Here is a 55,919-nt window from a genome sequence, read left to right on the forward strand (position 1 = left end):
GTAGGTTGAGAAACGTGGCTGCGATTCCACCCAGGGCGCCCAAAAGGCACATCAATCCCGTGGTCAGCACCAGCGTGGCAAGGGGCATGCGCGTTTCCCGTTTGCCGGTGCATGCCGTGCCAGCGCACCGGAGAAGTTGGTAGGCCCGGCAGGACTCGAACCTGCAACCAAAGCGTTATGAGCGCTCTGCTCTAACCATTGAGCTACAGGCCCTCTCGTCTCTTTTAGCTAGCACAAAGCGGGGTGACGTCAAGCCGCGACAGGCCGAAGGGGCGGCGCGACTCATTGCATGGGGGGCGAAGATGGTCTAGGGCCACGCGCAAAGCCCCGAGGAGACAGCCGATGAGCGACGGAAAGAATGGTGTCACCTATGCCGATGCAGGCGTGGATATCGATGCGGGCAACGCGCTGGTCGAGCGGATCAAGCCGGCGGCGAAACGCACGGCGCGGCCGGGCGTGATGGCGGGGCTGGGCGGCTTTGGCGCATTGTTCGATCTGAAGGCGGCCGGCTACAGCGATCCGGTGCTGGTGGCGGCGACCGACGGGGTGGGCACCAAGCTGCGCATCGCGATCGATACCGGAGAGGTGGACGGCGTGGGCATCGACCTGGTGGCGATGTGCGTCAATGACCTGGTCTGCCAGGGGGCCGAGCCGCTCTTTTTTCTGGATTATTTTGCCACCGGCAAGCTGGAAACCGAGACCGCGGCGCGGATCATCGAGGGCATTGCCGAGGGCTGTGCGCAATCGGGCTGCGCCCTGATCGGCGGCGAGACGGCGGAGATGCCGGGCATGTACCCGGAGGGCGATTTCGACCTGGCGGGTTTTGCCGTGGGGGCGATGGAGCGCGGCGCGGACCTGCCGGCGGGTGTGGCCGAGGGCGACGTCCTTCTGGGGCTGGGGTCGAATGGCGTGCATTCGAACGGCTATTCGCTGGTGCGCAAGCTCGTTGAGATCAGCGGGCTGGGCTGGGAGGCCGATTGCCCCTGGGCCGAGGGCAGCCTGGGCGCGGCGCTGCTGGCGCCGACGCGGCTTTACGTGAAGCAGGCGCTGGCGGCGGTGCGCGCGGGCGGCGTGCATGCGCTGGCGCATATCACCGGTGGCGGGCTGACCGAGAACCTGCCGCGGGTGCTGCCCGAGGGGCTGGGCGCGGAGATCGACCTGGGCGCCTGGGCGCTGCCGCCGGTCTTTGGCTGGCTGCGCGAGACGGGCGGCATGGCCGAGGCGGAACTGCTCAAGACCTTCAACTGCGGCATCGGCATGATCCTGGCGGTCGAGGCGGACCGCGCCGAGGCGCTGAAAGAGCTGCTGGAGGGCGAGGGCGAAAGCGTGAGCGTTCTTGGCCGCGTGGTGGCCGGTGAGGGCGTGGCCTATACCGGGGCGCTTTCGTGAAGAAACGCGTGGCGATCCTGATTTCGGGCGGCGGCTCGAACATGGTGAAGCTGGTGGAAAGCATGCAGGCCGATCACCCGGCCGAGCCCGTGCTGGTGCTGTCGAACGATCCCGAGGCGGGCGGCCTGAAAAAGGCGCGCGAGATGGGGATCGCGACGGCGGCGGTGGATCATCGCGACTTCAAGGGTGACCGGGAAGCCTTTGAAAGAAAATTGATTTCAGTGATTGATCGCAATGCGCCGGATATCCTGTGCCTGGCCGGGTTCATGCGCATCCTGACGCCTGTTTTCATCAACCACTATGCCGGCCGGATGCTGAACATCCATCCCTCGCTTTTGCCGAAATACCGCGGGCTGCACACGCACAAGCGCGCGATCGACGCGGGCGATGCCGAGGCGGGCTGCACCGTGCACGAGGTGACGGCGGAGCTGGATGACGGCCCGATCCTAGGGCAGGCGCGGGTGCCCGTGATGCCGGAGGATACGCCAGAGAGCCTGGCCGCACGGGTTTTGGTGCAGGAGCACAAGCTTTACCCGGCGGTGTTGAAGCGTTTTGCGGAAGGCAACCGCGAGCCGGTTTTCCTTTCGTAGGATAACATGTCGAGAAGGGGCTCGCTCATCTGGTTGCGGCCCGTGTCGGACACTCAAGAAACGCGCAGCGAACGGCAGCTTCGAGCCCTCTTTGACCGATGCTGCAAGACGCACGAATGGCCGCTTTCTGTCAGTGTTTGTCGCCGGTGCGTAAACGGCTCATTGTGACAGGTGTGATCCCTAAAAAGGATGCAATCAACATATGGGGAAAGATGTCTTCATAGCCGGGGAATGCTTGGCGAAACCAAGTTAGCCGCTCAGCCCCTTTAAGAGCGGCGAGGCACCACTCTCGATCTACCTTCCGGCTTAGCGCGTCCCGCAGAACACCATTGGCCCAATTTCGGATGGGTTCAGATGAAATCATCCGACTTGAAAGTAGATCACTGTCGATCCTTGCAAGCAGGGCATCGGTCGTTGCCGCAATGGACACGAGCGACACACCGTCGCGCGTTCGAGCGACATTTGGCGTGATAACGCAGGGACCCACATAAAACTCGACGCTAACTTCTTTGCCGTCTTGGTCACAAATACTGCTCACCAAGCACCCTTCCAAAAGAACGAATTCGTCTGTTTCGGGTTGTTCCTGCCGGGTAAGGTGCGCCCCCTTGTTCAAACGCTTTCGTTTCCAATCAGATGCAAAATCGTCCGCGCAAGCCATATCTGACAGGTCGGGAGACTGCTTCAGAAACGTCCGTAAATCCATCTCAGCGTGCCTTATCAAATGATAATGCGGGTGGCTTCGTCTGAGGGCATGTGTGGCACAGATCAAGGAGTTTACAAAATGACGAACAGAAATTTGTCAAAACATATTGGAAAAGTTGCGGTTGGCTCAGGACTGATAAGTGCATCAATCTATTTGCTGATGATCAATGTCACGCTCGCCCATATCGAAGCGGTCTCAGGGCACGTCCCATTCGACATGCGTCCTTTCGGCTATGGCTCCATAGAGGCGGCGACGCTTCTTGAAGCGTTAGGAGTGGAAGGGCGCGCGTATTATCTCAGTCACCAGATCGCTTTGGACACACTTTATCCATTCATGCTCACGTTGACTTTGATCGCCACGATCTGCTGGTTTGGGCAACGCATGCCAAACAGAAAACTTGTCCGCTTTGGCATTGCCTTTTCGGTTGGTAGCGCTCTGTTCGATTATGTCGAAAACCTTGGTATCGCGGCCATGATTAGGAGCTGGCCAGAGATTTCCGTTCCACTGGTTTATGCCACTAGCTCAGCCACAATTCTTAAATCCGCTTTAACAACCCTAGCTGTGCTGCTGACGCTTCTGGTGGGGTTTAACCGGACACGTCTCTCTGAAGCGGACGTTCGTCCATAGGTGGACAGCGGCGGCTTTGTCCGCACAGCTGACCTTGGGCAGGGCGTGGCGAAATTCGGCTTGCCGCCCGCATTGCCGGAATGTCGTTCCTAGGCCCTTTGCCGGCCGGGCGGGCATGGCAGGATCGCCTTGCCGGCGTGCAGCGGTGGTTTCAGCGGCTTTTCTTTGCAGGCGTCTTGGCGTATGACGCGCCATGGCCGGACAACAGACAAAAACGAACCCCAGAGCATGAAAACCCTGACCAAGACCGAAGAGCTTGCCGCGTTTTGCGAAGAGGCGAGACAGCACCCCTATGTGACGCTGGACACCGAGTTCCTGCGCGAACGCACCTATTTCTCGAAATTGTGCCTGATCCAGATGGCCTATCCCGGGGAGGGCAATGAAAATGCCGTGCTGGTCGATCCGCTGGCCGATGGGCTGTCGCTGGAGCCGATGTACGAGATGTTCCGCGACACGGGCGTGGTGAAGGTGTTTCACGCCGCGCGGCAGGACCTGGAGATTTTCCAGGTGGAGGCGGGCGTGCTGCCCGATCCGCTTTTTGACACGCAGGTGGCGGCGATGGTCTGCGGGTTCGGCGAGCAGGTGGGATACGAGACGCTGGTGCGCAAGATCGCGCGGGAAGGGCTGGACAAGACTTCGCGTTTTACGGACTGGTCGCGCCGGCCGCTGACCGATGCGCAGAAGAAATACGCGCTGGCCGATGTGACGCATCTGCGGGCGATCTATGAATACCTAGCCGCGGAGCTGGAAAAGACCGGCCGCGAGAAATGGGTGAAGGAGGAGCTGGGGGTTCTGACCGATCCGGCGACCTATGAAGTGAAGCCCAGCGAGGCCTGGAAACGGGTGAAGACACGCACCCATTCCGGCAAGTTCCTGGCGATCGTGCGCGAGCTGGCGCGGTTCCGCGAGGGCTATGCCCAGTCGCGTAACATCCCGCGCAACCGCGTGTTCAAGGACGATGCGCTGGTCGAGCTGGCCTCGACCAAGCCGTCGAACATGCAGGAGCTGGGGCGCTCACGCCTTCTCTTGCGCGAGGCGCGCAGGGGCGAGATTGCCGAGGGTATCCTGGACGCGGTGAAGCTGGGGCTGGAATGCCCGCCCGAGGACCTGCCCAAGGTGGACAAGAGCCGCGACAAGCTGCAGGTGAACCCGGCGCTGGCCGATCTGTTGCGGGTGCTTCTGAAGGCCAAGACCGAAAGCGAGGGTGTGGCACCCAAGCTGATCGCGCCATCGGCCGACCTGGACCTGATCGCCGCGGGCGAGCGCGACGTGCCGGCATTGAAGGGCTGGCGGCGCGAGGTATTCGGCGAGGACGCATTGCGGCTGTGTGAGGGCAAGATTGCCCTGTCGGCCAAGGGCCGGCACGTCAGGGTGATCGAGCTTTAGAACGCTGTCAGGGCGCCGGTTTCAGAACCGGCGCGACGACACGCGGGCGTTGCGCACACCCCGGACCCGGATGTTGCGGATCCCTTCGAGATCCTCGGTGGTCAGGTGGCGCGCCGCGGTCACTTCGCGGCTGGTTTTCGCGCCCACGCGCGAGCGGGCCGGGTAGAGCGCGCGCAGCGTGTAGGTGAGCGTGGCCTCGTCGCCATCGTCCTCGTCCTCGACAAGCCGCACTTCGTAGGCGCCCTGGCGGGCCGAGACGCCGGTGACGCGCACGATCGCGCCGCCGGTAACACGTTCGATCGCCAGCGTTTCGATCGTGTCGACCGGGATGCCGGCATAGGGCGCTGCGGGCCGGCGGGCGAAGAGACCGCCGCCGCGTTTCGGGATCAGCGGGTTGGCTTCGCCTTCGGGTACGGCCTCGGCCCGGCTGCCGCCGAACCAGTTGAACGGATTGAGCCGCGAGTCGCGGATGGATCCGCAGGCCGTCAGCGTCAGCGTGGCCACCAGAAGCAGCGTGAAGGATTTGCGCATGTGATCCGCCCTTTTCCCCTTTCCCTTCGGTTACCGCATTGCGCGCGCGTTGAAAAGACGCGATGCGCCCGTCTGGACCTTCGCAGGGCGGAGCCTTAAGTGAAAGACGCCGGAAAAGGAGTGCGACATGGCCACCGAAGCCTTTGAAGAAATTGTCGAGGATTTCGAGTTCCTGGAGGATTGGGAAGACCGCTATGCCCATGTGATCGAGCAGGGCAAGGCGATGGAGCCGCTGGACGAGGCGCTGAAGGTGCCGGCGACCAAGGTGGATGGCTGTGCCAGTCAGGTCTGGCTGCACCCGGTGATCGAGGGGGGCGTGTTCCGCTTTGACGGGGATTCGGACGCGATGATCGTGCGCGGGCTGATCGCGGTGTTGCGCAAGCTTTACAACGGGTTGCCGGTGGCCGAGGTGGTGCGCGTGGATGCGCAGGCCGAGTTGGCGCGGCTGGGGCTGGACGAGCATCTGAGCGCGCAGCGCTCGAACGGGCTCAGGGCGATGATCGAGCGGATCCGGCAGGTGGCGGCGGCGGCCTGAGCCACGATTTTTCGCAGAAAAATCGGATTGGGGGCGCTGCCCCCAAACCCCCGGGATATTTGAGGCAAGATGAAGGGTCAGCCCTGGTCAGCCCTGGGCGGCCTGATCGGCGAGCACGCTGGCCAGATCGCCGTAGCCGGTGAAGCGGCGCTCGAAGGCGAGGCCGAGGCGGGTGGCGGCCTCTTCGGCCCGGGCGGTGACTGCGGGGTCGTCGGTCTGGGCGAGGTAGACCAGTTTTTCGTAATGGCCGAAATAACTGTCGCGCAGTTGCGGGTGACGGTCGAGGCCGAGCGGGCGCCAGACGAAGGCATCGAACTGGCGGGCGAGGAAATCGGTGAGGTAGAAGGTGGTGATTTCGTCCTCGGCATGGGCGGAGAAGACCGCGTTGCCCTCGAAGAAGCTGTAGCAGTGCGGGCCGGGCACCATCTCGACGCCGAGGTGTGCGCAGGCGGCCTGAAGCTGGCCGCCGGTACCGCAATCCGCATAAACGACGAAGATGCGGTCATACTCCGCGCGGTGTTTTTCCACCATGTCGACCACCGCCGGGGTGATCCTGTCGGGGCTGTTGTGCAGGATGGCGGGCAGGCAGCGCAGGTCGGCGTGATTCCAGCCGTTGAGCTCTTTCAGCGCGAGGATTTCGCGCGCGAGCGCGCCGCAGGCGATGAAAAGAAGCCGGGCTTTCGCGACGGTGACCGCCAGCCCGGCTTCGGTAAGGGTTTGATCGTCCGGCAGCGCCACGCGCGTTACGCGCTGGCGCCCTGGTTGTGCTTGCGCGCGACCAGCGTCTTGGCGGTTTCCACTGCCACGGCGGCATCGCGGCAATAGGCATCTGCGCCGATGGCCTTGCCGAATTCCTCGTTCAGCGGCGCGCCGCCGACGAGCACGATGTAATCGTCGCGCTTGCCCTGTTCGACCATCGTGTCGATCACCACTTTCATGTAGGGCATGGTGGTGGTCAGCAGGGCCGACATGCCGAGGATGTCGGGCTCTTCGGATTCGAGGGCTTCGAGATAGGCCTCGACCGCGTTATTGATGCCGAGATCGACCACTTCGAAGCCGGCGCCTTCCATCATCATCGCCACGAGGTTCTTGCCGATGTCGTGGATGTCACCCTTGACGGTGCCGATCACCATCTTGCCGACGCGCGGCGCGCCGGTTTCGGCCAGGAGCGGCTTGAGGATGGACATGCCGCCCTTCATCGCGTTGGCGGCCAGAAGCACCTCGGGGACGAAGAGGATGCCGTCGCGGAAATCGTCGCCGACGATCTTCATGCCGCCGACCAGCGCCTCGGTCAGGACCTTGTAGGGGGCCCAGCCGCGTTCGAGCAGGATGTTGACGCCTTCCTCGATCTCTTCCTTGAGACCGTCGTAGAGGTCATCGAACATCTGCTGGACGAGTTCCTCGTCGTCGAGCTCGCTGAGGATGATGTCGTCTTCTTCCTCGGACATGGGCGGTTCCTTTGTCTGGGCGCGTCGCGCGCGCGGGTTTTCCCGATGCTATTGCCAATTTGTCGCAGACGGACTGTCCGGATTGCGACATGGGGTGCACCGATGCCGACTTATAGCCGGTATTTGCGCGCGGCGCGGCGGAATAATTCTCATGTCTGTCATGTGGTTCATTGCGAATGTTCGCTTTATGTTCTAATTTCGGACCCATGGAGAGCGAGCGCTATATCGTGGAGCGGGCCCGCCGGCGCGGGCGCGGGGCGCTGTCGAACGCGGGCGGGCGGTTCGAGCGGCTAGTGCGGGTGGAGGCGCATGACGGCTGGGATCTGCCCGAGGAGCGCGGGCGGTTCACGACTCATGTGCAGGAAGAGCGGGCGGGGCGGATCATCACCTATAACCGTTCGCCCGATCTGCCATTCGATCGGTCGATCAATCCTTACCGGGGATGCGAGCATGGCTGCGTCTACTGTTTCGCGCGGCCCACGCATGCCTATCTGGGGCTGTCCGCGGGGCTGGATTTCGAAACCCGGCTGGTGGCCAAGGTGAACGCGGCCGAGGCGTTGGAACGCGAATTGCGGGCGCGGCGTTACACGGTGGCGCCGATCGCGATCGGCACCAACACGGACCCCTATCAACCCGTTGAAAGGGAACGTGAAATCATGCGCGATTGCCTGAAGGTGCTGCGTGCGTTCCGGCATCCCGTGGCGATTGTCACCAAGGGGGCGCTGATCGAGCGCGACCTGGATATCCTGGCGCCGATGGCGGCCGAGGGGCTGGTGCGCGTGGGCGTTTCGGTGACCACGCTGGACGACCGGGTGGCGCGCACGATGGAGCCGCGGGTGCCGCGGCCGAAACGGCGGCTGGAGGTGATCCGGCGGCTGGCGCAGGCCGGCGTGCCGGTGCGGCTGATGGTGTCGCCCGTCGTGCCGGGGCTGACCGATCACGAGATCGAGGCGATTCTGGCGGCGGGGCGCGAGGCCGGCGCGGATATGGCCAGCTGGATCATGTTGCGCCTACCGCTGGAAGTGTCGCCCTTGGTGCAGGAATGGCTGCAGGCGCATTTCCCCGACCGCGCCGCCAAGGTGATGGCGCGGCTGCGCGAAATGCATGGCGGCAAGGACTATGACGCGCGCTGGGGCCACAGGATGCGGGGCGAGGGCGAATACGCGCAGATGATCGGCGCGCGCTTTGCCGCGGCATTGCGGCGCCTGGGAATGGACGCGGCGCAACCCGCGTTGCGCTGCGACCTGTTCCGGCCGCCCGCGCGGGCGGGCGACCAGCTGAGCCTGTTCTGAGCCGGGCGGCTAACCGGCGGTGGTCGGGTCGATCTGTCCCTTCAACTCGGTGATGGTGGTGGCGGGAAAGCCGCTGAGCTCGGCATGCTGGCGGATCGCGGCTTCGTCTTCGGCGAGATAGACGCAAAAGGATTTGTCATTGGCGACGTAGGAGTGCTGCCACTGAACTCTGGGGGCGAGTTTCGCGAGCGCTTCGTTCGAGGTGGCCGCGGCGCCGGCAAGCTCGGCTGCGCTCATGCTGCCGATGCCGGGCAGATCGCGTTCGATGATATAGGCCTTCATGGTGGATCTCCCTGGATAAAGAAAAGATTGTTCCAGGGTGGGGGATATAGCCTTTTCTAAAAAGGCAATTTATCTTCGCTGGGGAAAAGGAAAACTTTAGTCAGGTGGCATGAGGATTTCGCATCTCAATGGATGGCGCGCGGTGGAGGCCGTGATGCGGTGCGGCAGTGTTGCGGGCGCAGCCGAGGAACTGGGCGTGACGACGGCCGCCGTCGGTGCCCAACTGCGCGGGCTGGAAGACTTCCTGGGGCGCGCGCTGTTCGAGCGGGGTGCCGGGGGGCTTGCCGCTTTGCCGGAGACGCGTGAGCTGGCGCAGGGGCTGACCCGGGCGCTGTCGGACATCGCCGAGATCCAGGCGCGGCTGACGGCAGAGGCCGGGGCGTCGCATCGGTTGTCGCTGGCGGTGACGCAGACCTTTGCCGAGACATGGTTGCCCCGCCACCTGGATACGCTTTTCGCGCAGGTGGAAGCGGTTGACCTGCGGCTCGATACGCGGTGGGAGGTGGTCGACCTGGCGGCCGGCCAGCATGATTTCGCGATACGCTACATGGCGTTGGGCGCGGACAATTTCGAGGCCGTGTCGCTGTTGCCGAGCGGAGTCGTGCCTGTCTGTACGCCCGATTTCGCCACGCGCTACGGGTTGGACGGGCCATCGCCCTCGCTTGCGGGGGTGCCGATCGTGACGCTGGATGTGCCGACCTCGGATCCGGACTGGGTGGATTGGGATGGCTGGAGCCGGCGCAGCGGTATTCCGCTGGAACGCGAGGCGCAAGCGGCGGGGCTGACGCTGAGTGGCAGCGGGATCCGGATCGCGCAGTCGGGCATCGGGCTTGTACTCGGGGGATTGTCCGAGTGTTTCCACGCGATCGAGGCGGGACGGCTGGTGATGCCGTTCGGGGCCGATGCGGTGGCGTGGGGGCGATACTGGCACCAGCTGATCTGGCGAAAGGGCCGGCGGTTGGGCCCGGTGCAGCGGGCGTTTCGCGACTGGGCAACCGAACGGGCCGTGGGCGACCGGGCGGTCATGACCCGGCTTTTCGGAGAGCCGCCGGCCTGACCGCCGCGGGAGCGCGAGCCGGGCTGATCAGCCGCGGCGGCGGCGTGAGCGGCGTTCGCGGGAGGGGCCGGCCTCGTCTCCGGTGCCATCGGCGGCCGAAGAGAACGGGCCCAGCCGTCCGGTGATCTGTTCCAATGTCGGGCGCGGGCCTTTGGGCGTGTTTTCAAGAGCTTCGCGCATTTTCTTCAGGTGCTCGGGCATGGTGCCGCAGCAGCCGCCGATGATCCGCGCGCCGCAATCGCGGGCGAGCACGGCGTAGTCTGCCATCAGCTCCGGCGTGCCGTCGTAATGGATGTGGCCATCGTGGTATTTCGGGATGCCGGCGTTGCCCTTGGCGATGATCGGGCGTTCCGAGCCCTGTGCCACGAAGCCCAGAACGGTGCGCAGCAGGTCCGAGGCGCCGACGCCGCAATTGGCGCCATAGGCGATCGGCGGGTTGGGCAGGCCTTCGACCAGGTCGACCATGGCCGAGGAGGTGACGCCCATCATCGTGCGCCCGGCGGTGTCGAAGCTCATCGTGCCGCACCAGTCCATGCCGGCCAGCGCGAAGGCCTCGGCCGCGGCCTTGTATTCCTCGGGGGCCGAGATGGTTTCGAGCCAGAGCACGTCGGCGCCGCCTTCCTTGAGGCCCTCGGCCTGTTCGTGGAAAATCTCGACCGCGAGTTCGTGGGTGAGGTTGCCCATGGGCGCCATGATTTCGCCGGTGGGGCCGACCGAGCCGGCGACGATCACCTCGCGTCCGGCGGCATCGGCCACGTCGCGGCCCAGTTCCGCGGAAATGCGGCTGAGCTCGCGGGCGCGTTTTTCGGCGCCGTGGAGTTTGAGGCGCGCGGAATTGCCGCCGAAGGAGTTGGTGAGGAAGAGATCCGAGCCGGCCTCGACCGCGCCGCGGTAGAGGGTGCGGATGCGGTTGGGATGCTCGACATTCCACATCTCGGGCGGTTCGCCCGAACTGAGCCCCATGTTGAACAGGTTGGTCCCGGTGGCGCCATCGGCCATCAGCCAGTCGCGGGTATCAAGGAGGCGTTGCAGCGGGTTTGTCATGATCGGGGCCTTGTTATGGGTTCGGGCGTTCCCCTTTCATATTTGTGCGCCCGGCGCAATTTCAAATGCCGCATGATCATCATGAAGGGCATTGGGAGGCCGGCGCACGGCAAGCGCGAGGTCGGCGAGACCGAGGGCGAGCGACGGGGCCGAGGGGGCGGCGGCATAGAGCGGTTCGAGTCGGGGAGCGAAGCAGAGCTTGAACCGCGCGAGGCCGGGACCGCCCGAGGCACGGGCGATGGCGCGGCGCAGGCGGGTTTCGACAGGGCCGGCGGCCGCGGGCCGGGCCGGCAGCGCGGCGAGCGAGAGCCGGCGGCGGCCTTCTGCCGCGGCATCGGCAATGGCGGCGTGGATGAGAGCATGCATGGTTCCGTCGGGCGCATCGGGTGCGGCGCGCATGAGATCAAGGCACAGCTCGTGCGTGGAGGTGTGAAAGCTGGCGAAACCCATCAGCCGGTCCTCACAATAGGCGAGGTAGACGCGCTGATGCGACAGGTAGGCGGGACAGAAGCGGCCCATGGTCAGCCCGCGGGCGCCGCCGCGGGCGGCGCACCATTTGGCATCGATAAGGGCCATCTGCTGCAGCGGCAGGTGGGAAGCGTGCTGCACGGTCACGCCCGCGCCGGCGGCGCGGCGCAGTTTGCGGCGGAGCTGACGGCAGCAGGGCGCGGTGAGGGTGAAGCGGGTAGGATCGATCACCGCTTCATCCGCCGTGCGCAGGACGCGCCAGCCGGCCGCACGGGCCCCGACCGCCGAGCGTGCTGTGCATTTGTAGACGAGCGGCACGCGGCCCCGCGCGCGGGCGGCGTCGCGCAGCGCGGGCAGGAGCAGTGGCAGCGCGCCCTCGATCGGGTCGAAGAGCAGGGTCAGCGTCTGGCCGGTTTCGATGGCGAGGCCGGCAGCGGCAGGCCCCGTGATCCGCCGCGCGCGGTTCTGCCGGGCGCGCCCAGTTCGGCCCTGCGGGCGTGGGCGAGGCTGTGCGCGTCGGGGCGGGGATGCGGCGCGCGGTGGGCGGCGCGTGGCGCCGGTTGCGGCAGGGCAAGGCGCAGCGCGGCGAGCGCGGCCGGAAGCGCATAGTAGACCAGGCGGAAGCCGAGGATGCCAGCCATCAGCTCGGGCGCGGGCAGGGCGGGCAGGAGGGTGAAAAGCGTCAGTTCGAACGGGCCGACACCGCCCGGTGTGCCGGAGAGGAGTGCCGCGCCGAGTGCCAGCAGGAAGACCGGGTAAAGTGTGGCAAGGGGAAGGGCCAGACTGGCGGGCGTCAACAGCCAGAGCGCCAGCGCGGCGGCGGCGGTGTCGAGCGCGGTAAAGGCGAAGATCGCCGCCATGAGCGGCAGGCTGGGCAGGGTGAGCGCATGCCGGCCGAGACGCAGGTGCGGGTGCAGCAAGGCAAGGACGGCAAGTGCCGGCGCGGCCGCCAGCACGGGCAACGCCCAGGGCACGGCCCCCGGCATGAGCAGCAGCGCCGCAAGCGCGGTGATCACCCCCCAGGCCGACAGGAACGAAACCGCGACCAGGAGAGACAACCGGGTCGCGGTGGGCAGCGGCAGGCCGGGCAGGGCGCGCCAGCGCGCCAGCGCGCCGGTGATGACGCCCAGCCCCAGCGTTTGTGACAGCGCGATGGAGAGCACGCCGGCGCGGGCGGCATCGCGCGGCGAAATGCCGGTGCCGAAATGCCGGTGCCGAGATGCCGGTGCAGCACGGCATCATAGCGCCCGACGGCCCAGAAACTGGCCATCGTCGCAACGAGCGCACCGATCCAGGCGGGCGCGGAGACCTGCGCCAGCGCCGCGAGGCTGGCGGCGGCATCGACCCCATCAAGCCGGTGGACGAGCAGCCACAGGCAGCCAAGCCCCAGTCCCAAGGGCGCAAGCTGGCGCAGAATGGGCGGCAGGCCCGGCACGATCGCGCGGGTCCGGGCCTGTTGGCGGTGGACGGCTGGCAAATCCCTTTCCTCACCCCGGGTGGACTGGAGGGCAGGCTAGGGACGCGGAGTTGACGGGTGCTTAACGTTTAAGATCGTCAAGAAAAAACCGCGCCCCCGGGGGGACGCGGCCTTGCACCCGGTGGTGCGATGACGGGCCGGTCAGACCTCTTTCATCACCTGTTCCTTGGCCAGCGGCGTCAGTTCCGCCAGCTTGGCGCGGATCGTATCCGCATCGGCGATATCACCGAGATCGGCGGCGACCTTGCGCACCACGTCCTCGTGGCCGGCCTCTTCGAAATCGGCCTTCACCACCTCGAGGGCGTAGGCATCGGCCTCGGCGCCGGTCTTGCCCAGAAGTTCGGCCGCCCAGAGGCCCAGAAGCTTGTTGGCGCGGTTGGCGGCCTTGAACTTCATTTCCTCGTCATGGGCGTATTTGTTTTCAAACGCGTTTTCGCGATCATCGAAGGTGGTCATTTGGATTCTCTCCGCTTGCGCTGGTGTTACCCCTGATATGCCGCCCCTTTGCCGCAGGCGCAAGACCCGCGCCGCACCTTGCGACATTGACGCCTTTGGAATATGAGGGCGCACGGGCCGGGGACTCAGCCGCGGCCACGCTGAAGGAGCCCCCATGGCAAGGCGCAAGAAGATTTACGAAGGCAAGGCCAAAACCCTGTTCGAAGGGCCCGAGCCCGGAACGATCGTCCAGTATTTCAAGGATGACGCGACCGCGTTCAACGCGGAAAAGCGCGATGTCATCGAAGGCAAGGGCGTGCTCAACAACATGCTGAGCGAGTTCTTCATGACCGGGCTGAGCAATATCGGCGTGCCCAACCATTTCATCCGCCGCCTGAACATGCGCGAGCAACTGGTGCGCGCCTGCGAGATCATCCCGCTGGAGGTGATCGTGCGCAATTTCGCCGCCGGGAGCCTGTCGAAGCGGCTGGGAATCGAGGAAGGCACGCCGCTGCCGCGACCGATCATCGAATACTGCTACAAGGACGACAAGCTGGGCGATCCGCTGGTGGCGGAAGAGCATATCGCCGCCTTCGGCTGGGCCAGCCAGCAGGACATGGACGACATCGTGAGCCTGGCGCTGCGGGTCAACGACTTCATGTCGGGTGTGCTTTATGGCGTGGGCATCAAGCTGGTGGACTTCAAGATCGAGATCGGCCGGGTTTACGAGGGAGATTTCCAGCGGCTGATCGTGGCCGATGAAATCAGCCCCGACAGCTGCCGGCTGTGGGATATGGAGACGGGCCAGAAGCTGGACAAGGACGTGTTCCGCCGCGACCTGGGGTCACTGACCGATGCCTATTCGGAAGTGGCCAAGCGGCTGGGCGTGATGCCCAAGGGCGCGACGCCGATGAAGCCGACGCTGATCAATTGAGACCGGGGGCGGCCGGGCCCGGGCCCGGCCCAGGAAAGATGCAGGGGAATTGGGCATGAAAGCCAAGGTTTACGTGATGCTGAAACAGGGCGTGCTGGATCCGCAGGGCGAGGCGGTACGCCACGCGCTGGGCGCGCTGGGCTTTGACGGGGTCGAGGGGGTGCGCCAGGGCAAGGTGATCGAGCTGGACCTGGCCGAGGGCACCACCGAGGCGACCGTGAAGGAGATGTGCGAGAAGCTGCTGGCCAACACGGTGATCGAGAGCTACCGCATCGAGATGTGAACCCGGCCGACGGGGGGGATCGACAGGATGAAAGCCGCGCAACTGACCGGCTGGCGCAAGCCGCTTGAGATCGCCGACCTGCCGGACCCGGTGGCCGGCGAGGGCGGCGTTGTCCTGAAAACGCTGGCCTGCGGGGTGTGCCGCAGCGACTGGCACGCCTGGGTCGGCGCCGATCCGGACGTGCATCTGCCGCATGTACCGGGGCACGAGTTCTGCGGCGAGGTGGTCGAGGTTGGAAAAGGCGTGAGCCGCTGGCGCGTGGGCGACCGGGTGATCGCGCCCTTCATCCTGGCCTGCGGGCAGTGCCCGGATTGCGCCGCGGGGCATCAGACGATCTGTGCCAACCAGGCGGTGCCGGGTTTCACCATTCCGGGCGCCTTTGCCGAGGCGATCGCGGTGCCGCATGCCGATCACAACCTGACCGCGCTTCCTGAGAGCATCGCGCCGGCGCTGGCTGCCGGGCTGGGCTGCCGGGTGACGACTGCGTGGCACGCGCTGACAGGCCGGGTTGGCCTGCAGGCGGGGGAATGGCTGGCGGTGTTCGGCGGCGGCGGCGTGGGCACGGCGGCGCTTCTGTTGGGCCGGGCGCTGGGTGCGCGGGTCGTGGTGATCGACGTGGTGGACGAGAAGCTGGACTATGCCAGAAAGCTGGGAGCGGATGCGGTGGTGAATGCCGCCCGGACCGACCCGGCCGCAGCGGTGCGCGAGATCACCGGCGGCGGGGCCGATGTGGCGCTGGAGGCGCTGGGCGCCGAGGTGACGGTGGTGGGCGCGGTGAAATCCCTGCGCAAGCTGGGCCGGATGGTGATGGTGGGCATGCCCGCGGGCGAGCATGTCACCATGCAACTGCCGATGGACGCGGTCTATTCCGGGCAGTTGGCGATTTTCGGCACCCGCGGGATGCCCGCGTGGCGCTATCCCAGCCTTCTGAGCCTGATCGAGGGCGGGCAGGTGGACTTGTCACCGCTTGTCACCCGGCATATCAGGCTGTCAGAGGCCACTGGTGAGCTGGCCGCCTTTGATGCCCCCGCACCGCCGGGGGTGGCGGTGATCACCGATTTCACGAGCTGAGAGGAGCCCGAGCCCATGCATGCTGCCGTTATCGTTTTTCCCGGATCGAACTGTGACCGGGACCTTGCCGTGGCCTTCGAAAAGGCCGGCGCCAAGGTGAGCATGGTCTGGCACAAGGATACCGAGCTGCCCGCGGGCGTCGATATCGTGGGGATCCCCGGCGGCTTCTCGTTCGGCGACTACCTGCGCTGCGGGGCGATTGCCGCCAATTCGCCGATCTGCCAGTCGGTGGTGCGTCATGCCGAGCGCGGCGGTTATGCGCTGGGCATCTGCAACGGGTTCCAGGTGCTGACCGAAACCGGGCTGCTGCCCGGCGCGCTGCGGCGCAACGCCAACCTGAAATACATCTGCAAGCCGGTGAAGTTGCGGGTGGAGGCGTGCGATACGGTTTACCTGAAGGGCTATGAGCCGGGGCAGGAGATCACCATCCCGATCGCGCATCACGACGGCAATTATTATGTCGATGACGCGAAGCTGGCGCAGCTGAAGGACGAGGGGCGCATCGCGTTTACCTATGTCGACAATCCGAACGGCTCGGTCGCGGATATCGCGGGCGTGGTGTCGAAGAACCGCCGGGTGCTGGGGATGATGCCGCACCCTGAGCGCATGGCCGAACCGGCCCATGGTGGCACCGATGGCCGCGCGATGTTCGAGGGGCTGATGGACGCGCTGGCCACCGCGTGACACGGTCCGGAGCGCAGCCGGATCGGCGGGAAATGGCCTGCCACGCCGCCCGGGCGGCGGAAATGAGCGGGTGAGCCCCGCCCGAGACCTGCCGCGGCTTGAGCGCCGATCACGGGCGGCGTAGATTGCCGATATGGCCAAGGGCACCCAAAACCGCGCGAAATCGCGTTTCATCCGCACCCGTACCACGGGATGGCGGACGCGACTGGCGCTGATCACGCTGATCGTGATCGGGGTGGTGACGGTGGTTGTGACCAACCGGTTCCTGACCGACCGCTTTACCGAAACCACGCGCAACCGGGCGGAACTGCGTCTGGCGCTTTATTCCGGCAACCTTCTGAGCGAATTGCGCCGGAACGCCATCGTGCCGCAGCTTCTGGCGCGGGACCCGGCGCTGATCGGGGCGTTGAACTCGGGCGATTTCAGCCAGTCGACGCAGCGGCTGATTTCCTTTGTCGAGGAGATCGGGGCGGCGTCGCTGATGCTTCTGGATCGCGACGGGCGCACGGTGGCGGCGACCGACCGCAACCGCCTGGGCGAGAACCATCGCCAGGCGGCCTATTTCGTGGATTCGCTTCGCTCGAACCAGACCGTGTTCACCGTGTCCGAGCGCGAGGCGGGCGGGTACAGCTTTGTCTACACACGGCGGATCGACTGGCAGGCTGAGACGCTTGGCGTGATTGCCGTCGAGGTGGATCTTCAGAAATTCGAGCGCGCCTGGGCCGGGATTTCGGACGCGGTGATCGTGACCGACACGACGGGCCGGATCATCCTGGCGACCGAGCCGCGCTGGCGCGGGCTGACCGAGGGCGAGGCATTGCAGCGCGAACCGGTGGACAGCGCCATCGAGCGGGCGATCCGGGCCACGGCGGACTGGACCTCGCTTCCGGCGGACGCCTATGTGCAGGGCGAGGCGGTGATGCGAATGGAGGGCCGGGTGGCCTTTCGCGGCTGGCGGATCGCCAGTTTCACCACCTATGCCAGCGTGCGCGAGCGGGTGAACGGCGTTCTGGCGCTGGAGATCATGGGATTCGCCATATTGCTGGCGCTGGCCTTCTATGCGCTGAGCCGCAAGACGGCGCTGCGCATGGCGCTGTTCCAGCGCGAGTCGGCAGAACTTCGCGCACTGAACGAGCGGCTGCAGCGGGAAATCGCCGAGCGGGAAAAGATGCAGGGCCAGCTGGAAGTGGCCGAGCAGACCCTGGCGCAGAGCTCGAAACTGGCGGTGTTGGGCGAGATGTCGGCGGCCGTCAGCCACGAGCTGAACCAGCCGCTGGCGGCGATGAAAACCTACCTGGCGGGCGCGGCGCTGCTGCTCAGGCGCAATCGGCCCGACGAGGCGTTGTCGTCGTTCCAGCGGATCGACGACCTGATCGAGCGGATGGGGGCGATCACCCGGCAGCTGAAGAGTTATGCGCGCAAGGGCGGCGATACGCTGACGCCTGTAAACATGGGCGATGCGGTGGTTTCGGCGTTGAGCATGATGGAGCCGCAGCTGAAACGCCGGAAGGTGCGGATCACCCGGGCGATCCCCGACCGGCCGGTCATGGTGCTGGGCGACCAGGTGCGCATCGAGCAGGTAATCGTCAACCTCTTGCGCAACGCGCTGGACGCGATCCAGGGGGTCGAGGAGCCGGCGATCGACATCCTGCTGGCGGCGGGCGAGACCGCGACGCTGACGGTGCGCGACAACGGCCACGGGATCGACGACCTGGAGGCGCTGTTCGAGCCGTTCTACACCACCAAGCAGCCGGGTGAGGGGGTCGGGCTGGGGCTTGCGATTTCCTCGGGGATCGTGAACGACCTTGGCGGACGGCTGACGGCGCGCAACGCCTCGGCCGGGGGGGCTGTATTCGAGATCAGGCTCCCTATCTTGGAAGACAAGGAAGACAAATCACATGCCGCGGAATAGGCGGCGGGTGGCATCGGAGGACCATGTGCGATGGCCAAGGCAATGAAAATCGCGATCGTCGACGACGAGCAGGATATGCGCCAGTCGATCAGCCAGTGGCTGGCGCTGTCGGGCTATGACACCGAAACATTCGCCAGCGCCGAGGATGCGCTCAAGAAGCTGGGCGCGGATTACCCGGGGATCGTGATTTCGGACATCAAGATGCCGGGTATGGATGGCATGCAGTTCCTGAAGAAGCTGATGGGCCAGGACAGCGCGCTGCCGGTGATCATGATCACCGGGCATGGCGATGTGCCGATGGCCGTTGAAGCGATGCGCGTTGGCGCGTTCGATTTTCTGGAAAAACCGTTCAATCCCGACCGGATGACCGAGCTGGCCAAGAAGGCCGCAAATGCGCGCCGCCTGACGCTGGACAACCGGGCGCTGCGCAAGGAGCTGTCGGATGGCGGGCAGCTGATGAAGAAGCTGATCGGCGCGAGCCCGGTGATGGAACGGCTGCGCGAGGATATCCTGGACCTGGGACAGGCCGATGGCCATGTGCTGATCGACGGCGAGACCGGTACCGGCAAGACGCTGGTTGCGCATGCGCTGCACGCGGTGGGCGCGCGCGCGGGCAAGAAATTCGTGCTTCTGACCTGCTCGGCCTTCGAGGAAGACGCGCTGATGAAGCGGCTTTTCGGCCCGATGCAGCCCGAGGACAGTCAGCTGCCGGCGGTGGAAGAGGCACGTGGCGGCACGCTGGTGCTGGAAGATATCGAGACGCTGCCCGACGCGGTGCAGGCGCGGCTCTTGTCCTTCATCAACGAAGAAGGCAGCCCGCCCGAGACCCGCATCATCGCGATTTCCAACCTGCAGGAGCAGGGCAAAACCTGTGAAGATGCGTTGCGGTCCGACCTGTTCTACCGGCTGGCGGCGCTGCGCATCACCGTGCCGCCGCTGCGCCAGCGCGGCGAGGATATCCTGACGCTCTTTACCCGGCTGAGCGAACAGTTCGCCGAGGAATACGGCTGTGACGCGCCGAAGGTGAGCGCGCAGGAGGCCGCGCAACTGTTGCAGGCGCCGTGGCCGGGCAACGTGCGCCAGCTGATCAACGTGGCCGAGCGCGCGGTGCTGCAATCGCGCCGCGGCTCGGGCTCGATCGCGTCGCTGTTGATGAGCGATCACGAGGAGATGCAGCCGGTGATGACGACGGAAGGCAAGCCGCTGAAGGAATACGTGGAAGCCTTCGAGCGGATGCTGATCGACAACACCATGCGCCGCCACAAGGGCAGCATTGCCAACGTGATGGAAGAGCTGTGCCTGCCGCGCCGGACGCTGAACGAGAAAATGGCCAAGTACGGGCTTCAGCGGTCGGATTACCTGAGCTGACAGGTCAGCCCGAGGGCAGGAGCGAAAGCAGGATTTGGGTGAGCTCTGCTGCGTCGCCTGCCGTGATCCAATCACTGAAATCTCTTCCGGTGTTTGTCGTCTTGTCGCCGAATTTGACCCCGGTGATCGCGCCGGTCCAATGCGTTGCGTTCAAAAAGCTGAGCGGGACACTGTATTTGGCGTTAATCGCATCAGTTTTGCGGTAGACAACGCGTGGGCTGACGGCGTGGGGCGCCATGACCGTAATCGTCGTGACACGGAGTGCATATGTGCTTGCAGGTCGGTTGGCGCGGTCATGGTCGTAGTCGCGCATGAGCAGCAGATCGGCCTGGTCGGGGCTGGGCACGCGTGTCACGCACATGGTTTGCCCGGTATTCATCTGCAGTTTCTGTTTTCGCCCGAGATTTTGTTTTCTGAAGTTGTATTCGTTCTTGCAGCGTTCTCCGTCAAAGGGGGTGAGCATGAAGCTTTTGCTGACCCCAGGCAGAGAAAGATCGCCGGCGACGGGTTCGGTCAGGATGCTGACGATGGCATTTGTCTTTGTCTTGAGAAGCATCTCGCAGAGCGTGTTGCAAACATAGGCGTCGCGAATGCCCGCCAGCGCGATGGAAAGCCCGCGCGCCTTGACGGTTTTTGGGGCGATGTCCTTGGCGGTGATCGATGCGCCGTAGGACGCGTAGATTCCGTTGGCAATCACCGGATACCCAAAGCCCACCCCGAAAACGAGAAATGCTGCGAAGGGAGCGCGCATCCGCGAGAGCCGTGGAACTGCTCCGAGGACCAGGTCGGTAAACAGGAAGACCCCGAGAAACCACGTTGCGGCCGGAATGTTCTTGATGACCCAGAAGTATAGTAGACCACCATAGGGAATGTTCCGGCTAAAGTAGGTGGGGGTCGCAATGCCACCCAGAGAAATAAACAGGGTGGCGAGGCAAAGTAGGGAGAAAAGCAGCCAGGCAAACAGGCGGAAACTCATACGTGCAAGCATTTGATGGGTCCTTGTGCGTTTCGTGAACCGTGCTTGTTCTTTTTGTGAGAAGTTAGGCCGAAACCTGAAATAAGTTTGTTGCGTCGCGTCGCAGGAACCACCGACGAACGGGGTCAAGCGTTCGATTAGCCATTGTAATCGGTCCATCCATGGCCTTATGTAATGGGAGCGGCAAAGTGTGTGTTTCCACTTGCCGAGAGAGTTTCACTGTCAGGACCCGGTGCAGGCCAACGAGCCGGCACGTTCGGACAGGATGAATGGGCCCCACGGGGCCGGAAGAACGGTCCGCCACCCCCAACGGGCGGGTGCTCCGGACTAATGAACGGGTTGTGGTTTCGCGGAAGCGGCTGCAGCCGGAGAAGAACCGCGATGAAGCGCGCGAGATCATTGAGAGTGAGAGCAGGGGGCCCCAAGGCCCGGTGCTGTCGCGCGCCGTCCATCGCCAGAATCAGCCACGCAACCAGAACCGCTGCGCCCCCCGGGGCGGGGGCGGGACTGCGCGCGTGCGAATGGACAACATGGCCAAGAAAATGCTTATCGATGCCACCCACGCGGAAGAGACCCGCGTCGTGGTGGTTGACGGAAACAAGGTTGAGGAGTTCGACTTTGAATCCGAGAACAAACGCCAGCTTGCCGGCAATATCTATCTAGCAAAAGTTACCCGGGTCGAACCGTCGCTGCAGGCGGCATTCGTCGACTATGGCGGCAACCGCCACGGTTTCCTGGCCTTTTCCGAGATTCACCCCGATTACTATCAGATCCCGGTCGCCGACCGCGAGAAGCTGATGGAAGAAGAGCGCGCCTATGCCGAGGCAATGAAGGCGCGCGAGGAAGAGGAAGAAAAGAAGCCCCGCCGCAGCCGCCGGTCGTCGAGAAAGTCGAAGGCCGCGCAGGTCGAGAGCGAGGACGCGGTCGAGACCAGGGAGATCGACGAGGGCGGGATCGCCGGGATGGAAACCATCGACCTGGCCGGGGACGAGGTGCCCGAGGGCACGTCGCCCATCGACCTGGTCGAGGAAACGCCGGTGGAAGAGCCCGAGACCGGTGATGACGAGGCCGAAAGCCGCGAGGCAGACGAGGCCGAGACCGAAACCGAGGCCGAGGCGGCCGACGAGGACGAGGAAGACGCGACCGCCGCGGATGCCGCCGAGAAGGATGACAGCATCGAGTCGGTTGCCGACGACGATGACCAAGAGGACATCCGCCCGCCGCGCAAGCCGCGCCCGCGCCGCTACAAGATCCAGGAAGTGATCAAGGTGCGCCAGATCCTTCTGGTGCAGGTCGTCAAGGAGGAGCGCGGCAACAAGGGTGCGGCGCTGACCACCTATCTGAGCCTGGCCGGGCGCTATTGCGTGCTGATGCCGAATACCGCGCGCGGTGGCGGAATCTCCCGCAAGATCACCAATGCCGCGGATCGAAAGAAGCTGAAAGAGATCGCAGGCGAGATCGACGTGCCGCAGGGCGCGGGGCTGATCATCCGCACGGCGGGCGCGAAGCGCACCAAGAGCGAGATCAAGCGCGACTACGAATACCTGCAGCGCCTGTGGGAGCAGATCCGCGAACTGACGCTGAAATCCATCGCGCCGGCGAAGATCTATGAAGAGGGCGACCTGATTAAGCGGTCGATCCGCGACCTTTACAATCGCGACATCGACGAGGTTCTGGTCGAAGGCGAGCGCGGCTATCGCATCGCCAAGGACTTCATGAAGATGATCATGCCGTCGCATGCCAAGAACGTGAAGAACTACCAGGACGCGCTGCCGCTGTTCGCACGCTACCAGGTCGAGAGTTATCTGAGCGCGATGTTCAACCCGACGGTGCAGTTGAAATCGGGTGGTTACATCGTGATCGGCGTGACAGAGGCGCTGGTGGCGATCGACGTGAACTCAGGGAGGGCCACCAAGGAAGGCTCGATCGAGGAAACCGCGCTGAAGACCAACCTGGAGGCCGCCGAGGAGGTGGCCCGCCAGCTGCGCCTGCGCGACCTGGCCGGCCTGATCGTGATCGACTTCATCGACATGGACGAGCGCCGCAACAACAACGCGGTCGAGAAGCGTCTGAAAGACAAGCTCAAGACAGACCGCGCGCGTATCCAGGTGGGCCGGATCAGCGGTTTCGGCCTGCTGGAGATGAGCCGCCAGCGGTTGCGCCCGGGCATGATCGAAGCCACCACCCAGCCGTGCCCGGCCTGTCACGGCACCGGCCTGATCCGCTCGGACGATAACCTTGCGCTGTCGATCCTGCGCCAGATCGAGGAAGAGGGCACGCGGCGCCGTTCGCGCGAGGTGCTGGTGAAATGCCCGGTGGGCATCGCCAACTTCCTGATGAACCAGAAGCGCGAGCATATCGCGCAGATCGAGGCGCGCTATGGGTTGAGCGTACGGGTCGAGGGTGACCCGATGCTGATTTCGCCCGATTTCAGCATCGAGAAGTTCAAGACCGCTACGCGGGTCGTGCCCGAGGCCACCGCGCCGGTTGTGTCGGTCGACACATCGTTGATGGAGGAGATCGACAACGACGCGATCGAGGCCGAGGATACCGTCAAGCCGGAGGAGGATGAGGGCGAACAGAAGCCCAAGAAGCGCCGCCGCCGCCGCCGTCGCCGGTCGAAATCGTCGCAGAACGGCGAAAACGGCGAGAACGGCAACGGCGATCAGGGGGAAGAGACTGTTGCCGAGGGTGGCAAGGCCGAGGCTGAGGAGGCCAAGCCCGTAGAGGAAACCCCGGCCGAGGCCGAAGAGACCAAGCCCGCCGAGGAAGCGGAGAGCAAGCCGAAATCCAGATCGCGCCGCTCCTCGTCGAAATCGAAGGCCACGGATAAGGAAGCCGAGGAGGTCAAGGAGGCTGAGGAGGCGAAACCTGCAGCGGAAGAGGCCGAGGAGAAGCCGAAGAAGACGCGCAGCCGTGCCAAACCGAAGCCCAAGGCCGAGGAGAGCGCCGAAGAGGCCAAGGGCGAAGACGCGGCCGCCGAGCCAGCGCCGGAAGCCGTGGCCGAGGAGAAGCCGAAGAAGACGCGCAGCCGTGCCAAGCCAAAGCCCAAGGCCGAGGAAGAGCCAAAGCCCGAGCCCGTGGCCGAAGTCGAACCCGCAGCGGCCATGGCCGGGACCGGTAACGACGCGGTCGTGACCGCCGAGGCCGAAGCCGAGGCCGAGCCGGACAAGCCCAAGAAAAAGGGCTGGTGGTCGCTGGGCCGGGGGTAGGGCCTTTTCCACGAATGAAACGTTGCGCCGCGCCCCAGGGGGCGCGGCGTTTTTCATGCCTGACACGGTCGCGCAATCCCCAACGATCTTGTGACATCGCGCCGCGTGACGCGGGACGGGGAATGGCGTAAGGGGAAAACATGTTCGGAATCGAGATCATAGACGCCGCGCTGATCCCGGCGATGCTGGTGGCCCTGCTGGCCGGTGTACTGTCTTTCCTGAGCCCCTGTGTGCTTCCCATTGTGCCACCCTATCTGGCCTACATGTCGGGCGTGTCGGTCAGCGACCTGAGCGAAGGCAAGAACCGGGCGATCATGCCGGCGCTGTTCTTCGTGCTGGGGCTGAGCACGGTGTTTCTGCTTTTGGGGTTCACCGCCTCGGCGGTGGGAACGCTGTTCCTGGAGTTTCAGACCTGGTTCAATGCCCTGGCAGGCATTCTGGTGATGATCTTCGGGGCGCATTTCATCGGCATCTACCGCATCGGGTTCCTGGATCGCGAGGCGCGGATGGATGTGGGTGACCGCGGCGGCAGCGCCTTTGGTGCCTATATCCTGGGCCTGGCCTTTGCCTTTGGCTGGACGCCCTGTATCGGGCCGCAGCTGGGCGCGATCCTGGGGCTCGCGGCGCAGGAGGGATCTGTTACGCGGGGCACGCTTTTGCTGGCGGTCTATGCGGCGGGGCTGGGTATTCCGTTCCTGCTGGTCGCGGCTTTCCTGCCGCGCCTGTCGGGGCTGATGGGCTGGATGAAGCGGCATATGGAGCAGATCGAGAAGGTGATGGGCCTGCTGCTCTGGACCATCGGCCTGTTGATGCTGACCGGCGGGTTTTCCACCTTCTCCTACTGGCTGCTGGAGCAGTTCCCGGCGCTTGCCGCGCTTGGCTGAGGACGCGCGCGAATTTTCGGCGAAAATTCGGGGGTGCGAGGCGCGCCGGGGCGCCTTACTCTTGCCGGGGTTTTGCGCTAGGCTCCGCTGCAAAGAGGTGTGCGAGTGATGGGCATCGAGCAAAGAGTGAAATGCCGCAAGGTGTTCTATATCCCAGGTTACGACCCGATCCACCCGCGCCGCTATCGCGAGCTGTACCGCAAGGAGGGGCGCGCGCAGGGCGGGATTTCGGGCTACGAGATCGCGCTGGCGCCGAAGGCGGGCGCAGAGCGTTATGGCTGGCACGTGACGGGGCAGATGGACGGCGCGGAAACCGAGACCGATTTCGAGGTGCTGGTCTGGTCGGATATCGTGCGCGATAGCATGGGGCTGGGCATTCTGGCGACCTATCTGCAGCTGTTCCGAACCGCCTGGGCCTATATTGCATCGGGGGCGTTGTGGCGCCTGATGAAGCTGCGCAAGGGGCCGGTGATCGCCGCGCTGTACCCGGTGGTGTTCCTGCTGGTGCAACTGGCACTGGCCCTGCTGATCGCCTGGGGGCTGGGCCGGGTATTGGCCCTGTTGCATCCCTTGGCCGCCTGGGGCGGGCTGGCCGTGGTGCCGGCCATCCTGGAATGGTTCCGCAAGCGTGATGGCAAGTTTTTCGCCTATTACCTGATGCATGACTATGCTTATTCGGCGCAGTCAAAAGGGGCCAATCCGCCGGAGCTGGAGGCGCGGATGGCCGATTTTGCGGATGTCATCGCCGGGGCCCTGGGCCAGGAGTTCGACGAGGTTCTGGTGGTCGGCCATTCCTCGGGAGCGCATCTGGGCGTGTCGATCCTGGCCGATCTGATCCGGGCGGGACGGGTGCCGGCCGACGGCCCCGCATTGTCCTTCCTGAGCCTCGGCCAGGTGGTGCCGATGGTCTCGTTCCTGCCGCGTGCTGACCGTCTGCGCGCCGACCTGCGCTATCTTTCGGCGCGCGACGAGCTGGCCTGGGTCGACGTGACCGCGCCCGGCGACGGTTGTGCCTTTGCACTGTGCGATCCGGTTGCCGTGTCGGGCGTGGCGCCCGAGGGAAAACGCTGGCCGCTGGTCATCTCGGCGGCGTTCACGCAGACCCTGAGCCCGGCACGCTGGAAAGAGCTGCGCTGGCGGTTCTTCCGGCTGCATTTCCAGTATCTCTGCGCCTTCGACCGGGTGGGCGATTACGACTATTTCCGCATCACCGCCGGGCCGATGACGCTGGGCCGGCGGTTCGAGGGGCGGCAGCCGTCGAAATCGCGGATCGAGCGCGCGGTGTCGAAATATGTCTCGGTGGGCGAGAATGACCCCGCGCCCGCCTAAACCGCCCGCGCGCGACGGGCGCGTTTCGCTGTGGCGCTATGCGCGGCTGTTCCGGCAGGATATCCTGTCGGCGCAGCCGGCGCGCCTGTACCGGGCGTGGATGGCCGAGTTCCGCACGCCGTTTTTCCGATCCTTCATGTGCAATGAGCCCGCGCTGGTGGACCTCGTGCTGAAGGAGCGGGCCGACGATTTCCCGAAATCCGACCGTGTGCGCGAAGGGCTTGCGCCGCTTCTGGGCAATTCGGTGTTCGTGACCAATGGCGAAACCTGGAAGCGGCAGCGGCGGATCATCGACCCGGCCTTCGAGGGCGGGCGGCTGCGCGACGTGTTCCCGGCGATGTGGGCGGCGGGCGAGGCGAGCGTGGCGCGCATGGGCGCGCTGGCCGATGGCAGCCCGGTGGAGATCGAGGCGCAGACGTCCCACGCCGCGGCGGACGTGATTTTCCGCACGCTTTTTTCGATCCCTATCGAGCATGAACTGGCCGCGCAGGTCTTCGGGAAGTTTCGCGAGCATCAGCGCGCGCAGCCGGTGCTGAACCTGGGCGCGGTGCTGCCGTTGCCCAAATGGTTCCCGCGGTTTCACAGGCGCGAGACCAAGCGCACGGCGCGCGAGATCCGGGCGCTGATCACGCGATTGACCGCGACGCGGATGGACGAGATCGCGGCGGGGCGGGCGCCCGATGACCTGGCCACGAAGATCATGACCACCGCCGATCCGCAGACGGGCGAGCGGTTCGATACCGAAGAGATGGTCGACCAGGTGGCGATCTTTTTCCTGGCTGGGCACGAGACCAGCGCCAGCGCGCTGGCCTGGGCGCTCTACCTGCTGGCGATGTATCCCGACTGGCAGGAGAAACTGGCCGGAGAAGCGGCACGGGAACTGGGCGCGCGAGCGGAGTTTGCCGCGGTATCGCGCCTGCGCGTGTCGCGCGACGTGTTCCGTGAGGCGCTGCGGCTTTATCCGCCGGTGCCGATGATGGTGCGCGAGGCCGCGTGCCCCGAGCATTTCCGCGACCGTGAGGTGCCGAAGGGCAGCCAGATCGTGCTGAGCCCGTGGCATCTGCATCGGCATGAGCGGTTGTGGGACAGGCCCGACGATTTCGACCCCGGGCGGTTTCAGACCGAAAATGGCAAGACCTGCCTGCGCACGGCCTATATGCCGTTTTCCGCGGGGCAGAGGGTATGCACCGGCGCGGGGTTCGCGATGGTCGAGGGGCCGCTTTTGCTGTCGATGCTGGTGCGGGCCTATCGGTTCGAGCTGGTCGAGGCGCGTCCGGCGATGCCCGTGGCGCATCTGACGGTGCGGGGCAGGGACGGGATCTGGTTGAAGATCACCCGGCGGGGGTGAAGTGCCGCCGTGTGGGCGGACTTGGGGGCGCTGCCCCCAAACCCCCGGAGTATTTGCGGCAAGATGAAGAGGCGGGCCGGGTGCATGGCCCGCCTGCTTGATCAGATCAGGCGTTAGCTTCGCGGATCTTGTTGGCGGCGTCCTTGTCGAAGGTCACACCGCTTTCTTCGAGAAGCGTGTCGAGCTCGCCCGAGAGGGTCATCTCGGTGACGATGTCGCAGCCGCCGACGAACTCGCCCTTGACGTAGAGCTGAGGGATGGTGGGCCAATCGGAATAGTCCTTGATGCCCTGGCGGATGGCATCATCGGCCAGCACGTTCACGTCGACGAAATCCACGCTCATGTAATTGAGCACACCGGCCACCCGCGAGGAGAACCCGCATTGCGGCATGGTCTTGGTGCCTTTCATGTAGAGCACCACGTCGTTGGATTTGACGGTTTCGTCGATCCGGGTTTTTGCGTCGGTCATTTTGGTCTGTCCTGTTCGGTCTGCGTTTCGGGATCAGTCGGGCGCGCGGGTCGTCAGCGCCAGCGCGTGCAATTCGCCATCCGGGCCGTCCATCTTGCCTTTCAATGCGGCATAGACGGCGCGTTGCTGCTGCACGCGGTTCTTGCCGCGGAAGCTTTCGTCGATGACCAGCGCCGACATGTGGCGCCCGTCACTGCCTTCGACGGTGATCTGCGCATTGGGAAAGCTTTCGCGAAGCAGGTGTTCGAGCTCTTGCGCGTATACGGCCATGGCGGATGGTTCCCTCCCTACGGTTTGACTCAAGATTTAGGCCGCGCGGCGGCCGCGCGCAAGGGAGGGGCAGGCCCAAGCGCGAAAAGATATGCCCGAATTGCCGGTTTTTGCCGCCGGGATCAGCCGAGCGCCTCTTCGAAGGCGCCGCGATAGGTGGCCGAAAGCTCGGAGAGCGGCGCAGACGAGGCGCCGAAGCTGACCTGATCGCCGGTGAATCGTCCGACGCTGTGAATCGGTACGCCGGCTTGACCCGCGGCGACCATAAGCGCTTCGGCCTCGTCGAAGTTGCAGGCGACGAGGTAGCGCGCCTGGTCCTCGCCGAAGAGCTGGGCCATGTCGTCGGTATCGATATGGATGCCAACGCCTGCGGCCTCGGCCATTTCAAAAGCGGCGAGCGCAAGGCCGCCATCGGAGAGGTCGGTGCAGGATTTGATCAGCGCGTGGTTGGCGCGGATGAAATCGCCATTGCGTTTCTCGGCCGCAAGATCGACTGTGGGCGCGTCGCCCTCGCTGCGGTTGAAGACCTCGGCCAGGAGGGCGGATTGGCCCAGGTGGCCCTGGGTGTCCCCGATCAGGAGCGCCACGTGGCCGTCGCGCGGCAGGCCGAGGATCGCGTCGTCCTCGGTCTTGATCAGGCCGACGGCAGCAATGGTCGGCGTTGGCAGGATCGCCGCGCCATCGGTTTCATTGTAGAGCGAGACGTTGCCCGAGACGATCGGCATGTCGAGGGCGGCGACGGCTTCGCCGATGCCTTTGATCGCGCCGACGAACTGGCCCATGATCTCGGGCTTTTCGGGATTGCCGAAATTGAGGTTGTCGGTCGAGGCAAGCGGGGTCGCGCCCACGGCGGTGAGATTGCGGTAAGCCTCGGCCACGGCCTGTTTGCCGCCCATCGCCGGGTTGGCCTTGACGTAGCGCGGCGTCACGTCGGAGGTGAAGGCCAGCATCTTGCCGGTGTCATGGACGCGGATGACGCCCGCGCCGAAGCCGGGGGTGCGCACCGTGTCGGCCATGACCATGGTGTCGTACTGTTCGTAGATCCACTGTTTCGCCGCGTAGTTGGGCGAGGAAATCAGTGCGCGCAGCCCGTCGACCGGATCGATGCCGGGCACGGTGGCGGCATCGAGCGGCTCGGCCGGCGCGGTGGCCTCCCACGGGCGGTCATATTCGGGGGCGGAGCCCGAGAGGGTGGCGAGCGGCAGGTCGGCCTTCACTTCGTTGCCGTGCAGGATGAGGAAGCGGTCCTCGGCGATTGTTTCGCCGACGATGGCGAAATCGAGGTCCCATTTCTCGAACACCGCGCGGGCCTCGGCCTCTTTTTCCGGGCGCAGCACCATGAGCATGCGTTCCTGGGATTCCGAGAGCATCATCTCGTAGGCGGTCATGTTCTCTTCGCGCTGCGGCACGTCGTCGAGCTGCAGTTTGACGCCAAGGCCGCCCTTGTCGCCCATTTCCACGGCCGAGCAGGTGAGGCCGGCGGCGCCCATGTCCTGGATCGAGATCACCGCGCCGGTCTGCATCAGTTCCAGCGTCGCCTCCATCAGGCGTTTTTCGGTGAAGGGGTCGCCCACCTGCACGGTGGGGCGTTTTTCCTCGATCGTCTCATCGAACTCGGCGCTCGCCATGGTGGCGCCGCCGACGCCGTCTCGGCCGGTCTTGGCGCCGAGATAGACCACCGGCATGCCGACGCCCGAGGCGGCCGAATAGAAAATCTTGTCGGCGTCTGCCAAGCCGGCGGCGAAGGCGTTCACCAGGCAGTTGCCGTTATAGGCCGGATCGAAGCGAACTTCGCCACCCACGGTCGGCACACCGAAACAGTTGCCGTAGCCGCCGATGCCTTCGACCACACCATGCACCAGCTGGCGGGTCTTGTGGTGATCGACCGCGCCGAAGCTGAGCGAGTTCATCGCGGCGATAGGACGGGCCCCCATGGTAAAGACATCGCGCAGGATGCCGCCCACGCCGGTGGCCGCGCCCTGGTAGGGCTCGATATAGGAAGGGTGGTTGTGGCTCTCCATCTTGAAGATGACGGCCTGGTTATCGCCAATGTCGATCACGCCCGCGTTTTCGCCGGGGCCGCAGATGACCTGCGGGCCTTCGGTGGGCAGGGTGCGCAGCCATTTCTTGGAGGACTTGTAAGAGCAGTGTTCGTTCCACATCGCCGAGAAAATACCGAGCTCGGTAAAGCTGGGCTCGCGCCCGATGATTTCCAGGATACGCTGGTACTCGTCCGGCTTGAGGCCGTGGGCTTCGATCAGGTCTTCGGTGATGGCGGGCTCGGTCATGTGGTGCTCTTCCCCAGATGCATGTGCCGTGGCAGGCGGCCTGGCGCCGTCATAAGCCAAGGGCGCGGCGCATGGAAGGGGCAAGCGGTGCGGTTTTTCGACCTTGGCATGGTTCATGCGGGGTTGCAGGCCGCGGACGAAACGCCAATGGTGGCGCTGGACGCGAAAAGGGGACTGAAATGCAGCGTTTCGAAAATCCGTGGCGGGGCCGGGGGCTTGATTGGGCAGGGCTGGCCGATGTGCCGTGGCCCAGCGTGGATGCGGGCGCTGTGGGCGCGCTTCTGACGCGGTGCCCGTTCGATGATCGCACGCCGCTGGATCGGCTGGATGGCTTCGCGGGCGCGGGCGAGGTGTTCATCAAGGATGAGCGGTTTCGCATGGGGCTGGGCAGTTTCAAGGCGCTTGGCGCGGCCTATGTGATTGCCCGCGATGCCGAGGCGGGGCTGGCCAAGGGGCGGACCTATGTAGCCGCCAGCGCGGGCAATCACGGGCTGTCTCTGGCGGCAGGCGCGATGGCCTTTGGCGCGAAGGCGGTGATCTACCTGAGCGAGACGGTGCCCGAGGAGTTTGCCAGTCGGCTGCGCGGCATCGAGGCCAAGGTGGTGCGCGCGGGCGCGACATACGAGGAGAGTATGGCCGCGGCGATGCGGGCAGCCGAGGAAAACGGCTGGGAGCTTTTGTCGGATTCGTCCTGGGACGGCTATATCGAGCGGCCCTACCGGGTGATGGAGGGCTATGTGGCGCTGGCCGACGAGGTGGTGCGCGAGATGGACGAACCGCCGACGCACATCTTCCTGCAGGCCGGTGTTGGCGGACTGGCGGGGGCCTGCGCGGCCTATTTCCGCGAGAAATGGGGCGATTATCCGCAGATCATCGTGGTCGAGCCCGAGGCGGCGCCGGCGCTGATGGAGAGCGTGCGGGCCGGACGGTCGGTGGTGACGGAAGGGCCGGTATCGTCGATGGGGCGGCTGGATTGCAAGGAGCCGTCGCTGATCGCGCTGAAAGGGCTGGCGCGCGATGCCGATGCCTTTGTGACGATCACCGAAGACGAGGTGGCAGCCGCCATGCCGGTGCTGGCCGAGGCCGGGTTCGAGACGACTCCGTCAGGCGGGGCGGGTCTGGCCGCGTTGATGGCAATGGACCCGCTGGGGCCGGATGTTCGGGTGCTGTGCATCCTGAGCGAGGCGCCCGAGTGACGCGCGGGTTCGAAACGCAGGAGTATCGCGACCGCGTGGCGCGGGCACAGCGAGCCATGAGCGAGGCCGACCTGGGCGCGCTGCTGCTGACGACCGAACCCGAGATCCGCTATTTCACCGGGTTCCTGACCCGGTTCTGGGAAAGCCCCAGCCGACCGTGGTTCCTGATCGTGCCGGAAAGCGGGGCTCCGGTGGCGGTAATCCCGTCGATCGGGGCGGCGCTCATGGCGCGCACGTGGATCGAGGATATCCGCACCTGGGCCGCGCCACACCCGGTGGATGATGGGGTGAGCCTGCTGGCGCAGACCTTGCACGAATTGGCACCGGGCGGGCGCGTGGGCCTGCCTTCGGGGCGCGAGACGCATCTGCGCATGCCGCTGGCTGATTTCGGGCGGCTGCAGGCCATGGGGATCGACTTTGGCGATGATGCCGGGATCATGGCACGGCTGCGCGCGGTGAAGTCCGAGGCCGAGATCACCAAGATCCGTCGTGCCTGTGCCATTGCGGGGCGCGCTTTTGACCGCGTGGGCGAAGTGGCGGGTGAAGGCGCGGCGCTGGAAGAGGTGTTTCGCGGGTTTCAGCGCTTGCTTCTGGAAGAGGGCGCGGATTGGGTGCCTTACCTGGCCGGGGGCGCGGGGCCGTTGGGATATGCGGATGTGATTTCACCGGCCGATGCCACGCCGCTGCAGCGCGGCGATGTTCTGATGCTGGATACGGGCGCGGTGTGGGACGGGTATTTCTGCGACTATGACCGGAATTTCGCCATCGGCGAGGCCAGTCCAAGGGCCGAGGCGGCGTGGGGGCACCTGCTTGATGCCGTTGCCGCCGCTGAGGAAGTGGCCCGACCCGGGGCGCGGGCCAGCGACGTCTGGCAGGCGATGGCGCAGATCGTTGGCGCGGGTGAAACGGCTGGGCGGCTGGGCCATGGGCTTGGCATGCAGTTGACCGAGGGACTTTCGCTGACCGCCCGCGATGGCGCCGTGCTGGAGGAGGGGATGGTGATTACGCTGGAGCCGGGGATCGAAACTGTCGAGGGGCTGTTCATCGTGCACGAGGAAAACATCGTGATCCGGGATGGACCGCCGGAGCGGTTGAGCCCGTTTGCCAGCGGCAGCTTGCCGGTGATCGGGGCCTAGGTCCGCTCGAGCAGGGCCTCGACCTCTGCCAGAATGGTTTTGACTTCTTTGGGTTCGGGCGAGACGCTCTGGGACGTGATTTCGGAAAGCTGGCGCAGATAATTTGCGGCGCGCTGGCCGGTGGTGGGCGCGGGCGGATTCAGGATGGTATCGGCCAGGTCATAGAGCGCGTCGACCAGGCGAATCCGCAGGTCCATATCCAACGCCGATGATGAAAGAGCCATGTCCAGCCTGTCCCCCGGTGATTCAATTACCATGAGTGGTAAATCTCCGTTCGCGCAATTCCAATGGGTGAATTGACGCAATCGCCGGAAATTCGCGCTGCACGATAATGCGGCAGCAAAAAAAAGGCCGAGCACTAAGCTCGGCCGAAGTCCAACAGGGAGGTATGAAAGTGATGCGATGAACATCGAACATCACCGTCGAGTGATCAATTAAGTGGCGAACCTTGTCCGATCAAGCTCCTTTATGCCGCAGGTGCAGCATGGCCGTTATGCAGCCTGCGCATAACTGATTAACAAGTTACTCAACCGCCTGATTTTTAACCTGTTTACGGTATGCGATGATCTCTTCCTGGACAAAGTCGCGGAAGGCGGCAATCCGTTTGGATTGGCGCAATTCCTCGGGGAAGGCGAGAAACACAGGGATTTCGCCCGACTCGACCTCGGGCAGGACGCGCTGAAGATTCGGGAAGTCCTGGGTGACGTAGTCGGGCAGCACGCCTATTCCCAGGTGGTGAAGCACGCCCTGGAGCACACCGAAATAGTTGTTCACGGTCAGAAGCGACGGGATGTCGTGGCTGAGCAGTTCCTTGACCAGCGAGGCGCCGGCGCCGACCTGCGTGGCGCCGACATTCTGGCAGATCAGGCGGTGATCGCGCAGATCGGCGATGGTCTCGGGCACGCCTGCGCGGTCGAGGTATTCAGGGCTTGCATAGAGGCGCATGCGCACGCCCATCAGCCGTTTGCGGATCAGGTCGGCCTGGCTGGGCTCCTTCATGCGGATGGCGACATCGGCCTCGCGCATGGGCAGGTCGAGCACGCGCTCTTCGAGCATGAGGTCGATCTTGAGTTCGGGATACTTGTCATAAAGCGCGCGCAGACGCGGCGCGAGCCAGAGCGTGCCGAAGCCGGTTGTGGTGGTCACGCGCAGTTCGCCGAACACTTCTTCTTCGCTGTCGCGGATGCGGGCGGTGGCGGCATCGAGGCGTTTGACCATGGCGCGGGTGGCATCGAACAGCAATTCGCCCTGTTCGGTGAGAATCAGGCCACGGGCATGACGGTGAAAAAGGGTCGTGTTCAGGGCCTCTTCGAGGGCGCGAATCTGACGTGACACCGCCGACTGGCTGAGATGCAGCGTATCGCCTGCATGGGTCAGCGACCCGGCATCGGCGACCGCGTGAAATATCCTGAGTTTGTCCCAATCCATGTTCGCAACTTTCTTAATATGCCCAACTACTCGCACGAAACGTTTTGAAATGGCACCTTTAACCTCACGAAAACGTAGGGTCATGGGAAAAAATTCCCGTTGGTAGGTCAAAAAATATGACCTAATATTACGTTATGCTCAAATGGAAGCCACTGGCTTAGGGGAGACGCGCGATGAGCAAGCAACAGGTATCGCTTCAGGACAAATACGATCTGGACAAGAAGCAGGTGCTCTTGAATGGCACGCAGGCGCTTGTGCGCTTGATGCTGACGCAAAAGCAGCGCGATGCGCAGGCGGGGCTGAACACCGCCGGGTATGTGACCGGATATCGCGGGTCGCCCCTGGGCGCGGTCGATATGCAGATGACGCGCGCCGGACAGATCCTGACAGATCACGACATCAAGTTCGAAGCCGGGCTGAACGAGGACCTGGCTGCCACGGCACTGTGGGGCAGTCAGCAGGCCGAGCTTCGCGGTGAAGGTAAGTTCGATGGCGTCTTTGGCCTGTGGTATGGCAAGGGCCCGGGCGTTGATCGCACCGGCGACGTTTTCCGCCATGCCAACATGGCAGGCACCAGCCCCAATGGTGGTGTGCTGGTGGCGATGGGTGACGATCATACCGGCGAATCCTCGACCGTCTTGCACCAGAGCGAGTGGGCGCTGGTCGATGCCTACATGCCGGTGGTCAGTCCCGCGGGGGTGCAGGAGATTCTTGACTATGGCCTTTACGGACTGGCGCTGAGCCGGTTTGCCGGGGTCTGGGTGGGCCTGAAGGTGATGAAGGATACGATCGAGGCGACGGCGGTGGTGGACGGGGCGCCCGACCGCCTGGAGTTCGTCACGCCGGACTTCGAGATGCCGGAGGGTGGGCTGAACATTCGGTTGGTTGATGACCGGATCGTGCAGGAGGCCCGCCTGATCGATTACAAGCGCAAGGCGGCCGAGATCTTTGCCCATGCCAACAAGATCGACAATCGCGTCTGGGGCAAGCCCGGCGCCAAGATCGGGCTTGTGAGCCATGGCAAGAACTGGCTGGACCTGGAGCACGCGCTGGCCCTGCTGGGGATCGACGAGGCCGAGGCCGAACGGCTGGGGATCACCACTTACAAGGTGGGGCAGGTCTGGCCGCTGGACATGAAGGGCTTCAACGAGTGGGCCGAGGGGCTCGACCTGATCGTTGTGGTCGAGGAGAAGCGCAAACTGCTGGAAGTGCAGATCAAGGAGGCGCTGTTTGACAACCGGCAGGGCCGCCGGGTTTACGGCTGGTACAAGGGGCAGGGTGGCGAGGAGCTTTTCCCCAGCCGCTGGGCGCTGGATCCGGTGATGATTGCCGAGAAGCTGGGCAATATCCTGATCGAGGAAGGGCGCTCAACCGAGGGGATCAAGGCCGGTATGGCCGAGCTGGACAATGCCAAGCGCGCCGACAATGCCGAGGAGATCGCCAGCCGACTGGCCTATTTCTGCTCTGGCTGTCCGCACAACACCTCGACCAAGGTGCCGGAAGGTAGCCGTGCCTATGCCGGGATCGGCTGTCACTTCATGGCGCAGTGGATGGAGCGCGATACGCTGGGATTCACCCATATGGGGGGCGAGGGGGCCAACTGGATCGGCGAAGCGCCGTTTTCCAAGCGCGACCACGTATTTCAGAACCTGGGCGACGGAACCTATAACCACTCGGGCCTGCAGGCGATCCGGGCTGCTGTCGGCAGCGGCGTCAACATGACCTACAAGATCCTGTTCAACGATGCCGTGGCCATGACCGGCGGGCAGACTCATGAAGGCGGGCTTTCGGCGCAGCAGATCGCCCGCGAACTCAAGGCGTTCGGTATCGAGCACGTGGCGCTGGTCTATGATGAGAAAGAGGATGTCGATCTGGCGTCGTTCCCGGCGGACGTGGAGAAGCACGAGCGCGCCGAGCTGGATGAGGTTCAGAGGAAGTTTCGTGAATACAAGGGCGTATCGGCCATTCTTTACGTTCAGACCTGTGCGGCAGAGAAGCGCCGGCGCAGAAAGCGCGGCAAGTTCCCCGATATCGACAAGCGCGTATTCATCAACACCGATGTGTGCGAGGGCTGCGGCGATTGCGGGATCCAGTCGAACTGTGTCTCGATCGTGCCGGTGGAAACCGAACTAGGCCGCAAGCGGGCGATCGACCAGTCGTCCTGCAACAAGGATTTCAGCTGTCTGAAAGGGTTCTGCCCCAGTTTCGTGACGCTGGAAGGCGCCAAGGTGAAGAAAGAGGCGACGACCGACCTGGATCTGCCGCACCTGCCAGACGTCGAACTGCCGAAGATCAACGGCACGCATAACGTGGTCATCACCGGTGTCGGCGGCACTGGCGTGGTGACGATCGGCGCGGTGCTGGCGCAGGCGGCGCAGATCGACGGGTTGGGCGCGGGCATGATGGAGATGGCGGGCCTGGCGCAGAAGGGCGGCGCGGTGCATATCCACGTGCGCCTGGCCAACGACCCCGAAGACATCAACGCCGTGCGGGTGGCCACCGGCGAAGCGCATGCGCTGATCGGCGGCGACCTGGTGGTCAGTGCCGGGCGCGGCACGCTGGGCCTGACCAGCCCGGGCAAGACCGGCGCGGTGGTCAACAGCCACGAGATCATCACCGGCGAATTCACCCGGCATTCGGAGTTCACGATTCCGACCGATCGGCTGGAACTCCAACTCGAGGCGCGGCTGCGCGATAAGCTGAGCCTGTTCGACGCGAGCGACCTGGCGCGGATCACGCTGGGCGACAGTATCTATTCGAACATGATGGTGTTCGGCGGGGCCTGGCAAATGGGCCTGATCCCGGTGAGCCGCGAGGCGATCATGGATGCGATCCGCCTGAACGGCGCGGCGATCGAGGGTAATCTGCGGGCCTTTGATATCGGCCGCTGGGCCGTGCTGCACCCCGAGGAGGTGCAGAAGCTGTTGGAGCCCGTGGTGGTGGAACTGCCGAAGACGCTGGACGAGCGGATTGCCTATCGGGCCGATCATCTGAAGGTCTATCAGAACAACCGGCTGGCCAAGCGTTATCGCAAGCTGGTGGACAGCGTGGCCGATGAGGCCCTGAAGGAGGCGGTCGCCAAAGGCTATCACAAGGTGCTGGCCTACAAGGACGAATACGAGGTCGCCCGGCTGCACCTGAACACGCTGGAGAAAGCCAAACAGCAGTTCGAGGGCGATTTCCGGCCGAGCTTCCACCTGGCGCCGCCGCTCCTGTCGAAAGAGGGGCCGAACGGACGCCCTATGAAGCGCGAATTTGGACCGGGCATGATGAAATGGTTCCGGCTGCTGGCGAAGATGAAGCGCCTGCGCGGCACCGCGCTCGATCCGTTCGGACGCACCGAGGAGCGGAAGATGGAGCGCGCGCTGATCGCGCAATACGAGGCCGATATGGCGGAGTGGCTGCCCAAGGTGGACGCGTCGAACATGGCGCTGGTCACCGAACTGGCAGAATTGCCGCTGAAGGTGCGCGGGTTCGGCCCGGTCAAGGCAGAGAATGCCGAGAAGGCCGCGAAGCGGCGCGAGGAAATCCTGGCCGAGTTGAAAAGCGGCGGCGCACCGGTGGTTCAGGCCGCCGAGTAAGATCAGGTGTGGCCCGGTTTCCCCGGGCCGCGCCGAATCTTCATGGAATTGTCATGAATGCTGGTCAGACTGGCGATACGGCCTTATGACGCCGCGTAAACGTCGTCTGATCCTATCCTGATGCCCATGGCACACAACCGTCACATCGCAAGAGATATCTCTTACGCCCATTCCGCTGCAACCCGCGGCGGCCGGGCGATGATCCGCTTCATGGAAAATGCCACCGGGCGGCTGGGCCTGATCCGGCGCGCGCGCGGTTACGAGGTCGAGGTGGCGAATGGCCGCGATTTCTGGGAGGTGATGGTCGAGCGGTATGGCCTGTCGCTGAATGTGGTGGGCGGATCGTTATCCAATATTCCCGCCAACGGGCCGCTGATCCTGATTGCCAATCACCCCTATGGCATTCTGGACGGCCTGATGATGGGCCATATCCTGAGCCGGACACGGGGGGATTTCCGCATCCTTGCCAATCACGTGTTCCGCAAGGCCGAGGATCTGAACCGCGTGGTGCTGCCGGTGTCGTTCGAGGAAACGAAAGAGGCGGTGAAACTGAACCTTGAAACCCGCAAGGAGGCGCTGCGCTATCTGGGTGAGGGCGGGGCGATCGGAATTTTCCCCGGTGGCACGGTCAGCACTGCGGCAAAACCCTTTTCCCGTGCGCTCGATCCCGGCTGGCGGTCGTTCACGGCGCGGATGGTGGCGAAATCCGGCGCCACGGTGGTGCCGGTGTTCTTTGACGGGTCGACCAGCCGGATGTTCCAGTTGGCCAGCCACATGCACACGACGTTGCGCATGGGGCTGCTGATCAAGGAGTTCAAGGCGCGGGTGAACACCGATGTCGACGTGGTGATCGGCGATCCGATCCCGCGCGCGGAGCTGGATGCGCGCGCAAAAGACGCAAAAGCAATGATGGATTTTCTGCGAAAATCCACCTATGAGCTGTCTCCGAAGCCGGTGGATTCTTCCGCCCTTGGCTTTGAGTTCGAAGAGAAGCATCGCGCATAAGCCAAGCAGGCATCATGGCAGTAGGCATTTTCGACAGTGGGCTGGGCGGCCTGACCGTTCTGGACGCGGTGACCAAGCGGTTGCCGGACGTGCCGTTTGTCTACCTGGGGGACAATGCGCATGCGCCCTATGGGGTGCGCGATGCCGACGATGTTTATGGGCTGACCTGCAAGGCGGTCGAGCGTCTGTGGGCGGAGGGTTGCGACCTTGTGATCCTGGCCTGTAACACGGCGAGCGCGGCGGCGTTGCGGCGGATGCAGGAAAGCTGGATCCCGGCGGACAAGCGGGTGCTGGGCGTCTTCGTGCCGCTGATCGAGGCGCTGACCGAGCGGCAGTGGGGCGACAATTCGCCCCCGCGCGAGGTGGCGGTGAAGAACGTGGCGCTTTTCGCGACGCCCGCCACGGTGGCAAGCCGCGCGTTCCAGCGCGAACTGGCGTTTCGCGCCATCGGCGTGGATGTCGAGGCGCAGGCCTGTGGCGGGTTGGTCGATGCCATCGAAGAAGGCGACATGATCCTGGCCGAAGCATTGGTGCAATCGCATGTCGACGCGTTGAAGCGGAAGATGCCGCATCCGCAGGCGGCCATCCTGGGCTGCACCCATTACCCGCTGATGGAAAAGGAATTCCAGGCGGCGTTGGGGCCGGACGTGACTGTCTACAGCCAAGCCAATCTGGTGGCTGAAAGCCTTGCCGATTACCTTGAGCGGCACCCGAACATGCTGGGGGACGGCACCGAAGCGAAATTCCTGACGACGGGTGACCCCAAGACGGTGAGCAGCCGCGCCACGCAATTCCTGCGACGACGAATCGAGTTCGAGGCCGCTTGAGCCTCGCCCGGTTTTTCGTCACAACACATCCGAACAATTGAAAAGGGGTTCGACATGACCCACAAGATCGCCATCCTGGGCGCGTCCGGCTACACCGGCGCCGAACTGATCCGGCTGATTGCCACCCATGGAGACATGGAAATCGTGGCACTTGGCGCGCATTCCAAGGCCGGGCAGAGCCTGGCTCAGGTGTTCCCGCATCTGCGCCACCTGGACCTGCCCGACATGGTGGGCTTTGACGAGATCGACTTTAGCACGGTGGACCTGTGCTTCTGCGCCTTGCCGCACAAGACCAGCCAGCAGGTGATTTCGGGCCTGCCGAAGCATCTGAAAATCGTCGACCTGAGCGCCGATTTCCGGCTGCGCGACCCGGCGGCCTATGAGAAATGGTACGGCAATCCGCACAGCGCCGTGGAGATGCAGAAAGAGGCGGTCTATGGCCTGACCGAGTTCTACCGCGACGAGATCCGGGGCGCGAGGCTGGTGGCCGGGACGGGATGCAACGCGGCGACCGGACAATACATCCTGCGGCCCCTGATTTCGGCGGGTGTGATCGGGCTGGAGGACATTATCCTCGATCTGAAATGCGCGGTGAGCGGCGCGGGCCGGAGCCTGAAGGAAAACCTGCTGCATGCGGAGCTGTCCGAAGGCTACAACGCCTATGCCGTTGGCGGCACGCACCGGCACTTGGGTGAGTTTGACCAGGAGTTTTCCAAGCTGGCCGGGCGGGACGTGAAAATCCAGTTCACGCCGCACCTGATCCCGGCGAACCGGGGTATTCTGGCCACCGGGTATGTCAGCGGCGACGCGGCCAAGGTGCACGAGACGCTAGCGGCCGCCTATGCCGATGAGCCGTTCATCGAGGTGCTGCCCTTTGGCGAAACGCCCAGCACGCACCATGTGCGGGGCAGCAATTTCTGCCATATCGGCGTGACCGGCGACCGCATCGAGGGCCGGGCCATCGTGATCGCGGCGCTGGATAACCTGACAAAAGGTAGCAGTGGGCAGGCCTTGCAGAATGCCAATCTGATGCTAGGTCTGAAGGAGACGCAGGGCCTGATGCTGGCGCCCTGCTTCCCGTGAGGAGGTCTGGACCATGAAGGGGCTGAAAAAGAAACGCCGTATCCAGGTGATTTTCTTAGCGATTTTCGCGTTGATCATCTCGACCGCGTTGATCGGCTACGGGATGAAGGACGGCATCAATTTCTTCCGGTCACCCACGCAGGTTGTGGAAGAACCGCCGGCGCCGACTGAGACCTTCCGGATCGGCGGGCTGGTTGAAGAAGGCAGCCTGGTGCGTGGGCAAGGCGAGACGGTCAGCTTCAACGTCACCGATGGCGGCGAGAGCGTGAAGGTGACCTATACCGGCGTTCTGCCGGACCTCTTTGCCGAGAACCAGGGCATGATCGGGACCGGAAAATTGGTGAACGGTGTCTTTGAAGCCTCTGAAATCCTTGCCAAACATGATGAGACTTACATGCCGCGCGAAGTGGTGGATGCGCTGAAAGAGCAAGGCGTCTACCAGGAACCGGGCGGTAGTTAAGGCGCGCGTTAACCGGTCTGTCGCACCCTTGCCGAAAAAGGTGAGAGGTGTGGCAGATGACACGCGTTCAAGAGATTGCCGAAGAGATCGTGGCCCGCGAAGGCGGATTCGTGAACGATCCGGATGATCCGGGTGGGGCCACGAATTTCGGCGTGACAATCCATACGATGCGGCGGCTGGGGCTGGACCTGGACCGCGACGGCGATGTGGATGTGGCCGACGTGCGCCGGCTGAGCCGGGCGCAGGCGGTGGATATTTTCCTGGAGCACTATTTTCGCAAACCGGGGATCGAGCGGTTACCGCAGGTTCTGCAGGCGAGCGTGTTCGATATGTATGTGAATGCCGGCGCCAACGCGGTGAAGATCCTTCAGCGGTTGCTGCGCGAGATGGGATACGAGGTTGATGTCGACGGGGTGATCGGGCCGGTGACGGCGCAGGCCGCGCATGCAGCCGCGCAGGCCGCGCCCGACCATATCGCCGATGCCTACGGGATCGCGCGGCGGAACTACTATTTCCGGCTGGCTGACCGGCGCCCGGCGAGCCGCAAATACGCCCGCGCCCGCGCAGGCGGAAAGGGCGGGTGGATACGGCGAGCCGAGGAGTTTATCAGCCCGGCGTTTCACCTGAGCGAGGCGCAGTTTCGCGAAAGGGTGGCTGCATGGGGATGATCGAGCGGATTTTCACGCTGGTGTTCGGCGATGGGGGGCGCGGCGTGCACGAAACTGTCGAGGTGTTTCGCGAGAACGCGGAAGCTGCGGCGACCCGATCGGCCGAGATGCAGGCCAAGGCGCTGGAGCAGTTTGCCGGCGAGTTCGAGTTTCCCAAACGCGGGCTGTTCGACCGGGTGATGGATGCCGTCAACCGTTTGCCACGTCCGGCACTGGCGCTCGGCACACTGGGGCTTTTCATTGCGGCGATGGTTGATCCGGTCTGGTTTGCCGCACGGATGCAGGGCATTGCGCTGGTGCCCGAGCCGCTCTGGTGGCTTCTGGGGGCGATCGTGAGCTTCTACTTCGGCGCACGCCACCAGGCCAAGGGCCAGGAATTCCAGCGTCAGATCACCCGCACGCTGGCCTCAGTTCCGGCGGTTGTGGACAACCTGGAACGGCTGGACGCGGTGGGGCGGCATGCCGAAAGCCCGGGCGCGGCGGACACGCGACGGGATGCCGATCTGACGCTGGAGGCCATGCAGCCGGGACCGAATCCGGCGCTTCGGGCGTGGCAGCGAGGGGCGGATCTGGGGCGCTGATCCCGGCTGGGCCTTTGTTGCGGCGCGACCCGCGACAATGTGAACATGTATCCGGCGCGTTTGTTATTGGACGCGCCGGGCTGCGCCCTTATAACTCGGGGCATGATAGCAGAACTCGGACATTTCGCCCTGATCCTGGCCTTCGTGACGGCCTGTTTGCAGATGATCGTACCGCTGGTTGGCGCGCAGAAACGCTGGCCCGGTTGGATGGCCTTTGCAGAGCCCGCCGCCAATTTGCAGTTCATGCTGACATTGGTGGCCTTCGCGGCGCTGACCTATGCTTTCGTGACCTCGGATTTCTCGCTTCAGTTGGTGGTTCTGAACAGCCACTCTGCCAAGCCGATGCTATACAAGGTGACGGGCGTCTGGGGAAACCATGAAGGCTCGATGCTGCTCTGGGTGCTGATCGTGACGCTTTTTGGCGCGATGGCGCAGTGGTTCGGCGGCAACCTGCCGCCGACGATGCGAGCGCGCATTTTGGCGGTGCAAGGTTCGATCGGCGCCGCGTTCTTTGCCTTCATCCTGTTCACGTCCAACCCGTTCATCCGGATGCAAGTGCCGCCGTTTGACGGGCAGGATCTGAACCCGTTGCTGCAGGATCCCGGGCTCGCCTTTCATCCGCCATTTCTTTATCTCGGGTACGTCGGGCTGAGCATGTCGTTTTCCTTCGCCGTCGCCGCCCTGATCGAGGGGCGCGTCGATGCGGCCTGGGGCCGGTGGGTGAGGCCGTGGACTCTGGCGGCGTGGATGTTCCTGACCGTGGGTATCGGGCTGGGCAGCTGGTGGGCCTATTACGAACTGGGCTGGGGTGGCTTCTGGTTCTGGGACCCGGTCGAGAACGCCAGTTTCATGCCCTGGCTGATCGCTGCGGCGCTGCTGCATTCGGCGATCGTCGTGGAGAAACGCGAGTCGCTGAAAAGCTGGACCGTGCTGCTGGCGATTATCGCGTTCGGCTTTTCGCTGGTGGGCGCGTTCATTACCCGTTCGGGGATCATTACCTCGGTTCATGCCTTTGCCACCGATCCCGAGCGCGGGGTGTTCCTGCTGCTGATCTTGGGTGTCTTTGTCGGCGGGGCGCTGACGCTCTATGCCGCGCGGGCGGGCGTTATGGAGGCCAAGGGGGTCTTCGGCCTGGTCAGCCGGGAATCGGCGCTGGTGTTCAACAATATCTTGTTGGGGGTTTCCGCCTTCGTGGTGTTCATCGGCACGATCTGGCCGCTGGTCAGCGAGATGTTCTTCGATCGCAAGCTGTCGGTCGGTGCGCCGTTCTTCAATCAGGCCTTTACACCCTTCATGGTGGTGCTGGGCCTGATCCTGCCGATTGGCGCCATGCTGCCGTGGAAACGAGCGCGCCTAGGCCGAACGGTGCGCGGGTTGTGGCCGGCTGCGGTGCTGGCGTTGGCCGTCGGCGCGCTGATCTGGGCGATCCAGACCGAACGCAGCGCGCTTGGGCCGCTTGGGCTGATGCTGGGCACCTGGCTGGTGGCCGGGGCGGTGACGGACCTGATGTCGCGCACCGGGCGCGGAGGCAACCGACTGGGGCGTCTGGCGCGGCTGCCGCGGGCCGATTGGGGCAAGGCGGTGGCGCATGGCGGCCTCGGTGTGACCATGGCGGGTATCGCGGGCCTGCTGGCCTGGGAGGTTGAAGATATCCGCGTGGTGCAGACGGGCGAGAGCTTTGACGTGGCGGGTTTCACCCTTACGTTGCAGGCGGTCGAGCGCGTGCCGGGACCGAACTATGTGTCGACCATGGGGATTGTCGAACTGTCGAAGAATGGCGAAAGGATTTCCAACCTGACGCCCGAAAAACGGGTTTATCCCGTGGCGGGGCAGCCCACCACCGAGGCGGCGATCGACAACGGGTTCCTGCGTGACGTCTATGTGGTGATCGGCGATCCGCAGGAGGGTGGCGGATGGGCGATGCGCACCTATTACAAGCCGCTGGCCAATTGGATCTGGGGCGGGGCCATCCTGATGGCACTGGGTGGCGCGTTGAGCCTGAGCGATCGGCGCTATCGTGTGGCCGCAGGTGCGCGCAAGGCGCCGATGCAGGGGGTGCCGGCAGAATGATGAAACGCGTGCTGATGATCCTGTTGTTCCTGGCATCGCCTGTCTGGGCGGTGCAGCCGGACGAGGTTCTGGAAGATCCAGCGCTGGAAGCCCGTGCCAGGGAAATTTCCAAGGACTTGCGGTGCCTTGTCTGCCGAAACGAGAGCATCGACGATTCGAACGCTGATCTGGCCCGCGATCTGCGGCTTCTGGTGCGCGAGCGTCTGGTGGCCGGGGACAGCAACGAGGAGGTGAAAACCTTCCTTGTCGACCGCTATGGCGAATACGTGCTGTTGAACCCGCGGATGGGTGGCAGCAACTGGATTCTCTGGGGCGCAGGGCCGGCAATGCTGATTCTGGGCGGCGTGGGTGGAATCGCCTACCTGCGGCGCCGGTCGCGGGCCGCGGCGCCGGGCGAAGCGGCGTTGAGCGAGGACGAATCGAAGCGGCTGGACGAGATCATGAACCGGTGACGCCGGGTTTCGCTTTCCCCATGGCCCGCGATGGGGTTCATTGTGGAAAAAGAAAAGCGAGGCTCGCACATGGTCTACAAGACGATCACCTATGAGGTGGCGGACGGGATTGCCGTCATAACGCTCAACCGTCCTGACAAGATGAATGCCCTGACATCGCAGATGCGGGCCGAGATTCCCGATGCAGTCCGCCATGCCGAACCCGATGGCGCGCGCGTGGTCGTGCTGACCGGGGCCGGTGGCGCGTTCTGTTCGGGCCAGGATCTGGGCGATGCCAATGCCGGGGCGATGGACCTCGAGCGCGGCTTGCGCGATGAATACAATCCGATGCTGAAAACGATCGCCGAATGTCGGTTGCCGACAATCGCCGCGGTCAATGGCCCGGCGGCCGGGGCAGGGGCCAACCTGGCGCTGGCAACGGACGTGGTCATTGCGGCCGAGAGCGCCTATTTCCTGCAGGCCTTCACGCGGATCGGCCTGATCCCGGATGCCGGGGGCACCTATGCGCTGCCACGCTCGATGGGGATGGCCAAAGCCATGGGAGCGGCGCTGTTTGCCGAAAAGATCAGTGCGAAACAGGCCGATGACTGGGGCATGATCTGGGAAGCGGTGCCGGACGAAGGGTTCGAGGACCATTGGCGTGGACGGGCGCGTCACCTGGCCGACGGGCCCACTCGGGCCTATGAACTGACCAAGCGGGCGATCCGCGAAAGCTGGGATAACTCGTTCGAGGGGCAGCTGACCACCGAGGCCAAGCTTCAGGGCAAGGCCGGCAAGAGCCGCGATTTCATGGAAGGGGTGGTGGCGTTCCTGGAAAAGCGCAAGGCGCATTTCGAAGGCCGCTGATCACAATTGGCACAACGCGAAACGCCCCGGAGCATATCCGGGGCGTTTTGTTTTCCGACCGCCGGTGTTGTCAGCGGTTTTCTACATCCACGTAGTCGCGGTAGGTCTCGCCCAGGTACAGCTGACGAGGGCGGCCGATCTTGTGCGCCGGGTCCGAGAACTGCTCTTTCCATTGCGAGATCCAGCCGACGGTGCGCGATAGGGCGAAGATCGGCGTGAACATCGAGGTGGGGAAGCCCATCGCTTCGAGAATGATGCCCGAATAGAAATCCACGTTCGGGAAGAGTTTCTTCTCGGCGAAATAGGGATCTTCCAGCGCCTGCTTTTCCAGTTCCTTGGCCACTTGCAGGATCGGGTTGTCTTCGATCCCAAGCAGGTCCAGCACCTCGTCGGCCGATTGCTTCATCACCTTCGCACGCGGGTCGAAGTTCTTGTAGACGCGGTGGCCAAAGCCCATCAGGCGGAACGGATCGTCCTTGTCCTTGGCGCGGGCGATGAACTCCGGGATGCGATCGACGCTGCCAATCTCCTTGAGCATTTCGAGGCAGGCCTGGTTTGCACCGCCGTGGGCCGGGCCCCAGAGACATGCAATACCGGCGGCGACACAGGCGAAGGGATTGGCGCCAGAGCTGGAGGCGAGGCGCACGGTGGAGGTCGAGGCGTTCTGCTCGTGATCGGCGTGCAGGGTAAAGATGCGGTCCATGGCGCGGCTGAGGATCGGATCGACCTGATATTCCTCGGCCGGGACGGCAAAGCACATGTGCAGGAAGTTCGACGCGTAATCGAGATCGTTGCGCGGGTACACGAAGGGCTGGCCGATCGAGTACTTGTAGGCCATTGCCGCGATGGTCGGCATCTTGGCGATCATGCGATGCGAGGCGATCTCGCGCTGGTGCGGATCGGAGATGTCGGTGCTGTCATGGTAAAAAGCCGACATCGCGCCGACGACGCCCACCATGGTGGCCATCGGGTGCGCATCACGCCGGAACCCACGGAAGAAGTTGTGCATCTGCTCGTGGATCATCGTGTGGCGGGTGATCGTGTCTTCGAATTTGTCCAGTGCGGCCGCGGTGGGCAGTTCGCCGTAAAGCAGCAAGTAGCACACTTCGAGGTAATGCGATTTTTCGGCCAGCTGGTCGATCGGGTAGCCGCGGTGCAGAAGTTCGCCCTTGCCGCCATCAATGAAGGTGATCGTGCTGTCGCAGGATGCGGTCGAGGTAAAGCCGGGATCGTAGGTGAACACGCCGGCATCGGCGTAGAGCTTGCGAATGTCGATGACATCCGGCCCGGCCGTCGGCGAAAGCACGGGCAGGTCGAAGGACTGGCCATCGATCGTGAGTGTCGCGGTCTTGGTGCTGTCTGTCATGCTGTTTCCTTCCTCATATCGCCCACGCGCGGACCGCGTGGGGCTGTCCTAGTCAGTCAGGCCTAAAAGAAGGTAAACCTCTCTCAGGCCGCGGCGGCGTCGGACAGACGGGCCAGGGTTTCATCGCGCCCCAGAACCAGCATCATGTCGAACACGCTGGGCGTTGCTGCCCGGCCTGCGAGCGCGGCCCGGAGAGGGCCCGCGAGCTTGCCGAATTTTGTGCCCTTGTTCTCTGCGAACTGGTTCATGACCTGTTCGAGAGCGTCACGCGACCAGCTAGCATTTTGCAAATGCGGCGTCAATTCATTCAGTATACCACGGGATGCAGTATCGAGCGCACTGGCCGATTTCTCGTCCGGGACGATAGGCCGATCGCTGAGGATAAATGCCGCTTTATCAAGAAGTTCCGGGTATGTTTTGGCTCGCTCTTTCAGGAAGGGCATGGCTGTCTGCATGAGTGAAGTTTTCGTGTTTGGCAGCGCGGCTTGCCCGGTCGCGGTCAGGAACTCGTCCAGCTCATGCAGCAGCGCAGCATCGTCCGTGGCGGCGATATGCTGACCGCAGAGATTTTCCAGCTTCTTGAAGTCGAACCGCGCGGGCGATTTGCCGATGCCGGCGAGGTCGAACCACTCGCGCGCCTGTTCATCGGTAAAGAATTCGTCATCGCCATGGCTCCAGCCGAGGCGGGCGAGATAGTTGCGCATGCCCGAAGCAGGATAGCCCATCGCCTGGTATTCCTCGACGCCAAGCGCGCCGTGGCGTTTCGAGAGTTTCTTACCGTCGGGCCCGTGAATCAGCGGGATATGCGCCCAGACCGGCACGTCCCAGCCCATCGCCTGGTAGACCAGTTGCTGGCGCGCGGCGTTGTTGAGGTGATCGTCGCCGCGGATCACGTGGGTTACGCCCATGTCGTGATCATCGACCACCACGGCCAGCATGTAGACCGGGGTGCCATCCGAACGCAGCAGCACCATGTCATCCAGCTGGTCGTTGCGGATCGTGACATCGCCCTGCACCTTGTCGGCGATCACCGTGGCACCGTCTCGTGGGGCCTTGAGACGGATCACGTAGGGCGCATCGGGATGGGTGGATGGATCGGCATCGCGCCATGGGCTTTGATACAGGGTCGAGCGCTTTTCGGCGCGGGCTTCCTCGCGGAAGGCCTGGATCTCGTCCTGGGTGGCAAAGCACTTGTAGGCATGGCCGTTCTCCAGCAGCGCATGCGCGACCTCGGCATGGCGGTCGACGCGCGAGAACTGGCTGACCACTTCGCCATCGTGATCTAACCCCAGCCATGCCATGCCATTTAGGATGGCCTGCGTGGCCTCGGGGGTCGAGCGTTCACGGTCGGTGTCCTCGATCCGAAGCAGGAACTTGCCACCGCGGCCACGGGCATAGAGCCAGTTGAACAGCGCGGTGCGGGCCCCGCCGATATGCAGATAGCCGGTGGGAGAGGGCGCGAAGCGGGTGACGACTGCTTGGGACATCTGTCGTTAATCTTTCGGTAACCATGAGCGGAATAGACTTGGCGCCTGTCTAATGATCTGCCGAGGCAAGGACAAGGCATGGCTCTGCTGACGCGGGTGGAAGAAGCGCTTTTGGCGCAGCGTGGATACCTGTTTCCGTGGGTGCCGGTTTGCCTGGCCGTCGGGATAGGGGGCTACTTTGCCCTTCGGATTGAACCCCCTCTGGCGCTGCTCCCTTACCTGGCCGGGGGGCTGATCGTACTTGCCGCGGCGGCGTGGCGCCGGCCGGCGGCCTGGACTCCGCTGGCCTGGGGGATGATCCTGGTCATGCTTGGGCTTTCATTGGCCAGTGCCCGGGCCCATCTGGTCGAACGTCCCGTCTTGGGATGGCGTTACTATGGCCCGGTGGAAGGGCGGGTGATCGGCATCGACCGGTCGGGCAGCGGTGCGTTGCGGATCTTGCTGGATAAGGTGGTTCTGGCTGATCTGGAGCCGTCAAAGACCCCCGAACGCGTCCGCATTTCCCTGCACGGCGAAGCCGGCAGTGCACCATGGGCCGGCGCGCGGGTGATCGTGACTGCGCATCTTGCCCCGCCTGGCGGCCCGGTCGAGCCGGGCGGCTTCGATTTCCAGCGGCATGCCTGGTTCCTGAAGCTGGGGGGCGTGGGATATGCGCGCACGCCGCTCCTCATCTGGGCGCCGTCGGGGGGCGAAAAGCCCGTGTTTCGGGCGCGCATGGCTTTGTCGCAGCGGGTACAGGAGCAGCTGCCGGGCGAAACTGGTGCGTTTGCCGCGGCGATCATGACCGGGGACAGGGCCGGGATCGGACAGAACACGCTTGAGGCGCTACGGGCTTCGAACCTGGCGCATCTTCTGGCGATTTCGGGCCTTCACATGGGGCTGCTGGCGGGATTTGTCTTTGCCGTGTTCCGCATCGGTTTTTCCATTGTGCCGTGGGTCGGGCTGCGCCTGCCGGCCAAGAAGCTTTCGGCGTTGATGGCCCTGACGGTGGCGGCCGGATATCTGGCGCTGTCGGGCGGCAATGTGGCGACCGAACGCGCCTTTGTCATGGTGGGGGTTGCGTTGCTGGCCGTGATGGCCGACCGGCGGGTGATTTCGCTGCGCGCGGTGGCGACGGCGGCGATTGTGGTTCTGATCCTGCGGCCCGAGGCGTTGCTGTCGCCTGGCTTCCAGATGTCTTTTGCTGCGACGACGGCATTGGTCGCCGTCTTCGCCTGGTTGCGCGAGCGTGATATCGGATTGGGGCCCGCATGGCTGCGGCCGGTAACGGCAGTGGTGATCTCGTCGGCGGTGGCGGGGGCGGCGACCGCGCCGATCGGGGCGGCGCATTTCAACCAGATCGCGCATTTCGGACTGGTGGCGAACCTGCTGTCGGTTCCCTTGATGGGGGTTCTGGTGATGCCGGCCATGGTGCTGGCGGCCGTTCTGATGCCACTCGGGCTGGAGGCGCCGCCGCTGTGGATCGTCGGGCAGGGGCTGGGATGGATTCTGGGCGTTGCACATCGCGTTGCCGAGATGGAAGGCGCGCGGGGCGCGATACAGAGCCCCGACTGGCGTGTCCTGCCGCTGATGGCGGGCGGGTTCGTTCTGATCGTCCTGTGGCAGGGCCGGTTGCGGTTCGCGGGGCTTGCTCCGGTGGCCGCGGCCCTGGTGCTTTGGGCGCTCACGCCGCGGCCGGTGATCCTGATCGCCGAGGAAGGCGCGCTGGTTGGGTTGGCTTCGCCGAGTGGGCGTGCGCTGAGCAAGCCGCGTGGTAGCGGCTTCGTGGCCTTGAACTGGCTGGAGAATGACGGAGATGCGGCCGACCAGGTGACGGCCGCTGCGCGGTGGCCAGAGGCTGTTCTGGCTGCGCCGATCAAGTTGCGCCATGTCACCGGGGCGCGCGCGGTTGAGAGTGTGGCCTGCCGCAAAGGCGATGTGATCGTGGCGAACCGTGCCGTGCCCGACGGGCTGGATTGCGAGGTTTTCGATCCGGAACGGTTGAGGGGCTCGGGCGCCGTGGCTTTCTATCCCGGCGGGACTGGCCTGCCGTTAAAAATGACGACCGCCCGCGAGATCACGGGCGATCGTTTGTGGACAGGGCGCCGGAAGCGCGATCAGTAGGTTCGGATCAGCCCGACCAGGCGGCCCTGCACCTTGACCTTGTCGTCCGGCAGCACACGCGTTTCGTAGGCCGGGTTGGCCGCTTCGAGCGCAATGGCGTTGCCCTTGCGGAAGAACCGTTTGAGCGTGGCCTCGTGATCTTCCACCAGCGCCACGACGATGTCGCCGTTGTCGGCGGTCGAGGTTTCGCGGATGATCACCACGTCGCCATCGTTGATCCCGGCTTCGATCATCGAGTCGCCCTTGACCTCGAGCGCGTAGTGCTCACCGCTGCCCCGCACCATGGATTGCGGCACGGCGACATTGTGGGAGGCGTGGCTGATGGCCTCGATCGGGACACCGGCGGCGATGCGGCCCATCAGCGGCAGCTCCAGCGCGCCGACGGTCTCGATATCCATCGCATTGGCGGGTTTGCCCGCGTCGGGCCGGTCGCCGTCGATCACCCGCGGAGTGAAGCCCGAGGCCTCGCCGCCCAGGCTCTCGGGCAGTTTGACGATCTCGATCGCGCGGGCCCGGTGGGCGAGGCGACGGATAAAGCCGCGTTCCTCGAGCGCGGTGATCAACCGGTGAATGCCGGATTTCGAGCGCAGGTCCAGCGCTTCTTTCATTTCATCGAAAGAGGGCGGTACGCCGTCGCGCTGAACGCGCTTGTGAATGAATTCCAAGAGGTCGAGCTGCTTGCGGGTGAGCATGGACATGCCTCCGTTTTGCCTGTTTGTTTACGTTTGTTCTATGCATGTTCCTGTTTTGTGTCAACACTGTTGGCGCATGTTGGAACAAAAGGCAGGCTCGGGGGCTTAGATGGGGATGTAGCGGATCGAGGTTCCGGCGGATTGCGCCGGTGCGCTCGGCGCGCTGATCGCCAGGGCATTGGCCTTGGACAAGATGCTGAGAAGCGAACTGTCCTGCCGCGAAAAAACGGTGATCTTGTCGCCGTCGATATGGGCGCGCTGGTAATGTTCGCGGGGTCCGTTGGCGGGCAGATCGTGCGCCAGAATCGCCATGCGCTCTTCCGAGCGCTGCGCGCCAAGGCCCAGCATCGCGTTGATCATTGGCGTCAGGAACACCCGACCGCAAACCATCGCTGAGACGGGGTTTCCGGGCAGGCCGACCATCACCGCATCGCCCATGCGCCCCGCCATTAGCGGTTTGCCGGGGCGCATGGCGACCTTGTAGAAGGCGCGGTCCATGCCCATCTCGCCGGCGACATCGCCCACCAGGTCGTGGTCGCCGACAGAGGCGCCGCCGATGGTGACGATCAGATCCGCATCGCTTGCCAGCGCAAAGGTGGTTTCCAGGCTTTCGCGCGTGTCGCGGGCGATCGGCAGCAGGCGCGGGGCTGCGCCCAGCCCTGCCAACATCGCGTGGAGACCGAACGTGTTCGAGGCGATGATCTGGTCGGGGCCAGGTTCCTCGCCTGGCATGACAAGCTCGTCCCCAGTGGAGATCAGGGCCACCTTTGGTTTGCGCGCCACCTGAACGAGATCGATGTTCATCGACGCCATCAAGGCGATATCCGAAGGCGACAGGCGGCGTGGCGCCTGGATCGCGTCGCCAGCGCGGAAATCCGTACCCAAGGGGCGAATGTTGGATGCGCCGGTTTGCTCGTTCATGATGGTGATCAGGTCGCCGCGGCGTTCGACATCTTCCTGGATCACGACATGGGTTGCGCCTTCGGGCAGGGGGGCGCCGGTGAAAATGCGCACGGCTTGGCCGGGTTTCACGCGGCCTTCAAAACGATGCCCTGCCGCGCTTTCACCGATCACTTTGAACTGGGCGTGCAGGTCGGCCTCGTCGCCGGACACGGCATAGCCATCCATGGCCGAGGCGGAAAAGGGTGGCTGATCCCTTCGGGCCGTGACGTCGCGGGCCAGGACACGACCGGCGGCCTCGATCAACGGAACGGTTTCCGGCTCAAGCTGAGTGACCAGATCAAAAAGATGCGACAGTGCCTCGTCAACCGATATCATGTCGCCTCGTACCGTCCTGATTTTCCACCATCTTTCAGGACCACACGGACATCCGAAATGACCATGCCCTTGTCTGCGGCTTTGACCATGTCATAGACGGTGAGCGCTGCCGTCGACACGGCGGTCAGCGCCTCCATTTCGACGCCGGTCTTGCCCGTGGTCTTGACCGTCGCCTCGATCTGCACGCCGGGCAGGTCCGGGTCGAGCGTGAGGTCGACCGAGACCTTCGTCACGGGAAGCGGATGACAGAGAGGAATCAGATCGGGGGTTTTCTTGGCCCCCATGATCCCGGCCAGCCGCGCAACCGACAGAACATCGCCTTTCTTGGCCCGACCTTCGGAAATCAGATCGAAGGTCTCCTTCGCCATCCGAACAGCGCCGCGGGCCGTGGCCACGCGGGTGGTGTCGGGCTTGTCCGAGACATCCACCATGTGGGCGTCGCCCTTGGCGTCGAAATGGGTCAGCTCTGCCATGGTCTACATCCCACCGGCGGTCAGCGGCGCTTCGAGCAGCGCGCGGGTGGCGGCTTCGACATCGGGCTGGCGCATCAGGCTTTCCCCGATCAGGAAACAGCGCGCACCATAGCGCGCCATGTCGGCAAGATCCTGCGGCGTGTTCAACCCGCTCTCGGAGACGATCATGCGGTCGGCGGGCACATGGCGCGACAGCTCGCGCGTGGTGTCGAGCGTGGTCTCGAAGGTCTTGAGATTGCGGTTGTTGATCCCGACCAGGCGCGAGGTAAGCTTGCCCGCGCGTTCCAGTTCATCCGCGTCATGCACCTCGATCAACGCATCCATGCCCCAGGACGTGGCCGCCGCTTCAAGCTCGGCGGCCTGCGCGTCGGACACGCTGGCCATGATGATCAGGATGCAATCGGCGCCAAGCGCTCGGGCCTCGGCCACCTGATAGGTGTCGTACATGAAGTCCTTGCGCAGGACCGGCAGGGCGCAGGCAGCGCGGGCCTGCACCAGGTACTCCTTGTCGCCCTGGAAACTGGGCGTGTCGGTGAGAACCGACAGGCAGGTGGCCCCGCCGGCGGCGTAGGCCCGGGCGAGGGCGGGGGGATCGAAATCCGCGCGGATCAGCCCCTTGGAGGGGCTGGCCTTCTTGATCTCGGCAATCAGGCCGTATCCGCTGCGGGTGGCATCGAAGAGCGCATCGGCAAAGGGGCGCACGGGCGGGGCGTCTTTCGCCGCGGCTTCAACCTCGCTCAGGGGTTTTGCGGCCTTGTCGGCGGCAACCTCTTCGAGCTTGTAGGCCTTGATCTTGTCGAGGATGGTCGCGGTCATGAAGTCTCCGAAGTGATCTGGGCGAGAGCGTCGATCTTCTGTTTGGCGGCGCCTGAGTCGATGCTTTCGCGGGCGATGTCGACGCCTTCGCGTAGGTCCGCCGCCTTGCCAGCAACGACCAGCGCCGCAGCCGCGTTCAGCAGAACGGCATCGCGATAGGCCGAATGCGCGCCTTCAAGCAGCGCCTCGAAAGCCTTGGCGTTGTCTTCGGGCGTTCCACCCAGGATCGCCTCGAACGGGTGCACGGGCAGGCCGAAATCCTCGGGGTGCAATTCGGTGTCGCGCACGCTGCCATCTTCTTCCAGCGCCGAGACCCATGTCACGCCGGTGATCGTCATCTCGTCGGTGCCGTCGCTGCCATGAACGAGCCAGGCGCGTTCGCTGCCCAGTTGACCCAGGGTTTCCGCCATGGGCCGGATCAGCGCGCGCGAAAACGCCCCCGTCAGCTGGCGTTTGACGCCCGCGGGGTTGGTCAGGGGGCCGAGGATGTTGAATATCGTGCGGGTGCCCAGTTCGGCCCGTACGGGACCGACATGCGCCATGGCGGGGTGATGCATGGGCGCCATCATGAAAGCGATACCGCAAGCCTGCAGCGCCTTTTCAACGATCCCGGGGCCAACCATCACGTTGACGCCCATCTGCGTGAGCGCATCGGCCGCGCCCGATTTCGAGCTGAGGTTGCGGTTGCCGTGCTTGGCCACCGGCACGCCGGCCCCGGCGACGACAAAGGCCGTTGCCGTCGAGATATTGAGCGTGCCCTTGCCGTCGCCACCGGTACCCACGATGTCCATGGCGCCTTTCGGCGCGGTCACCGCATGGCACTTTGCGCGCATCACGGCGGCCGCGGCGGTATATTCCTCGACCGTTTCACCGCGCGTGCGCAACGCCATCAGCAGCCCGCCAATCTGGCTGGGAGTGGCTTCACCCTCAAACAGGATCGCAAAGGCTTCCTCGGCCTCGTCACGGGTGAGGGGGCGGTCGGCCGCGGCGCCGATCAGGGGTTTCAGACGATCACTCATGCCGGCACTTTCAATTCGTCGAGGAAGTTTTTCAGCAGCGCATGGCCGTGTTCCGATGCGATGGACTCGGGGTGGAATTGCACGCCGTGGATGGGCAACTCACGATGCTGCAGGCCCATGATGGTGCCATCGGTCAGTTCTGCCGTCACTTCGAGCGTATCGGGCAGGGTTGCGCGATCGACCACCAGCGAGTGATAGCGCGTGGCCTGGAACGGGTTGGGCAGGCCTTTGAACAGCCCTTTGCCGGTGTGATGTATCTCACCCATCTTGCCATGCACGATTTCGTGGCAGCGCACGACCTTGCCGCCGAAAGCCTGGCCGATGGTCTGATGCCCAAGGCAGACACCCATCAAGGGCGTGCGCGTCTCGGCGGCGGCCTCGGTCAGTGCCAGGCAGATCCCCGCCTGATCCGGATCGCAGGGGCCCGGCGACAGTAGAATGCAGGCCGGGTTCATCGCCATGGCGGTCTGCACGTCGAGCGCGTCATTGCGTTTGACCACGACCTCGGCGCCCAACTCGCCCAGAAAATGCACGAGGTTGTAGGTAAAACTGTCGTAATTGTCGATCAGAAGCAGCATCTTGCCCAACTTGTTGTCATTGGGGCTGGAGGCCCGGCCCCGGGTCGCGGTATACATGTTCAGGCTTGCGGCGCACCGTCAAGGGGGCGCGCTGTCCCGCGCGGCAGGAAAAAAGAGGTAGAAGCAGTGGCACGCGGATTTCTGAGCGGAATTCTTATCGGTGGCGTGGTAGCCGTTGGCGGCGCGGCTGTCTTGTCTTTGATCGTCGACCCGCCCGATCCGCCAAAGCCCGAGGCGACGGCGCTGGAAGTGCCAGCGGGGTCCGAATTCAACCAGGCGCGCAAGGACGAAGAAGCGGAGCTGCCCGCGACTGAGCCGCAGCCCGAGGCTGCGCAGGTGCCCAGGGTGACAGCCCCGGCTGTCGATGATCTGGCCGCGCTGGATGACAGCGACACGACGCCTGCCGCCGTGCCCGAAGCTGGTGTGCCGCAGGGTGAACTTGCCGCGCCGAGTGAAAGCGCACCTGTGCAGGTCGCCGTCGG

55 protein-coding genes and 1 tRNA gene (2 of these 56 only partly in view) are annotated in these 55,919 nt (G+C 64.4%); 31 read left to right on the forward strand and 25 right to left on the reverse strand.

The window, feature by feature from the left end:
* Together E0501_RS05490 and E0501_RS05495 are read right to left on the reverse strand one after the other, a co-directional pair.
* Positions 1-88, reverse strand: the 5' portion of a protein-coding gene (locus tag E0501_RS05490; RefSeq protein ID WP_137700316.1) for an AbrB family transcriptional regulator. It extends 980 nt beyond the left edge of the window; only the first 88 of its 1,068 coding nucleotides appear in the window; the start codon lies at positions 86-88; its stop codon lies beyond the left edge, outside the window.
* Between the two features lie 49 nt (positions 89-137).
* Positions 138-213 (reverse strand) — tRNA-Ile (locus E0501_RS05495).
* A 129-nt stretch (positions 214-342) separates the two neighbouring features.
* Here E0501_RS05495 and purM point away from each other — a divergent pair.
* Both purM and purN read left to right on the forward strand, forming a co-directional pair.
* Positions 343-1,389, forward strand: a complete 1,047-nt coding sequence (gene purM, locus E0501_RS05500) for a phosphoribosylformylglycinamidine cyclo-ligase (protein ID WP_137700317.1) — start codon at positions 343-345, stop codon at positions 1,387-1,389.
* Positions 1,386-1,979 (forward strand): phosphoribosylglycinamide formyltransferase, encoded by a 594-nt coding sequence (gene purN / locus E0501_RS05505; RefSeq protein WP_137700318.1) that lies wholly within the window; start codon positions 1,386-1,388, stop codon positions 1,977-1,979. Before purM ends, purN begins: the two co-directional genes overlap by 4 nt.
* 130 nt (positions 1,980-2,109) lie before the next feature.
* Here purN and E0501_RS05510 read toward each other — a convergent pair whose 3' ends face one another.
* The gene (locus E0501_RS05510) at positions 2,110-2,682 is read right to left on the reverse strand and encodes a Crp/Fnr family transcriptional regulator (protein WP_137700319.1); all 573 of its coding nucleotides are present in this window, start codon (positions 2,680-2,682) and stop codon (positions 2,110-2,112) included.
* A 78-nt stretch (positions 2,683-2,760) separates the two neighbouring features.
* Here E0501_RS05510 and E0501_RS05515 point away from each other — a divergent pair, with 78 nt between their 5' ends.
* Positions 2,761-3,309, forward strand: a complete 549-nt coding sequence (locus E0501_RS05515; RefSeq protein WP_137700320.1) for a hypothetical protein — start codon at positions 2,761-2,763, stop codon at positions 3,307-3,309.
* Between the two features lie 228 nt (positions 3,310-3,537).
* Entirely contained in the window at positions 3,538-4,695 is a 1,158-nt protein-coding gene (gene rnd, locus E0501_RS05520) for a ribonuclease D (RefSeq protein WP_137700321.1), read from the forward strand.
* 21 nt (positions 4,696-4,716) lie between these two features.
* On the opposite strand, the gene E0501_RS05525 is transcribed toward rnd, so the two are convergent.
* Positions 4,717-5,226 (reverse strand): hypothetical protein, encoded by a 510-nt coding sequence (locus E0501_RS05525; RefSeq protein ID WP_137700322.1) that lies wholly within the window; start codon positions 5,224-5,226, stop codon positions 4,717-4,719.
* A 127-nt stretch (positions 5,227-5,353) separates the two neighbouring features.
* On the opposite strand from E0501_RS05525, the gene E0501_RS05530 reads away from it, so the two are divergent.
* The gene (locus E0501_RS05530; protein ID WP_137700323.1) at positions 5,354-5,761 is read left to right on the forward strand and encodes a SufE family protein; all 408 of its coding nucleotides are present in this window, start codon (positions 5,354-5,356) and stop codon (positions 5,759-5,761) included.
* A gap of 87 nt (positions 5,762-5,848) precedes the next feature.
* On the opposite strand, the gene E0501_RS05535 is transcribed toward E0501_RS05530, so the two are convergent.
* Entirely contained in the window at positions 5,849-6,493 is a 645-nt protein-coding gene (locus E0501_RS05535) for a DUF1638 domain-containing protein (RefSeq protein WP_407943403.1), read from the reverse strand.
* A gap of 11 nt (positions 6,494-6,504) precedes the next feature.
* Positions 6,505-7,209 (reverse strand): corrinoid protein, encoded by a 705-nt coding sequence (locus tag E0501_RS05540; RefSeq protein WP_137700325.1) that lies wholly within the window; start codon positions 7,207-7,209, stop codon positions 6,505-6,507.
* A 206-nt stretch (positions 7,210-7,415) separates the two neighbouring features.
* On the opposite strand from E0501_RS05540, the gene E0501_RS05545 reads away from it, so the two are divergent.
* Positions 7,416-8,501, forward strand: coding sequence for a PA0069 family radical SAM protein (locus tag E0501_RS05545; protein ID WP_137700326.1), 1,086 nt, complete (start codon positions 7,416-7,418; stop codon positions 8,499-8,501).
* A gap of 9 nt (positions 8,502-8,510) precedes the next feature.
* On the opposite strand, the gene E0501_RS05550 is transcribed toward E0501_RS05545, so the two are convergent.
* Positions 8,511-8,783, reverse strand: coding sequence for a DUF4242 domain-containing protein (locus tag E0501_RS05550; protein WP_137700327.1), 273 nt, complete (start codon positions 8,781-8,783; stop codon positions 8,511-8,513).
* A gap of 109 nt (positions 8,784-8,892) precedes the next feature.
* Here E0501_RS05550 and E0501_RS05555 point away from each other — a divergent pair, with 109 nt between their 5' ends.
* On the forward strand, positions 8,893-9,840 hold the full coding sequence (locus E0501_RS05555) for a LysR family transcriptional regulator (RefSeq protein WP_137700328.1): 948 nt from the start codon (positions 8,893-8,895) through the stop codon (positions 9,838-9,840).
* Positions 9,841-9,867: 27 nt separating this feature from the next.
* On the opposite strand, the gene bmt is transcribed toward E0501_RS05555, so the two are convergent.
* From bmt to E0501_RS05570, 4 genes are all read right to left on the reverse strand, one after another.
* Positions 9,868-10,884, reverse strand: a complete 1,017-nt coding sequence (bmt, locus tag E0501_RS05560; protein WP_137700329.1) for a betaine--homocysteine S-methyltransferase — start codon at positions 10,882-10,884, stop codon at positions 9,868-9,870.
* 36 nt (positions 10,885-10,920) lie between these two features.
* The gene (locus tag E0501_RS21480; RefSeq protein WP_235857787.1) at positions 10,921-11,802 is read right to left on the reverse strand and encodes a DUF2156 domain-containing protein; all 882 of its coding nucleotides are present in this window, start codon (positions 11,800-11,802) and stop codon (positions 10,921-10,923) included.
* On the reverse strand, positions 11,751-12,515 hold the full coding sequence (locus E0501_RS21485) for a hypothetical protein (protein ID WP_235857791.1): 765 nt from the start codon (positions 12,513-12,515) through the stop codon (positions 11,751-11,753). The genes E0501_RS21480 and E0501_RS21485 overlap by 52 nt, the downstream gene beginning before the upstream one ends.
* A 455-nt stretch (positions 12,516-12,970) precedes the next feature.
* Complete coding sequence (locus E0501_RS05570) at positions 12,971-13,285, reverse strand: DUF1476 domain-containing protein (protein WP_137700330.1); 315 nt, start codon at positions 13,283-13,285, stop codon at positions 12,971-12,973.
* Positions 13,286-13,439: 154 nt separating this feature from the next.
* On the opposite strand from E0501_RS05570, the gene purC reads away from it, so the two are divergent.
* From purC to E0501_RS05600, 6 genes are all read left to right on the forward strand, one after another.
* The gene (purC, locus tag E0501_RS05575; protein WP_137700331.1) at positions 13,440-14,198 is read left to right on the forward strand and encodes a phosphoribosylaminoimidazolesuccinocarboxamide synthase; all 759 of its coding nucleotides are present in this window, start codon (positions 13,440-13,442) and stop codon (positions 14,196-14,198) included.
* Between the two features lie 55 nt (positions 14,199-14,253).
* Positions 14,254-14,481, forward strand: coding sequence for a phosphoribosylformylglycinamidine synthase subunit PurS (gene purS, locus E0501_RS05580; RefSeq protein WP_137700332.1), 228 nt, complete (start codon positions 14,254-14,256; stop codon positions 14,479-14,481).
* Between the two features lie 27 nt (positions 14,482-14,508).
* Positions 14,509-15,552 carry a zinc-dependent alcohol dehydrogenase family protein gene (locus E0501_RS05585; RefSeq protein ID WP_137700333.1) on the forward strand — a complete coding sequence of 348 codons (1,044 nt, stop codon included), beginning with the start codon at positions 14,509-14,511 and terminating at the stop codon, positions 15,550-15,552.
* A gap of 15 nt (positions 15,553-15,567) precedes the next feature.
* Positions 15,568-16,236, forward strand: a complete 669-nt coding sequence (gene purQ / locus E0501_RS05590; protein WP_137700334.1) for a phosphoribosylformylglycinamidine synthase subunit PurQ — start codon at positions 15,568-15,570, stop codon at positions 16,234-16,236.
* Between the two features lie 133 nt (positions 16,237-16,369).
* The gene (locus E0501_RS05595; RefSeq protein WP_137700335.1) at positions 16,370-18,148 is read left to right on the forward strand and encodes a sensor histidine kinase; all 1,779 of its coding nucleotides are present in this window, start codon (positions 16,370-16,372) and stop codon (positions 18,146-18,148) included.
* A 30-nt stretch (positions 18,149-18,178) separates the two neighbouring features.
* Positions 18,179-19,516 carry a sigma-54-dependent transcriptional regulator gene (locus E0501_RS05600; protein ID WP_137700336.1) on the forward strand — a complete coding sequence of 446 codons (1,338 nt, stop codon included), beginning with the start codon at positions 18,179-18,181 and terminating at the stop codon, positions 19,514-19,516.
* A gap of 4 nt (positions 19,517-19,520) precedes the next feature.
* Here the strand turns inward: E0501_RS05600 and E0501_RS05605 are convergent, their stop codons facing one another.
* Complete coding sequence (locus tag E0501_RS05605) at positions 19,521-20,504, reverse strand: hypothetical protein (RefSeq protein ID WP_137700337.1); 984 nt, start codon at positions 20,502-20,504, stop codon at positions 19,521-19,523.
* A gap of 518 nt (positions 20,505-21,022) precedes the next feature.
* On the opposite strand from E0501_RS05605, the gene E0501_RS05610 reads away from it, so the two are divergent.
* The 4 genes from E0501_RS05610 (at position 21,023) to E0501_RS05625 (ending at position 27,265) form a co-directional block, all read left to right on the forward strand.
* Positions 21,023-23,704: an Rne/Rng family ribonuclease gene (locus E0501_RS05610; protein ID WP_137700338.1), complete on the forward strand. Its 2,682-nt coding sequence runs from the start codon at positions 21,023-21,025 to the stop codon at positions 23,702-23,704.
* A 140-nt stretch (positions 23,705-23,844) separates the two neighbouring features.
* On the forward strand, positions 23,845-24,588 hold the full coding sequence (locus tag E0501_RS05615) for a cytochrome c biogenesis CcdA family protein (protein ID WP_137700339.1): 744 nt from the start codon (positions 23,845-23,847) through the stop codon (positions 24,586-24,588).
* Between the two features lie 108 nt (positions 24,589-24,696).
* Positions 24,697-25,917, forward strand: a complete 1,221-nt coding sequence (locus tag E0501_RS05620; protein ID WP_137700340.1) for a hypothetical protein — start codon at positions 24,697-24,699, stop codon at positions 25,915-25,917.
* Positions 25,898-27,265, forward strand: coding sequence for a cytochrome P450 (locus tag E0501_RS05625; RefSeq protein WP_137700341.1), 1,368 nt, complete (start codon positions 25,898-25,900; stop codon positions 27,263-27,265). Before E0501_RS05620 ends, E0501_RS05625 begins: the two co-directional genes overlap by 20 nt.
* A gap of 106 nt (positions 27,266-27,371) precedes the next feature.
* Here E0501_RS05625 and grxD read toward each other — a convergent pair whose 3' ends face one another.
* From grxD to purL, 3 genes are all read right to left on the reverse strand, one after another.
* Positions 27,372-27,734 carry a Grx4 family monothiol glutaredoxin gene (grxD, locus tag E0501_RS05630; protein WP_137700342.1) on the reverse strand — a complete coding sequence of 121 codons (363 nt, stop codon included), beginning with the start codon at positions 27,732-27,734 and terminating at the stop codon, positions 27,372-27,374.
* Between the two features lie 33 nt (positions 27,735-27,767).
* The gene (locus E0501_RS05635; RefSeq protein WP_137700343.1) at positions 27,768-28,004 is read right to left on the reverse strand and encodes a BolA/IbaG family iron-sulfur metabolism protein; all 237 of its coding nucleotides are present in this window, start codon (positions 28,002-28,004) and stop codon (positions 27,768-27,770) included.
* Positions 28,005-28,126: 122 nt separating this feature from the next.
* The gene (purL, locus tag E0501_RS05640) at positions 28,127-30,292 is read right to left on the reverse strand and encodes a phosphoribosylformylglycinamidine synthase subunit PurL (protein ID WP_137700344.1); all 2,166 of its coding nucleotides are present in this window, start codon (positions 30,290-30,292) and stop codon (positions 28,127-28,129) included.
* A gap of 179 nt (positions 30,293-30,471) precedes the next feature.
* Here purL and E0501_RS05645 point away from each other — a divergent pair, with 179 nt between their 5' ends.
* Positions 30,472-31,488 (forward strand): pyridoxal-phosphate dependent enzyme, encoded by a 1,017-nt coding sequence (locus E0501_RS05645; RefSeq protein ID WP_137700345.1) that lies wholly within the window; start codon positions 30,472-30,474, stop codon positions 31,486-31,488.
* Complete coding sequence (locus tag E0501_RS05650) at positions 31,485-32,624, forward strand: M24 family metallopeptidase (protein WP_137700346.1); 1,140 nt, start codon at positions 31,485-31,487, stop codon at positions 32,622-32,624. Before E0501_RS05645 ends, E0501_RS05650 begins: the two co-directional genes overlap by 4 nt.
* Here the strand turns inward: E0501_RS05650 and E0501_RS21325 are convergent.
* Both E0501_RS21325 and E0501_RS05660 read right to left on the reverse strand, forming a co-directional pair.
* On the reverse strand, positions 32,621-32,848 hold the full coding sequence (locus E0501_RS21325) for a hypothetical protein (RefSeq protein WP_137700347.1): 228 nt from the start codon (positions 32,846-32,848) through the stop codon (positions 32,621-32,623). The genes E0501_RS05650 and E0501_RS21325 overlap by 4 nt on opposite strands.
* 298 nt (positions 32,849-33,146) lie before the next feature.
* The gene (locus E0501_RS05660) at positions 33,147-34,052 is read right to left on the reverse strand and encodes a LysR family transcriptional regulator (RefSeq protein ID WP_137700348.1); all 906 of its coding nucleotides are present in this window, start codon (positions 34,050-34,052) and stop codon (positions 33,147-33,149) included.
* Positions 34,053-34,225: 173 nt separating this feature from the next.
* Here E0501_RS05660 and E0501_RS05665 point away from each other — a divergent pair, with 173 nt between their 5' ends.
* The 10 genes from E0501_RS05665 (at position 34,226) to E0501_RS05710 (ending at position 45,625) form a co-directional block, all read left to right on the forward strand.
* Complete coding sequence (locus tag E0501_RS05665; RefSeq protein WP_137700349.1) at positions 34,226-37,633, forward strand: indolepyruvate ferredoxin oxidoreductase family protein; 3,408 nt, start codon at positions 34,226-34,228, stop codon at positions 37,631-37,633.
* 126 nt (positions 37,634-37,759) lie between these two features.
* Positions 37,760-38,638 (forward strand): lysophospholipid acyltransferase family protein, encoded by an 879-nt coding sequence (locus E0501_RS05670; protein WP_137700854.1) that lies wholly within the window; start codon positions 37,760-37,762, stop codon positions 38,636-38,638.
* A gap of 14 nt (positions 38,639-38,652) precedes the next feature.
* Complete coding sequence (murI, locus tag E0501_RS05675; RefSeq protein ID WP_137700350.1) at positions 38,653-39,465, forward strand: glutamate racemase; 813 nt, start codon at positions 38,653-38,655, stop codon at positions 39,463-39,465.
* A 54-nt stretch (positions 39,466-39,519) separates the two neighbouring features.
* On the forward strand, positions 39,520-40,548 hold the full coding sequence (gene argC / locus E0501_RS05680; RefSeq protein WP_137700351.1) for an N-acetyl-gamma-glutamyl-phosphate reductase: 1,029 nt from the start codon (positions 39,520-39,522) through the stop codon (positions 40,546-40,548).
* Between the two features lie 13 nt (positions 40,549-40,561).
* A complete protein-coding gene (gene ccmE / locus E0501_RS05685) occupies positions 40,562-41,008 on the forward strand; it encodes a cytochrome c maturation protein CcmE (protein ID WP_137700352.1) in 447 nt (148 codons plus the stop codon).
* 56 nt (positions 41,009-41,064) lie between these two features.
* Positions 41,065-41,676 carry a holin-associated N-acetylmuramidase gene (locus E0501_RS05690; protein ID WP_137700353.1) on the forward strand — a complete coding sequence of 204 codons (612 nt, stop codon included), beginning with the start codon at positions 41,065-41,067 and terminating at the stop codon, positions 41,674-41,676.
* Positions 41,667-42,257 (forward strand): holin family protein, encoded by a 591-nt coding sequence (locus tag E0501_RS05695; protein WP_193555874.1) that lies wholly within the window; start codon positions 41,667-41,669, stop codon positions 42,255-42,257. Before E0501_RS05690 ends, E0501_RS05695 begins: the two co-directional genes overlap by 10 nt.
* A gap of 102 nt (positions 42,258-42,359) precedes the next feature.
* A complete protein-coding gene (locus E0501_RS05700) occupies positions 42,360-44,327 on the forward strand; it encodes a heme lyase CcmF/NrfE family subunit (RefSeq protein ID WP_137700354.1) in 1,968 nt (655 codons plus the stop codon).
* Positions 44,327-44,779, forward strand: coding sequence for a cytochrome c-type biogenesis protein (locus tag E0501_RS05705; protein WP_137700856.1), 453 nt, complete (start codon positions 44,327-44,329; stop codon positions 44,777-44,779). The genes E0501_RS05700 and E0501_RS05705 overlap by 1 nt, the downstream gene beginning before the upstream one ends.
* 69 nt (positions 44,780-44,848) lie before the next feature.
* Complete coding sequence (locus tag E0501_RS05710; protein ID WP_137700857.1) at positions 44,849-45,625, forward strand: enoyl-CoA hydratase-related protein; 777 nt, start codon at positions 44,849-44,851, stop codon at positions 45,623-45,625.
* Positions 45,626-45,695: 70 nt separating this feature from the next.
* On the opposite strand, the gene gltA is transcribed toward E0501_RS05710, so the two are convergent.
* Together gltA and gltX are read right to left on the reverse strand one after the other, a co-directional pair.
* The gene (gene gltA, locus E0501_RS05715) at positions 45,696-46,991 is read right to left on the reverse strand and encodes a citrate synthase (protein ID WP_137700355.1); all 1,296 of its coding nucleotides are present in this window, start codon (positions 46,989-46,991) and stop codon (positions 45,696-45,698) included.
* An 83-nt stretch (positions 46,992-47,074) separates the two neighbouring features.
* The gene (gene gltX, locus E0501_RS05720; protein WP_137700356.1) at positions 47,075-48,478 is read right to left on the reverse strand and encodes a glutamate--tRNA ligase; all 1,404 of its coding nucleotides are present in this window, start codon (positions 48,476-48,478) and stop codon (positions 47,075-47,077) included.
* A gap of 78 nt (positions 48,479-48,556) precedes the next feature.
* Here gltX and E0501_RS05725 point away from each other — a divergent pair, with 78 nt between their 5' ends.
* Positions 48,557-50,581 (forward strand): ComEC/Rec2 family competence protein, encoded by a 2,025-nt coding sequence (locus E0501_RS05725; protein WP_137700357.1) that lies wholly within the window; start codon positions 48,557-48,559, stop codon positions 50,579-50,581.
* Here E0501_RS05725 and lexA read toward each other — a convergent pair.
* The 6 genes from lexA to E0501_RS05755 form a co-directional block, all read right to left on the reverse strand.
* Positions 50,575-51,273, reverse strand: coding sequence for a transcriptional repressor LexA (lexA, locus tag E0501_RS05730; RefSeq protein WP_137700858.1), 699 nt, complete (start codon positions 51,271-51,273; stop codon positions 50,575-50,577). The two genes, E0501_RS05725 and lexA, sit on opposite strands and share 7 nt — an antisense overlap.
* Positions 51,274-51,378: 105 nt before the next feature.
* Positions 51,379-52,551: a molybdopterin molybdotransferase MoeA gene (locus E0501_RS05735; RefSeq protein ID WP_137700358.1), complete on the reverse strand. Its 1,173-nt coding sequence runs from the start codon at positions 52,549-52,551 to the stop codon at positions 51,379-51,381.
* Positions 52,548-53,024: a cyclic pyranopterin monophosphate synthase MoaC gene (moaC, locus tag E0501_RS05740; RefSeq protein ID WP_137700359.1), complete on the reverse strand. Its 477-nt coding sequence runs from the start codon at positions 53,022-53,024 to the stop codon at positions 52,548-52,550. The genes E0501_RS05735 and moaC overlap by 4 nt, the downstream gene beginning before the upstream one ends.
* A gap of 3 nt (positions 53,025-53,027) precedes the next feature.
* Entirely contained in the window at positions 53,028-53,840 is an 813-nt protein-coding gene (gene trpC / locus E0501_RS05745; RefSeq protein ID WP_137700360.1) for an indole-3-glycerol phosphate synthase TrpC, read from the reverse strand.
* A complete protein-coding gene (gene trpD / locus E0501_RS05750) occupies positions 53,837-54,859 on the reverse strand; it encodes an anthranilate phosphoribosyltransferase (protein ID WP_137700361.1) in 1,023 nt (340 codons plus the stop codon). The genes trpC and trpD overlap by 4 nt, the downstream gene beginning before the upstream one ends.
* On the reverse strand, positions 54,856-55,437 hold the full coding sequence (locus tag E0501_RS05755; protein ID WP_137700859.1) for an anthranilate synthase component II: 582 nt from the start codon (positions 55,435-55,437) through the stop codon (positions 54,856-54,858). The genes trpD and E0501_RS05755 overlap by 4 nt, the downstream gene beginning before the upstream one ends.
* A gap of 126 nt (positions 55,438-55,563) precedes the next feature.
* Here E0501_RS05755 and E0501_RS05760 point away from each other — a divergent pair, with 126 nt between their 5' ends.
* Positions 55,564-55,919: the 5' end (the start) of a divergent polysaccharide deacteylase family protein gene (locus E0501_RS05760; protein WP_137700362.1), read on the forward strand. 1,327 nt of this gene lie beyond the right edge of the window; 356 of the gene's 1,683 nt are visible here — the first part of the coding sequence; its start codon is at positions 55,564-55,566; its stop codon lies off the right edge, out of view.

It is taken from the genome of Marimonas lutisalis (assembly GCF_005434965.1).
GTDB lineage: Bacteria > Pseudomonadota > Alphaproteobacteria > Rhodobacterales > Rhodobacteraceae > Marimonas_A > Marimonas_A lutisalis.

Coding starts and splice junctions, on each gene's coding strand:
- purM (WP_137700317.1), top strand. CDS start 343: ATGAGCGACGGAAAGAATGGTGTCACCTATGCCGATGCAGGCGTGGAT.
- E0501_RS05510 (WP_137700319.1), bottom strand. CDS start 2,682: ATGGATTTACGGACGTTTCTGAAGCAGTCTCCCGACCTGTCAGATATG.
- E0501_RS05515 (WP_137700320.1), top strand. CDS start 2,761: ATGACGAACAGAAATTTGTCAAAACATATTGGAAAAGTTGCGGTTGGC.
- rnd (WP_137700321.1), top strand. CDS start 3,538: ATGAAAACCCTGACCAAGACCGAAGAGCTTGCCGCGTTTTGCGAAGAG.
- E0501_RS05525 (WP_137700322.1), bottom strand. CDS start 5,226: ATGCGCAAATCCTTCACGCTGCTTCTGGTGGCCACGCTGACGCTGACG.
- E0501_RS05530 (WP_137700323.1), top strand. CDS start 5,354: ATGGCCACCGAAGCCTTTGAAGAAATTGTCGAGGATTTCGAGTTCCTG.
- E0501_RS05540 (WP_137700325.1), bottom strand. CDS start 7,209: ATGTCCGAGGAAGAAGACGACATCATCCTCAGCGAGCTCGACGACGAG.
- E0501_RS05545 (WP_137700326.1), top strand. CDS start 7,416: ATGGAGAGCGAGCGCTATATCGTGGAGCGGGCCCGCCGGCGCGGGCGC.
- E0501_RS05550 (WP_137700327.1), bottom strand. CDS start 8,783: ATGAAGGCCTATATCATCGAACGCGATCTGCCCGGCATCGGCAGCATG.
- E0501_RS05555 (WP_137700328.1), top strand. CDS start 8,893: ATGAGGATTTCGCATCTCAATGGATGGCGCGCGGTGGAGGCCGTGATG.
- bmt (WP_137700329.1), bottom strand. CDS start 10,884: ATGACAAACCCGCTGCAACGCCTCCTTGATACCCGCGACTGGCTGATG.
- E0501_RS05570 (WP_137700330.1), bottom strand. CDS start 13,285: ATGACCACCTTCGATGATCGCGAAAACGCGTTTGAAAACAAATACGCC.
- purC (WP_137700331.1), top strand. CDS start 13,440: ATGGCAAGGCGCAAGAAGATTTACGAAGGCAAGGCCAAAACCCTGTTC.
- purS (WP_137700332.1), top strand. CDS start 14,254: ATGAAAGCCAAGGTTTACGTGATGCTGAAACAGGGCGTGCTGGATCCG.
- E0501_RS05585 (WP_137700333.1), top strand. CDS start 14,509: ATGAAAGCCGCGCAACTGACCGGCTGGCGCAAGCCGCTTGAGATCGCC.
- purQ (WP_137700334.1), top strand. CDS start 15,568: ATGCATGCTGCCGTTATCGTTTTTCCCGGATCGAACTGTGACCGGGAC.
- E0501_RS05595 (WP_137700335.1), top strand. CDS start 16,370: ATGGCCAAGGGCACCCAAAACCGCGCGAAATCGCGTTTCATCCGCACC.
- E0501_RS05600 (WP_137700336.1), top strand. CDS start 18,179: ATGGCCAAGGCAATGAAAATCGCGATCGTCGACGACGAGCAGGATATG.
- E0501_RS05605 (WP_137700337.1), bottom strand. CDS start 20,504: ATGCTTGCACGTATGAGTTTCCGCCTGTTTGCCTGGCTGCTTTTCTCC.
- E0501_RS05610 (WP_137700338.1), top strand. CDS start 21,023: ATGGCCAAGAAAATGCTTATCGATGCCACCCACGCGGAAGAGACCCGC.
- E0501_RS05615 (WP_137700339.1), top strand. CDS start 23,845: ATGTTCGGAATCGAGATCATAGACGCCGCGCTGATCCCGGCGATGCTG.
- E0501_RS05620 (WP_137700340.1), top strand. CDS start 24,697: ATGGGCATCGAGCAAAGAGTGAAATGCCGCAAGGTGTTCTATATCCCA.
- E0501_RS05625 (WP_137700341.1), top strand. CDS start 25,898: ATGACCCCGCGCCCGCCTAAACCGCCCGCGCGCGACGGGCGCGTTTCG.
- grxD (WP_137700342.1), bottom strand. CDS start 27,734: ATGACCGACGCAAAAACCCGGATCGACGAAACCGTCAAATCCAACGAC.
- E0501_RS05635 (WP_137700343.1), bottom strand. CDS start 28,004: ATGGCCGTATACGCGCAAGAGCTCGAACACCTGCTTCGCGAAAGCTTT.
- purL (WP_137700344.1), bottom strand. CDS start 30,292: ATGACCGAGCCCGCCATCACCGAAGACCTGATCGAAGCCCACGGCCTC.
- E0501_RS05645 (WP_137700345.1), top strand. CDS start 30,472: ATGCAGCGTTTCGAAAATCCGTGGCGGGGCCGGGGGCTTGATTGGGCA.
- E0501_RS21325 (WP_137700347.1), bottom strand. CDS start 32,848: ATGGCTCTTTCATCATCGGCGTTGGATATGGACCTGCGGATTCGCCTG.
- E0501_RS05660 (WP_137700348.1), bottom strand. CDS start 34,052: ATGGATTGGGACAAACTCAGGATATTTCACGCGGTCGCCGATGCCGGG.
- E0501_RS05665 (WP_137700349.1), top strand. CDS start 34,226: ATGAGCAAGCAACAGGTATCGCTTCAGGACAAATACGATCTGGACAAG.
- E0501_RS05670 (WP_137700854.1), top strand. CDS start 37,760: ATGGCACACAACCGTCACATCGCAAGAGATATCTCTTACGCCCATTCC.
- murI (WP_137700350.1), top strand. CDS start 38,653: ATGGCAGTAGGCATTTTCGACAGTGGGCTGGGCGGCCTGACCGTTCTG.
- argC (WP_137700351.1), top strand. CDS start 39,520: ATGACCCACAAGATCGCCATCCTGGGCGCGTCCGGCTACACCGGCGCC.
- ccmE (WP_137700352.1), top strand. CDS start 40,562: ATGAAGGGGCTGAAAAAGAAACGCCGTATCCAGGTGATTTTCTTAGCG.
- E0501_RS05690 (WP_137700353.1), top strand. CDS start 41,065: ATGACACGCGTTCAAGAGATTGCCGAAGAGATCGTGGCCCGCGAAGGC.
- E0501_RS05695 (WP_193555874.1), top strand. CDS start 41,667: ATGGGGATGATCGAGCGGATTTTCACGCTGGTGTTCGGCGATGGGGGG.
- E0501_RS05700 (WP_137700354.1), top strand. CDS start 42,360: ATGATAGCAGAACTCGGACATTTCGCCCTGATCCTGGCCTTCGTGACG.
- E0501_RS05705 (WP_137700856.1), top strand. CDS start 44,327: ATGAAACGCGTGCTGATGATCCTGTTGTTCCTGGCATCGCCTGTCTGG.
- E0501_RS05710 (WP_137700857.1), top strand. CDS start 44,849: ATGGTCTACAAGACGATCACCTATGAGGTGGCGGACGGGATTGCCGTC.
- gltA (WP_137700355.1), bottom strand. CDS start 46,991: ATGACAGACAGCACCAAGACCGCGACACTCACGATCGATGGCCAGTCC.
- gltX (WP_137700356.1), bottom strand. CDS start 48,478: ATGTCCCAAGCAGTCGTCACCCGCTTCGCGCCCTCTCCCACCGGCTAT.
- E0501_RS05725 (WP_137700357.1), top strand. CDS start 48,557: ATGGCTCTGCTGACGCGGGTGGAAGAAGCGCTTTTGGCGCAGCGTGGA.
- lexA (WP_137700858.1), bottom strand. CDS start 51,273: ATGCTCACCCGCAAGCAGCTCGACCTCTTGGAATTCATTCACAAGCGC.
- E0501_RS05735 (WP_137700358.1), bottom strand. CDS start 52,551: ATGATATCGGTTGACGAGGCACTGTCGCATCTTTTTGATCTGGTCACT.
- moaC (WP_137700359.1), bottom strand. CDS start 53,024: ATGGCAGAGCTGACCCATTTCGACGCCAAGGGCGACGCCCACATGGTG.
- trpC (WP_137700360.1), bottom strand. CDS start 53,840: ATGACCGCGACCATCCTCGACAAGATCAAGGCCTACAAGCTCGAAGAG.
- trpD (WP_137700361.1), bottom strand. CDS start 54,859: ATGAGTGATCGTCTGAAACCCCTGATCGGCGCCGCGGCCGACCGCCCC.
- E0501_RS05755 (WP_137700859.1), bottom strand. CDS start 55,437: ATGCTGCTTCTGATCGACAATTACGACAGTTTTACCTACAACCTCGTG.